Origin of the sequence: Massilia sp. CFBP9026, assembly GCF_034045165.1 — a bacterium.
Lineage (GTDB): Bacteria > Pseudomonadota > Gammaproteobacteria > Burkholderiales > Burkholderiaceae_D > Telluria > Telluria arenae.
The window spans coordinates 1-57,671 of sequence record NZ_JAXCWH010000005.1 but is presented as its reverse complement, the minus strand read 5'-3'; the positions used below and the strand labels follow the sequence as shown (position 1 = coordinate 57,671).

At 65.4% G+C, this 57,671-nt stretch carries 47 protein-coding genes and 2 tRNA genes (1 of these 49 running past the window's edge); 39 read left to right on the top strand and 10 right to left on the bottom strand.

All coding sequences use genetic code 11. The annotated features are described in order from the left end of the window. The 26 genes from SOM28_RS13535 to SOM28_RS13410 form a co-directional block, all read left to right on the top strand. On the top strand, window positions 1-490 hold the 3' portion of the coding sequence (locus tag SOM28_RS13535; RefSeq protein WP_320468430.1) for an ABC transporter ATP-binding protein. The gene continues 422 nt to the left of window position 1, outside the view; only the last 490 of its 912 coding nucleotides appear in the window; its start codon lies off the left edge, out of view; it ends in the stop codon at window positions 488-490. Beyond that, window positions 490-1,251 carry an ABC transporter permease gene (locus tag SOM28_RS13530; RefSeq protein ID WP_320468429.1) on the top strand — a complete coding sequence of 254 codons (762 nt, stop codon included), beginning with the start codon at window positions 490-492 and terminating at the stop codon, window positions 1,249-1,251. Before SOM28_RS13535 ends, SOM28_RS13530 begins: the two co-directional genes overlap by 1 nt. Before the next feature lie 26 nt (window positions 1,252-1,277). Continuing rightward, the gene (locus tag SOM28_RS13525) at window positions 1,278-1,514 is read left to right on the top strand and encodes a BolA family protein (protein ID WP_109345839.1); all 237 of its coding nucleotides are present in this window, start codon (window positions 1,278-1,280) and stop codon (window positions 1,512-1,514) included. 2 nt (window positions 1,515-1,516) lie between these two features. Continuing rightward, window positions 1,517-2,767 (top strand): UDP-N-acetylglucosamine 1-carboxyvinyltransferase, encoded by a 1,251-nt coding sequence (murA, locus tag SOM28_RS13520; protein WP_320468428.1) that lies wholly within the window; start codon window positions 1,517-1,519, stop codon window positions 2,765-2,767. Between the two features lie 6 nt (window positions 2,768-2,773). Beyond that, on the top strand, window positions 2,774-3,448 hold the full coding sequence (gene hisG / locus SOM28_RS13515) for an ATP phosphoribosyltransferase (RefSeq protein WP_123070214.1): 675 nt from the start codon (window positions 2,774-2,776) through the stop codon (window positions 3,446-3,448). A 9-nt stretch (window positions 3,449-3,457) separates the two neighbouring features. Further along, entirely contained in the window at window positions 3,458-4,795 is a 1,338-nt protein-coding gene (gene hisD / locus SOM28_RS13510) for a histidinol dehydrogenase (protein ID WP_320468427.1), read from the top strand. Then, on the top strand, window positions 4,792-5,631 hold the full coding sequence (locus tag SOM28_RS13505) for a DNA-methyltransferase (protein WP_123070216.1): 840 nt from the start codon (window positions 4,792-4,794) through the stop codon (window positions 5,629-5,631). Before hisD ends, SOM28_RS13505 begins: the two co-directional genes overlap by 4 nt. Continuing rightward, window positions 5,628-6,731 (top strand): histidinol-phosphate transaminase, encoded by a 1,104-nt coding sequence (hisC, locus tag SOM28_RS13500; protein ID WP_320468426.1) that lies wholly within the window; start codon window positions 5,628-5,630, stop codon window positions 6,729-6,731. Before SOM28_RS13505 ends, hisC begins: the two co-directional genes overlap by 4 nt. A gap of 77 nt (window positions 6,732-6,808) precedes the next feature. After that, window positions 6,809-7,399, top strand: coding sequence for an imidazoleglycerol-phosphate dehydratase HisB (gene hisB / locus SOM28_RS13495; protein ID WP_109345845.1), 591 nt, complete (start codon window positions 6,809-6,811; stop codon window positions 7,397-7,399). Window positions 7,400-7,401: 2 nt separating this feature from the next. After that, entirely contained in the window at window positions 7,402-8,043 is a 642-nt protein-coding gene (hisH, locus tag SOM28_RS13490; RefSeq protein WP_123070218.1) for an imidazole glycerol phosphate synthase subunit HisH, read from the top strand. A 49-nt stretch (window positions 8,044-8,092) separates the two neighbouring features. Continuing rightward, window positions 8,093-8,869 carry a 1-(5-phosphoribosyl)-5-[(5-phosphoribosylamino)methylideneamino]imidazole-4-carboxamide isomerase gene (gene hisA / locus SOM28_RS13485; RefSeq protein ID WP_005664401.1) on the top strand — a complete coding sequence of 259 codons (777 nt, stop codon included), beginning with the start codon at window positions 8,093-8,095 and terminating at the stop codon, window positions 8,867-8,869. A 133-nt stretch (window positions 8,870-9,002) separates the two neighbouring features. After that, window positions 9,003-9,764: an imidazole glycerol phosphate synthase subunit HisF gene (hisF, locus tag SOM28_RS13480; RefSeq protein ID WP_320468425.1), complete on the top strand. Its 762-nt coding sequence runs from the start codon at window positions 9,003-9,005 to the stop codon at window positions 9,762-9,764. Between the two features lie 9 nt (window positions 9,765-9,773). After that, window positions 9,774-10,187 (top strand): phosphoribosyl-AMP cyclohydrolase, encoded by a 414-nt coding sequence (gene hisI, locus SOM28_RS13475; protein ID WP_123068019.1) that lies wholly within the window; start codon window positions 9,774-9,776, stop codon window positions 10,185-10,187. Then, window positions 10,184-10,522 (top strand): phosphoribosyl-ATP diphosphatase, encoded by a 339-nt coding sequence (locus SOM28_RS13470; RefSeq protein ID WP_147933563.1) that lies wholly within the window; start codon window positions 10,184-10,186, stop codon window positions 10,520-10,522. Before hisI ends, SOM28_RS13470 begins: the two co-directional genes overlap by 4 nt. Before the next feature lie 166 nt (window positions 10,523-10,688). Next, window positions 10,689-11,063, top strand: a complete 375-nt coding sequence (locus SOM28_RS13465) for a histidine triad nucleotide-binding protein (RefSeq protein WP_123068021.1) — start codon at window positions 10,689-10,691, stop codon at window positions 11,061-11,063. A 117-nt stretch (window positions 11,064-11,180) separates the two neighbouring features. Further along, window positions 11,181-11,426, top strand: coding sequence for a Sec-independent protein translocase subunit TatA (gene tatA, locus SOM28_RS13460; protein ID WP_123068022.1), 246 nt, complete (start codon window positions 11,181-11,183; stop codon window positions 11,424-11,426). Window positions 11,427-11,438: 12 nt separating this feature from the next. Next, complete coding sequence (gene tatB, locus SOM28_RS13455; protein ID WP_320468424.1) at window positions 11,439-11,960, top strand: Sec-independent protein translocase protein TatB; 522 nt, start codon at window positions 11,439-11,441, stop codon at window positions 11,958-11,960. Next, the gene (tatC, locus tag SOM28_RS13450; RefSeq protein WP_123068024.1) at window positions 11,961-12,716 is read left to right on the top strand and encodes a twin-arginine translocase subunit TatC; all 756 of its coding nucleotides are present in this window, start codon (window positions 11,961-11,963) and stop codon (window positions 12,714-12,716) included. Window positions 12,717-12,929: 213 nt separating this feature from the next. After that, complete coding sequence (locus tag SOM28_RS13445) at window positions 12,930-14,066, top strand: methyl-accepting chemotaxis protein (protein WP_320468423.1); 1,137 nt, start codon at window positions 12,930-12,932, stop codon at window positions 14,064-14,066. 42 nt (window positions 14,067-14,108) lie between these two features. After that, window positions 14,109-14,477 (top strand): response regulator, encoded by a 369-nt coding sequence (locus tag SOM28_RS13440; protein WP_123068026.1) that lies wholly within the window; start codon window positions 14,109-14,111, stop codon window positions 14,475-14,477. 1 nt (window position 14,478) lies between these two features. Next, a complete protein-coding gene (locus SOM28_RS13435; protein WP_320468422.1) occupies window positions 14,479-14,775 on the top strand; it encodes an STAS domain-containing protein in 297 nt (98 codons plus the stop codon). A gap of 10 nt (window positions 14,776-14,785) precedes the next feature. Beyond that, a complete protein-coding gene (locus SOM28_RS13430) occupies window positions 14,786-16,888 on the top strand; it encodes a chemotaxis protein CheA (RefSeq protein WP_320468421.1) in 2,103 nt (700 codons plus the stop codon). Next, window positions 16,881-18,524 carry a methyl-accepting chemotaxis protein gene (locus tag SOM28_RS13425; protein ID WP_320468420.1) on the top strand — a complete coding sequence of 548 codons (1,644 nt, stop codon included), beginning with the start codon at window positions 16,881-16,883 and terminating at the stop codon, window positions 18,522-18,524. The genes SOM28_RS13430 and SOM28_RS13425 overlap by 8 nt, the downstream gene beginning before the upstream one ends. A gap of 9 nt (window positions 18,525-18,533) precedes the next feature. Further along, complete coding sequence (locus tag SOM28_RS13420) at window positions 18,534-19,046, top strand: chemotaxis protein CheW (RefSeq protein ID WP_320468419.1); 513 nt, start codon at window positions 18,534-18,536, stop codon at window positions 19,044-19,046. A 7-nt stretch (window positions 19,047-19,053) separates the two neighbouring features. After that, window positions 19,054-19,875: a CheR family methyltransferase gene (locus tag SOM28_RS13415; protein WP_320468418.1), complete on the top strand. Its 822-nt coding sequence runs from the start codon at window positions 19,054-19,056 to the stop codon at window positions 19,873-19,875. 20 nt (window positions 19,876-19,895) lie between these two features. Continuing rightward, window positions 19,896-20,969 carry a protein-glutamate methylesterase/protein-glutamine glutaminase gene (locus SOM28_RS13410; RefSeq protein ID WP_123068042.1) on the top strand — a complete coding sequence of 358 codons (1,074 nt, stop codon included), beginning with the start codon at window positions 19,896-19,898 and terminating at the stop codon, window positions 20,967-20,969. A gap of 16 nt (window positions 20,970-20,985) precedes the next feature. Here the strand turns inward: SOM28_RS13410 and SOM28_RS13405 are convergent, their stop codons facing one another. The 4 genes from SOM28_RS13405 to SOM28_RS13390 form a co-directional block, all read right to left on the bottom strand. Further along, window positions 20,986-22,482, bottom strand: coding sequence for an extracellular catalytic domain type 1 short-chain-length polyhydroxyalkanoate depolymerase (locus tag SOM28_RS13405; protein ID WP_320468417.1), 1,497 nt, complete (start codon window positions 22,480-22,482; stop codon window positions 20,986-20,988). A 154-nt stretch (window positions 22,483-22,636) separates the two neighbouring features. Next, window positions 22,637-24,523 (bottom strand): DUF885 domain-containing protein, encoded by a 1,887-nt coding sequence (locus SOM28_RS13400; RefSeq protein ID WP_123068033.1) that lies wholly within the window; start codon window positions 24,521-24,523, stop codon window positions 22,637-22,639. A gap of 294 nt (window positions 24,524-24,817) precedes the next feature. Beyond that, complete coding sequence (locus SOM28_RS13395; protein ID WP_320468639.1) at window positions 24,818-28,954, bottom strand: DEAD/DEAH box helicase; 4,137 nt, start codon at window positions 28,952-28,954, stop codon at window positions 24,818-24,820. Next, entirely contained in the window at window positions 28,954-30,885 is a 1,932-nt protein-coding gene (locus SOM28_RS13390; protein ID WP_320468416.1) for a S9 family peptidase, read from the bottom strand. The genes SOM28_RS13395 and SOM28_RS13390 overlap by 1 nt, the downstream gene beginning before the upstream one ends. A 91-nt stretch (window positions 30,886-30,976) precedes the next feature. Here SOM28_RS13390 and hemE point away from each other — a divergent pair, with 91 nt between their 5' ends. The 3 genes from hemE to SOM28_RS13375 all read left to right on the top strand — a co-directional run bounded on the left by hemE (window position 30,977) and on the right by SOM28_RS13375 (window position 36,096). Further along, window positions 30,977-32,059, top strand: a complete 1,083-nt coding sequence (gene hemE / locus SOM28_RS13385) for a uroporphyrinogen decarboxylase (protein WP_320468415.1) — start codon at window positions 30,977-30,979, stop codon at window positions 32,057-32,059. Between the two features lie 546 nt (window positions 32,060-32,605). Next, window positions 32,606-34,630 carry a primosomal protein N' gene (locus SOM28_RS13380; RefSeq protein WP_320468414.1) on the top strand — a complete coding sequence of 675 codons (2,025 nt, stop codon included), beginning with the start codon at window positions 32,606-32,608 and terminating at the stop codon, window positions 34,628-34,630. Between the two features lie 20 nt (window positions 34,631-34,650). Beyond that, the gene (locus SOM28_RS13375) at window positions 34,651-36,096 is read left to right on the top strand and encodes a dihydrolipoyl dehydrogenase (protein WP_123068038.1); all 1,446 of its coding nucleotides are present in this window, start codon (window positions 34,651-34,653) and stop codon (window positions 36,094-36,096) included. A 14-nt stretch (window positions 36,097-36,110) separates the two neighbouring features. Here SOM28_RS13375 and SOM28_RS13370 read toward each other — a convergent pair whose 3' ends face one another. Next, window positions 36,111-36,596 carry an SRPBCC family protein gene (locus SOM28_RS13370; RefSeq protein WP_147933553.1) on the bottom strand — a complete coding sequence of 162 codons (486 nt, stop codon included), beginning with the start codon at window positions 36,594-36,596 and terminating at the stop codon, window positions 36,111-36,113. A gap of 203 nt (window positions 36,597-36,799) precedes the next feature. Here SOM28_RS13370 and SOM28_RS13365 point away from each other — a divergent pair, with 203 nt between their 5' ends. The 8 genes from SOM28_RS13365 (at window position 36,800) to SOM28_RS13330 (ending at window position 51,048) form a co-directional block, all read left to right on the top strand. Next, window positions 36,800-38,869, top strand: a complete 2,070-nt coding sequence (locus SOM28_RS13365; RefSeq protein WP_320468413.1) for a UvrD-helicase domain-containing protein — start codon at window positions 36,800-36,802, stop codon at window positions 38,867-38,869. A gap of 176 nt (window positions 38,870-39,045) precedes the next feature. Beyond that, window positions 39,046-41,208, top strand: a complete 2,163-nt coding sequence (locus SOM28_RS13360) for a DUF4214 domain-containing protein (protein WP_320468412.1) — start codon at window positions 39,046-39,048, stop codon at window positions 41,206-41,208. A 52-nt stretch (window positions 41,209-41,260) separates the two neighbouring features. Further along, on the top strand, window positions 41,261-41,464 hold the full coding sequence (locus SOM28_RS13355) for a SlyX family protein (RefSeq protein WP_109348031.1): 204 nt from the start codon (window positions 41,261-41,263) through the stop codon (window positions 41,462-41,464). A gap of 175 nt (window positions 41,465-41,639) precedes the next feature. Continuing rightward, window positions 41,640-43,775: a M3 family metallopeptidase gene (locus SOM28_RS13350; protein ID WP_320468411.1), complete on the top strand. Its 2,136-nt coding sequence runs from the start codon at window positions 41,640-41,642 to the stop codon at window positions 43,773-43,775. 91 nt (window positions 43,776-43,866) lie between these two features. After that, on the top strand, window positions 43,867-45,990 hold the full coding sequence (locus SOM28_RS13345) for a M3 family metallopeptidase (protein ID WP_320468410.1): 2,124 nt from the start codon (window positions 43,867-43,869) through the stop codon (window positions 45,988-45,990). A gap of 67 nt (window positions 45,991-46,057) precedes the next feature. Then, a complete protein-coding gene (locus SOM28_RS13340) occupies window positions 46,058-48,217 on the top strand; it encodes a M3 family metallopeptidase (RefSeq protein WP_320468409.1) in 2,160 nt (719 codons plus the stop codon). Window positions 48,218-48,400: 183 nt separating this feature from the next. Continuing rightward, complete coding sequence (locus tag SOM28_RS13335; RefSeq protein WP_109345866.1) at window positions 48,401-48,685, top strand: DUF4404 family protein; 285 nt, start codon at window positions 48,401-48,403, stop codon at window positions 48,683-48,685. A 167-nt stretch (window positions 48,686-48,852) separates the two neighbouring features. Further along, window positions 48,853-51,048 (top strand): YgiQ family radical SAM protein, encoded by a 2,196-nt coding sequence (locus SOM28_RS13330; protein WP_320468408.1) that lies wholly within the window; start codon window positions 48,853-48,855, stop codon window positions 51,046-51,048. Here the strand turns inward: SOM28_RS13330 and SOM28_RS13325 are convergent, their stop codons facing one another. Continuing rightward, entirely contained in the window at window positions 51,049-52,263 is a 1,215-nt protein-coding gene (locus SOM28_RS13325; protein ID WP_123069550.1) for an AI-2E family transporter, read from the bottom strand. After that, a complete protein-coding gene (locus SOM28_RS13320) occupies window positions 52,260-52,745 on the bottom strand; it encodes a cyclic nucleotide-binding domain-containing protein (protein WP_123069549.1) in 486 nt (161 codons plus the stop codon). The genes SOM28_RS13325 and SOM28_RS13320 overlap by 4 nt, the downstream gene beginning before the upstream one ends. 244 nt (window positions 52,746-52,989) lie before the next feature. Here SOM28_RS13320 and SOM28_RS13315 point away from each other — a divergent pair, with 244 nt between their 5' ends. Beyond that, window positions 52,990-54,141, top strand: coding sequence for a GGDEF domain-containing protein (locus SOM28_RS13315; RefSeq protein WP_320468407.1), 1,152 nt, complete (start codon window positions 52,990-52,992; stop codon window positions 54,139-54,141). A gap of 63 nt (window positions 54,142-54,204) precedes the next feature. Here the strand turns inward: SOM28_RS13315 and SOM28_RS13310 are convergent. Both SOM28_RS13310 and SOM28_RS13305 read right to left on the bottom strand, forming a co-directional pair. Continuing rightward, a tRNA-Asp gene (locus SOM28_RS13310) sits at window positions 54,205-54,281 on the bottom strand. A 40-nt stretch (window positions 54,282-54,321) separates the two neighbouring features. Next, window positions 54,322-54,397: transfer RNA gene (locus SOM28_RS13305), tRNA-Val, on the bottom strand. A gap of 393 nt (window positions 54,398-54,790) precedes the next feature. On the opposite strand from SOM28_RS13305, the gene SOM28_RS13300 reads away from it, so the two are divergent. After that, on the top strand, window positions 54,791-57,016 hold the full coding sequence (locus tag SOM28_RS13300) for a TonB-dependent receptor (RefSeq protein WP_320468406.1): 2,226 nt from the start codon (window positions 54,791-54,793) through the stop codon (window positions 57,014-57,016). A gap of 15 nt (window positions 57,017-57,031) precedes the next feature. On the opposite strand, the gene SOM28_RS13295 is transcribed toward SOM28_RS13300, so the two are convergent. Then, window positions 57,032-57,671 (bottom strand): IS1595 family transposase (locus SOM28_RS13295; RefSeq protein WP_320468405.1); only part of this gene is annotated, 640 nt, incomplete at its 5' end.

The window sequence follows — 57,671 nt, the reverse complement described above, 5'->3', positions numbered from 1 at the left end:
GCTGGTGGCGCAAGCCCTGGTGCACCGTCCGCCCGTGATCGTGCTCGACGAGCCGACCGCCGGCGTCGACGTCGAGCTGCGCCAGACCCTGTGGAAGTTCATCGCGCGCCTGAACCGCGAAGGCGGCCACACCGTGGTCCTCACTACGCACTACCTCGAGGAAGCGCAAGCCATGTGCCAGCGCGTGGCCATGCTCCGGCGCGGCAATGTGGTGGCGCTGGACACCATGAGCGCGCTGCTGCGCCGCGTGTCGGGCTCGCAGCTGGTGGTGCACCTGAAATCGGGCGATCTGCCCGAAGGCCTGCGCCACCTGGTATCGCACGATGAGCATACGAACGGCAACAAGTACACGCTGCGTGTGAACGACTACAGCGAGGTCGAGCCGATCCTGGCGCGCCTGCGCGAGAACGGCGCCGTCATCGACGAGATGCAGCTGGAGCAGGCCGATCTCGAGGACATCTTCATCCAGATCATGGAGGAAGGTAAGTAATGTTTTCGATCGGTTTCCGTACCCTGTTCTACAAGGAGTCGCTGCGCTTCTGGAAGGTCGCGACCCAGACCGTGGCTGCCCCGGTGGTCACCGCCATGCTCTACCTGCTGATCTTCGGCCACGTGCTCGACGGCCGGGTCGAGATGCTCGACGGCGTCGCCTACACCTCGTTCCTGATTCCCGGCCTAGTGATGATGAGCGTGCTGCAGAACGCCTTCGCCAACTCGTCCTCGTCGCTGATCCAGTCCAAGATCAGCGGCAACCTGGTCTTCATCCTGCTGCCGCCGCTGTCGCACGCCGAGATCCTGTCCGCCTACGTGCTGGCTTCGGTGCTGCGCGGGCTCGTGGTCGGCGCCGGCGTGTTCATCGTCACCGCCTGGTTCGCCCATCTGGAGTTCGTGGCGCCGGCTTGGATCGTCGTGTTCGCCCTGCTGGGCGCGGCCATCCTCGGCACCATGGGCACGATCGCCGGCATCTGGGCCGAGAAGTTCGACCAGTTGGCGGCTTTCCAGAATTTCTTGATCATGCCGGCGACCTTCCTGGCCGGTGTGTTCTATTCCGTCCAAAAACTGCCGCCTTTCTGGCTGGCTGTCTCGCATTTCAACCCGTTCTTTTATATGATTGACGGGTTCCGCTATGGGTTCTTCGGCCAGTCCGACGTTTCGCCCTGGATCAGCCTGGCCGTCGTGACCGTGTTTTTCGCGGTGCTGACGGGCGTGGCGATCAATCTGCTCAAGCGCGGCTACAATCTGCGCCATTAATAGTACAAAGTTTAACTGGAGTTAACGTGGCGACCACACCCGAACTGATCCACGGCTATATCAGCGCCGGCCTCGAATGCACCCACCTCGACGTGAAGGGCGATGGCCATCACTTCGAGGCCGTGATCGTATCGCCTGCCTTTGCCGGCAAGCGTCCCATCCAGCGTCACCAGATCGTGTACGCGGCGCTGGGCGACCGCATGCGCGAGGAAATCCACGCGCTGTCGATGAAAACCCTGACCCCTGAAGAATTCAAAGGATAAGCATGGACAAGCTCCAGATCGTCGGCGGCAAACGCCTGCAAGGTGATATCTCGGTCTCCGGCGCCAAGAATGCGGCGCTGCCCATCCTGTGCGCCGGCCTGCTGACCGCCGGCGACCTGCATCTGTCGAACGTGCCGCGCCTGCACGACGTACGGACCATGCTCAAGCTCCTGGAAAAGACCGGTCTCAAGGTCACCCAGGATGACGAGAAAGTCACCATGAACGGCAGCGCCATCGACACCCTCGAGGCGCCGTACGAGCTGGTGAAGACCATGCGCGCCTCGATCCTGGTGCTGGGCCCCCTGCTGGCGCGCTTCGGCGAAGCCAAGGTCTCGCTGCCGGGCGGCTGCGCGATCGGCTCGCGTCCGGTCGACCAGCACATCAAGGGCCTGCGCGCGATGGGCGCCGAGATCACGATCGAGGGCGGCTACATCTACGCGAAAGCCAAGAAGCTGAAAGGCGCGCGCATCCACACCGACATGATCACCGTGACCGGCACCGAGAACCTGCTGATGGCCGCCACCCTGGCCGAAGGCGAGACGGTGCTCGAGAACGCCGCGCGCGAACCGGAAGTGACCGACCTGGCCAACCTGCTGGTGGCCATGGGCGCGAAGATCGAGGGCATCGGCACCGATCGCCTGGTGATCCAGGGCGTGGACGAACTGCACGGCGCGCAGCATGCGGTGATCTCGGACCGCATCGAGGCCGCGACCTTCCTGTGCGCGGTGGCGGCCACCGGCGGCGACATCGTGCTGACCAATACCCGCACCGACATCTTCGACGTGGCGCTCGACAAACTGCGCGAGATCGGCCTGCAACTGACCGTGGGTGGCGACACCATCCGCGCGAAGATGGACGGCCGTCCGCGTCCGGTCTCGTTCCGCACCACCGAATATCCGGGCTTCCCGACCGATATGCAGGCCCAGTTCATGGCCGTGAACACGATCGCCGACGGCGCGTCGAAAGTCACCGAGACGATCTTCGAGAACCGCTTCATGCACGTGCAGGAGATGAACCGCCTCGGCGCGCAGATCTCGACCGAGGGCAATACCGCCTTCATCAAGGGCGTTGCGCGCCTGGTCGGCGCGCCGGTGATGGCGACCGACCTGCGCGCTTCGGCCTCGCTGGTGATCGCCGGCATGGCGGCCGAAGGCACGACCCTGATCGACCGCATCTACCACCTCGATCGCGGCTACGACCGGATGGAAGTGAAACTGTCGGCGGTTGGCGCTGACATCGTACGTATCAAGTAAACAGACATGACATTCAATGGCGTAAATGGCGAGCCCCAGCTGATCCTGGCGCTTTCCAAAGGCCGCATCTTCGAAGACACCCTGCCGCTGCTGTCGGCGGCCGGGATCGAGGTGCTGGAAAATCCCGAGACTTCGCGCAAGCTGATCCTCGCGACCAATGACCCCGGCGTGCGAGTGCTGATCGTGCGCGCCTCCGACGTGCCGACCTATGTCCAGCATGGCGCCGCCGATTTCGGCGTGGCCGGCAAGGACGTGCTGCTCGAGCATGGCGGCGAAGGCTTGTACCAGCCGATCGACCTGCGCATCGCCCAGTGCCGCATGTCGGTCGCGGTCAATGCCGGCTTCGACTACGACAAGGCCGTGCGCCAGGGCGCGCGTCTGCGGGTGGCGACCAAGTTCGTCAACACTGCGCGCGAGCACTTCGCCAGCAAGGGCGTGCACGTCGACCTGATCAAGCTGTATGGCTCGATGGAGCTGGCCCCGCTGGTCGGCCTGTCGGACGCCATCGTCGACGTGGTCTCGACCGGCGGCACCCTGCGCGCCAACAACCTGGTCGAAGTCGAAAAGATCATGGACATCTCCTCGCGCCTGGTGGTGAACCAGGCCGCGCTCAAGCTCAAGCGCGAGCGCCTGCAACCGATTCTCGAGGCGTTTGAACGCGCCTCGCAACAACAAGGCTGAAGCACAATCATGGCAGTACAGATCCGCAAGCTCGATTCCACCGCGCCCGACTTCAAGACCACACTCGACGCCCTGCTGGCGTTCGAAGCGGAAACCGATGACGCCATCGAGACCGCGGTCGCGCATATCCTGCGCGACGTGAAGGCGCGCGGCGATGCGGCTGTGCTGGAATATACGAATAAATTCGACCGCATCCCGAACGGCGGCGCGACCTCGATGGGACAGTTCGACATCGGGCAGGCCGAACTCGAACAAGCGCTGGCCGCGCTGCCGGAAGCCCAGCGCGCGGCCTTGCAGGTCGCCGCGGATCGCGTGCGCGTATTCCACGAGCGCCAGAAAGACGCCTCGACCGGCTTCACCTTCACCGAACCCGATGGCACGGTGCTGGGCCAGCGCGTGACGCCGCTGGACCGGGTCGGCATCTATGTCCCGGGCGGCAAGGCTGCGTATCCGTCGTCGGTGCTGATGAACGCGATCCCGGCCCACGTCGCCGGTGTGAAAGAAATCATCATGGTCGTGCCGACCCCGGATGGCGTGAAGAACCAGATGGTGCTGGCCGCCGCCGCGATCGCCGGCGTGACCCGCGTGATCACTATCGGCGGCGCGCAAGCCGTCGGCGCGCTGGCCTACGGCACCGAGACCATCCAGCCGGTCGACAAGATCGTCGGCCCCGGCAACGCCTATGTCGCCGCCGCCAAGCGCCGCGTGTTCGGCACGGTCGGCATCGACATGATCGCCGGTCCGTCCGAGATCCTGGTGCTGTGCGACGGCACCACCGATCCGGACTGGGTGGCGATGGATCTGTTTTCGCAGGCCGAGCACGACGAACTGGCCCAGGCCATCCTGCTGTGCCCGGACGCCGATTACATCGCCAAGGTGGAAGCGAGCATCCACAAGCTGCTGCCGACGATGCCGCGCGCAGCGACGATCACCACGTCGCTGAGCGACCGCGGCGCCCTGATCAAGGTGCGCGACATGGACGAGGCCTGCGAAATCGCATCGTCCATCGCCGCCGAACACCTCGAGATTTCGGCGGTCGAGCCGATGCAGTGGGCCGACAAGATCCGCCATGCCGGCGCCATGTTCCTGGGACGCTTTTCGTCCGAGTCGCTGGGCGACTACTGCTGCGGCCCCAACCACGTGCTGCCGACCTCGCGCACGGCGCGCTTCTCGTCGCCGCTGGGCGTGTACGACTTCCAGAAACGCTCGTCGATCATCCAGGTCAGCGAAGCCGGCGCCCAGACGCTGGGCAAGGTCGCTGCGACCCTCGCCTATGGCGAAGGCCTGCAGGCACACGCCCGCAGCGCCGAGCTCCGTTTGAATCCAGTGCCGCCGCAGGCATCATGACGTCCTGGGTCAACCAGGTATTCTGCGAGGATGCGCTGGCCGGCCTGGCGCGCATCCCGGACGGGTCCATCGACCTGATCCTGACCGACCCGCCCTATAACCTGGGCAAGGACTACGGCAACGCGTCGGACCAGCAAAGCGTCGAGGCGTATCTTGCCTGGACCGAGCAGTGGATCGACGCGGTCGTCCCCAAGCTGAAACCCAACGGCAGCCTGTACATCTTCCTCACCTGGCGCTTCGCGCCAGAGATCTTCGTGATGCTGAAAAAACGCATGACGATGATGAACGAGATCATCTGGGACCGCCGCGTGCCGTCGATGGGCGGCAGCGTGCGCAGCTTCTCGTCGGTGCACGACACCATCGGCTTCTTCGCCAACCGCAAGGATTACTATTTTGACCTGGACGCGGTGCGCATCCCGTATGACGCCGAGACCAAGAAGGCGCGTTCGCGCTCGATCTTTGTCGGCGCCAAGTGGCTCGAAGTCGGCTACAACCCGAAGGACGTGTGGAGCGTGTCGCGCCTGCACCGCGAGCATCCTGAGCGCGCCGACCATCCGACCCAGAAGCCGCTCGAGATCATCGAGCGCATGGTCAAGGCTTCCTGCCCACCAGGCGGCGTCGTGCTCGACCCCTTCATGGGCAGCGGCACCACGGCCATCGCCGCCAAGCGCCTGGGCCGCCAGTACACCGGTTTCGAACTGAATCCCGACTACTGCGCCATCATCGCCGAACGCCTGGCCGCGCCCGAGGTGCCGGTCACCGGGGCGAAGGCAAAAAAACTGCGCAAGGCCGCCAAGGCCGTCACAGCCGTCACCACCACGGAAGAAACATCATGACCGACATCGCCAAACTGATCGAGAACACCATCCGCGCCGACGTGCGCGCCGTGGGCAGCTATCACGTGCCGGACTCGATCGGCTACGTCAAGCTCGACTCGATGGAAAACCCGTACCAGCTGCCCGAGAAACTGCGCGCCGAACTGGGCACGCGCCTGGCCGAGGCGGCGCTGAACCGCTATCCGGTGCCGTCCTACCGCACGCTGAAAGACCGCATCTGCAGCAAGCTGGGCGTCCCGCAAGGCTACGACGTCCTGCTCGGCAACGGCTCGGACGAGCTGATCACGATCCTGGCCACCACCATCGCGCGCCAGGAGCGCGACGCCGGCAGCCGCCGCGCCGTGGTGATGGCCCCGGTGCCCGCCTTCGTGATGTTCTCGCGCTCGGCCCAGTTCGCGGGCGCGGATTTCGTCGGCGTGCCGATCAAGTCCGACTTTTCGCTCGACCTGCCGGCCATGCTGGCGGCGATTGCCGAGCACAAGCCGTCGCTGCTGTTCCTGGCCTATCCGAACAACCCGACCGGCAACCTGTACGATGCCGGCGACATGGTCGCGATCATCGAGGCAGTGGGCGAGCACGGCATCGTGGTGGTCGACGAGGCGTATCAACCGTTCGCCCGGGTCAGCTTCATGGAGCGCCTGCCGCAATACCCGAACCTGGTCGTGATGCGCACCCTGTCCAAGCTGGGCCTGGCCGGCATCCGCCTCGGCTATATGTCGGCCGCGGCGCCGCTGCTGGCAGAGTTCGAGAAGGTGCGCCCGCCGTACAACGTCAATGTGCTCACGCAAGTGGCCGCCGAGTTCGCGCTCGACCACCTGGACGTGCTGGACCGCCAGGCTGGCCTGCTCAACGAGGAACGCACCCGCCTGGCCGCCGCCTTGACGGCCTTGCCGGGCGTGGAAGTGTTCCCGTCGGCCGCCAATTTCATCTCGCTGCGCGTGCCCGATGCCGAGCGCGCCTGCGCGATTCTCCATGGCGAGAAGGTCTTGATTAAAAATTTGAGTAAAATGCATAAATTGCTGGCCAACTGCATCCGCGTCACGGTCAGCACCCCCGAAGAGAACGACCAGTTCCTGGCAGCCCTGAAGACGTCGCTGTAATCCAGCGCCCCTGACGGACACCATTTAATCCAGCCGGCCTCTCCCCAGCGAGAGACCGGCCACGAATGCCCTGAGCAATGACCCGCACCGCCGACATCACGCGCAATACCAACGAGACGCAGATCCGCGTCTCGATCAACCTCGACGGCACCGGCCGCCAGAAGCTCAATACCGGCGTCCCCTTCCTCGACCATATGCTCGACCAGATCGCGCGCCACGGCATGTTCGACCTCGAGGTCGAGGCCGTGGGCGACCTGCATATCGACGCCCACCACACAGTGGAAGACGTCGGCATCACGCTGGGCATGGCGGTGGCCAAGGCGATCGGCGACAAGAAGGGCATCGTGCGCTACGGCCACTCATATGTGCCGCTGGACGAGGCGCTGTCGCGCGTGGTGATCGATTTCTCGGGCCGTCCCGGCCTGGAATTGCATGTGCCATGGACGCGCGCCATGATCGGCGCCTTCGACGTCGACCTGACGGGCGAATTCTTCCGCGGCTTCGTGAACCACGCGGCCGTCACCCTGCACATCGACAACCTGCGCGGCGTGAACGCCCACCACCAGTGCGAGACCGTGTTCAAGGCCTTCGGCCGCGCGCTGCGCATGGCCACCGAGCTGGACCCGCGTGCGGCCGGCATCATCCCGTCGACCAAGGGCAGCCTGTAATCATGGCCAACAAGATCGTCGTCGTCGATGGACTCGGTAACCTGCGCTCGGTGGCGCAGGCGCTGCGCGCCGCCGCGCCCGAGGCCGACGTCCTCATTTCCAGCTCGGCCGCGGATATCGACCGCGCCGACCGCATCGTGCTGCCGGGCCAGGGCGCCATGCGCGACTGCATGAGCAGCCTGCGTGAATCCGGTCTCGAAGACGCGCTGCTGCGCGCCGCCAAAACCCGTCCGATCATGGGCGTGTGCGTGGGCGAGCAGATGCTGTTCGAGGAGAGCGAAGAGAACGAAGGCACTCCCGGCCTGGGCCTGTTGCCCGGCAAGGTAGTGCGGTTCCAGCTGGACGGCAAGCTGCAGGCCGACGGCTCGCGCTTCAAGGTCCCGCAGATGGGCTGGAACCGGGTGCGCCAGGCGCGCCCCCACCCGCTGTGGGAAGGCGTCGAGGACGGCAGCTATTTCTACTTCGTGCATAGTTACTATGCGGCGCCGGGGAACGCGGACGACGTGATCGGCGAGACCGATTACGGCAGCCCGTTCTGCTGCGCCGTCGGCCGCGATAATATCGTCGCCACCCAGTTCCACCCCGAAAAGAGCGCCGCCGCCGGGCTGCGCCTGTACCGCAATTTCATACACTGGAATCCATGATTCCAGGTTTTAACCCGCGTTTTAACCCGTCAACCAACCGACAACGACCATGCTGCTGATTCCCGCCATCGACCTGAAAGACGGTCACTGCGTTCGCCTGAAACAAGGCGATATGGACCTCGCCACCGTGTTTTCCGAAGATCCCGCCGACATGGCGCTGCATTGGCTCAAGAAGGGCGCGCGGCGCCTGCACCTGGTCGACCTGAACGGCGCATTCGCGGGCAAACCGAAGAACGAGAGCGCCATCAAATCGATCCTGCAGGTAGTGCAGGAATACGCCGAAGACAACGGCCTGGACGAGATCCCGGTCCAGCTGGGCGGCGGCATCCGCGACCTCGACACCATCGAGCGCTACCTGGACGACGGCATCAGCTACATCATCGTCGGCACCGCCGCGGTCAAGAACCCGGGCTTCCTGCACGACGCCTGCGGCGCCTTCCCGGGCCACATCATCGTCGGCCTGGACGCCAAGGACGGCAAGGTCGCGACCGACGGCTGGAGCAAGATGTCGGGCCACGAAGTCATCGACCTGGCCAAGAAATTCGAAGGCTATGGCGTCGAATCGATCATCTACACCGACATCGGCCGCGACGGCATGATGGCCGGCGTGAACATCGAGGCGACCGTCAAGCTGGCGCGCGCGGTGAAGATTCCCGTGATCGCCTCGGGCGGCGTGCACGTGCTGGCCGACGTCGAAGCGCTGTGCGCGGTGCAGGACGAAGGCATCGAAGGCGTGATCTGCGGCCGTTCGATCTACGAAGGCACGCTCGACCTGGCCTCGGCCCAGGAACGCGCCGATGAACTGACGGAAGGGGCGCAGACCTGAACACGTCGTTCCCGCGCAGGCGGGGACCCAAGTTTGCATGCTGAGTGGTACTGAATGCATTTCCACTATGCGTAAAACTTGGGTCCCCGCCTGCGCGGGGATGACGGTTTTTGGGTCAACGCAGAGAACGACTATGCTAGCCAAACGCATCATCCCCTGCCTGGACGTCACCGGTGGCCGCGTGGTCAAGGGCGTCAACTTCACAGAGCTGCGCGATGCCGGCGATCCGGTCGAGATCGCGCGTCGCTACGACGGGCAGGGCGCCGACGAGATCACCTTCCTCGACATCACCGCCTCCAGCGACAATCGCGACCTGATCCTGCCGATCATTGAAGCGGTCGCCTCGACCGTGTTCATCCCGCTCACCGTCGGTGGCGGCGTGCGCAAGGTCGAGGACGTGCGGCGCCTGCTCAATGCCGGCGCCGACAAGGTCAGCATGAACACCTCGGCCGTCACCAATCCGCAACTGGTGTTCGACGCCGCCAACAAGCACGGCTCGCAGTGCATCGTGGTGGCGATCGACGCCAAGCAGACAGGTCCCGGCAAGTGGGAAGTCTTCACTCACGGCGGCCGCAATGCCACCGGTCTCGACGCGGTGGAATGGGCGCGCAAGATGGAGAGCCTCGGCGCCGGTGAGTTGCTGCTCACTTCGATGGACCGCGATGGCACCAAAATCGGTTTCGACCTGGGCCTGACCCGCGCCGTCTCGGACGCCGTGGGCATTCCCGTGATCGCTTCCGGCGGCGTCGGCGGCCTGCAAGACCTGGCCGACGGCGTGCTCGAAGGCCATGCCGATGCGGTGCTGGCTGCCAGCATCTTTCACTACGGGCAGCACACGGTCGGCGAGGCCAAACGCTTCATGGCCGAGCGCGGCATCCCGATGCGCCTCGATTAAGGAAGCCACATGCCGAACAATGCCAAGTGGCTCAACAAGGTGCGCTGGGACGAGCACGGCCTGGTGCCGGTGATCGCCCAGGAAGCGGCAACCGGCGACATCCTGATGTTCGCCTGGATGAACCGCGAAGCCCTGACCCGCACCGTCGAGACGGGCGAAGCCGTGTACTGGAGCCGCTCGCGCAAGAAGCTGTGGCACAAGGGCGAAGAGTCCGGCCACATCCAGAAGGTGAGCGAGATCCGCCTCGATTGCGACGAAGACGTGGTCCTGCTCAGGATCGAGCAGGTGGGCGGCATCGCCTGCCATACCGGCCGCCATTCCTGCTTCTTCCAGAAGTACGACAATGGCGACTGGCACAGCGTCGAACCGGTGCTGCAGGATCCCGACACCATTTATTCCCCGGACAAGAAGAAGACCCCATGAGCGTTACCCTGGCCCGTGTCGCGGCCGTGATCGAATCGCGCAAGCCCGAGCACGGCGGCGACCCCGCGACTTCCTATGTCGCCAAGCTGTTCGCCAAGGGCGACGACGCCATCCTCAAGAAGATCGGCGAGGAAGCCACCGAGCTGGTGATGGCGGCCAAGGATGCGCGCGTCGCGAACGATCCATCCAAGGTGCTCTACGAATGCGCCGACCTGTGGTTCCATTCGATGGTACTGCTGGCCAAGTTCGACCTCACGCCGCAACAGGTGCTGGACGAGCTGGCGCGGCGCGAAGGCGTGTCCGGTATTGATGAAAAAGCTGCACGCAAGGAATAAATAGTTCCCAAGCATCGCAAGTAAGCGCCTGCTCACTGTGCGTGGCGCCCCTTCCGGTGTCATAATCGGGGACTGAGAGTCATACCGATGTCATGGGGCGCTGATACGATGCCTCGGCTTCACGGGCCTGTAAGTCCTTGAAATGTTGTAATAATCTGGAGACAAGATGGATAACTGCATTTTTTGCAAGATCGTCGCCAAGCAGATTCCGGCCGCCGTCGTCTATGAAGACGAGGACGTGCTGGCATTCAAGGACATCAACCCGGCGGCGCCGGTGCACCTGCTGGTGATCCCGAAGCAGCACGTGTCCACCTTGTCCGACTGCACCGAGGAACACGCTTCGGTGCTGGGCAAGATGCTGGCGCTGGCGCCGAAGCTTGCAAAAGAGAATGGTATTGACGTCAAGACCGGCGCCGACGGCAAGCCGAACGGCGGGTTCAAGACGCTGATCAATACCGGTCCGGACGGCGGGCAGGAGGTATATCACCTGCACCTGCATATGTACGGCGGCCCGCGTCCGTGGCGTGGTCTGGGACTGTGAAGCGGGCTCTAAGCCAGGACTAAGTTTCAAGGGGGCAGAGTGCCCCCGCATCGCGTATACTGAGGTAGACGCTTTCCCCGATTTTTTCAGGCGCACGCGCCTTGCTAGGAGAATAACATGGGTGGTTTGAGTATTTGGCACTGGGTTATCGTGCTGGTGGTCGTGATGCTGATCTTCGGCACCAAGAAGATCAGCAATATGGGTTCGGACCTCGGCAAGGCCGTCAAGGGCTTCAAGGACGGCGTGAAGGGCGACGAAGAGAAGGCTGCGGAAGCGAATCCGGCGGCGCCGGCCCAGCCGACCCAGCAGGTGGCCGACAAGTCGACCATCGACGTGGAAGCCCGCGACAAGACCCGCCTGTAAGCCGCGAGTTCCATGATCGATCTTGGACTGTCGAAAATCGCGATCATCGGCGTGGTCGCCCTGATCGTGATCGGCCCTGAAAAGCTGCCCAAGGTGGCGCGCATGGCCGGGACGCTGTACGGCCGCGCCCAGCGTTACCTGCACGACGTGAAGTCCGAGGTCAGCCGCGAGATCGAGCTCGACGAGCTGCGCAACCTGCACAAGGAAGTGCAGGAGAAAGCGCAATCGTTCAAGAGCGAGGTCGAATCGGCCACCAGCGATTTCGAGTCGTCCGTCACCAGCCACGTCGACGAGGTCGAGGCAATGTGGGATGGCCGCGCGTCCCACGACGCCGGCAACACGATCGCGCCCACCGTGGCCGACATCGACCGCAAGGCCAGGGACTTCCGTCGCAAGAAGCTGGTGCGCACTTCGAGCGTGCCGGCCTGGTACAAGAACCGCCATGGCACCAAGCGCCATGTGATGTCGGGCGCCGCCCGGGTGCGCAAGTTCCGCCCCGGCAGCGCCGGCAAATCCAATTCTTCTTTCTTCTAAATGACAGAGCAAGCCGCCGGCGAAGACACCTTTATCTCGCACCTGGTCGAGCTGCGTGACCGCCTGGTCAAGGCCTCGATCGGGATCGCGATCGTGTGCGCCGTGCTGATGGCGTGGCCGGGGCCGTCGCATATCTACGACCTGATCGCCGCGCCGATGATCGCCTCGATGCCGCCAGGCTCGACCATGATCGCCACCGGCGTCATCTCGCCCTTCCTGGTGCCGATGAAGGTCACCCTGCTGCTGTCCTTCATCCTGGCGCTGCCCTGGGTGTTCTACCAGGCCTGGGCCTTCATCGCGCCTGGCCTGTACGCCCACGAAAAGCGCCTGGTGCTGCCGCTGGTGATCTCGTCCTCGCTACTGTTCATCGCCGGCGTGGCGTTCTGCTACTTCTTCGTGTTCGGCCGCGTGTTCCACTTCATCGGCGAATTCGCGCCGACCTCGATCGCGGTCATGCCCGATATCGAAAACTACCTCGATTTCGTGATGTCGATGTGCCTGGCCTTCGGCGCCTCGTTCGAGGTGCCGGTGGTGGTCGTGATTCTGGTGCGAATGGGCGTAGTCAGCCTCGAGAAGCTGCGCGCGATCCGTTCCTACGTGATCGTCGGCGCCTTCGTGATCGCCGCCATCGTCACCCCGCCGGACGTGGTCAGCCAGCTGGCCCTGGCCATCCCGATGTGCCTGCTCTACGAGCTGGGCCTGCTGGTGGCGCCGATGTTCGCGCGCGCCACCCGCGCGCCGGAAGAAACCGCCTGAACCCTCTCGCGCCGTCGCGCCGGCGCTCGCCGGCGTGGCAAGTTTCGTTTTTTCTTGATTTAAATTCCAAAATAGTAAGAAAATAAGCACAAATCGTTGCCCCACGACAACGAAGCGAAAAAATATCCAAGTAGGAATTGTCCTACGGAAATAGTACGTTCCATAATTGTTCGCATGTGAATGTTCACGAAAGCGTCCCTTTCGTCTTCCGCCATGCGACTGCCATTTCGATTTCCCCCGGCGCCGGGTATCACCCCGCACCAATTCCGGCTGGCCCTGGCCGGCATGCTCGTCCTCGCCGCCCTGCCGCTGCTGGATGGGGTGACGCTCCTCGCGGTCGTGTCGTTCTGCGGCCTGGCCCTGCTGGCCGGCGCCGCCCTGTGGTGCGCGCCCGCGGCGTCGGCGGCGTCCGCGCCCGAGGCCGGGATCGCCAGTGCGGATGACGATGGCATGGCCCCACTGGTGGCCGAGGTGGCGCCGGTCTGGGGCCGCCACGTGCGCAGCGTCAAGGACCAGAGCGAGACCGCGATCGCCCAGCTGCTGGGCGGCTTCAGCGCGCTGCTGCAGCACTTCGAACAGGCTGGCTTCTCCGGCATCCGCAGCGGCCAGGAAGCGGCCGGCAGCGGCAGCGCCCAGCGCCTGGCGACCTGCGAACAGAAGCTCGATCCGGTCATGTCCTGGCTCGAGCAGATGGTGGACAGCAAGACCGAACTCCTGACCCACGTCCGCACCCTGTCGGAAGCGACGTCCGAACTCAAGTCCCTCGCCGGCGAAGTCGGCAAGATCGCGGCCCAGACCAATCTGCTGGCCATCAACGCCGCCATCGAGGCCGCGCGCGCCGGCGAAATGGGGCGCGGCTTCGGCGTCATCGCCGCCGAGGTGCGCAAGCTGTCGAACGTGTCGGCCGACATCGGCACGCGCATCGGCAAGGGCATGGACCGCATGTCGGCCACCATGACGCTGACCCTGGCGTCGGCCGCCGACGCCGACGAGAACGACCGCCGCACCATCGGCGCCTCGCGCGGCGTGGTCGAGGAAGTGCTGGGCCACGTGCGCGGGCTTGGCCTCGACGCCGACACCATGCGCGCGCAGGGCAGCGCGATCCGCGGCGAAGTCGAGCAGATGATCGTCGCGCTGCAGTTCCAGGACCGCATCCGCCAGATCCTGGAGGTGGTCGACGCCGACATCGCCAGGCTGGCGCAGCTGGCGGCCGATGCATCGGCGCCGCTGCCCGCGGCCGAGACCTGGCTCCTCGAGCTGAGCGGCAAATACACGATGGCCGACGAGCACGTCAGCCACGCCCCGGCCGCCAGGCGCGCCGACGCCGATGACGAAGTGACGTTCTTCTGAGCGGCGTTCCCCGATTTCATCCTCTAGCAAAGTGAGCAAACCATGGCAAAAACCGTGATGATCGTCGACGACTCCATCTCCATCCGGCAGGTGGTCGGCCTGACCCTGCGCGGCGCCGGCTACGACGTGGTCGAAGGCAGCAACGGCAAGGACGCCCTGGCGAAACTGGGCCAACAGAAGGTCCACCTGGTTGTCAGCGACGTCAATATGCCCGAAATGAACGGCATCGAATTCGTCAAGGCGGTCAAGGCGCAGCCTGAATACCGCTTCCTGCCGATCATCATGCTCACCACCGAGTCGGGCGACGAGAAGAAGCGCGAAGGCCAGGCCGCCGGCGCCCGCGCCTGGGTGGTCAAGCCGTTCAAGCCCGACGTGCTGCTGAACGCCGTCCAGAAGCTGATCCTGCCCTGACATGAAGCTCACCGCCCATCCGGACGGCGCCGGCACGCTGTCCATCCACGCCGAAGGCGCGCTCACCATCTACGAGGCGGCCGAGGCGCGCGCGGCCCTGCTGGCGCTGGTCGACGGCGTGAGCAGGGTCGAGCTGGACCTCGCGGACGTCGGCGAGATCGACAGCGCCGGCCTGCAGCTGCTGCTGGCGACCGCGCGCACCCTGGGCGCCGGTTTCAGCCTGAAGCGCCCCGGCCCCGCCGTGGTCGAGGCCATCGAGCTGCTCGGCCTGGCGCGGCATCTCCCCATCGCCGCCTGAAAGGAAACCCATGTCGATCGAACAGGCGCTGCAGACCTTCACCGCCGAGTGCCGTGAACTGCTGCACGAAATGGAAGACGCGCTGCTCGGCTGCGTCAAGGGCAATGCGTCCGCCGACAGCATCAATGCGGTGTTCCGCGCAGCCCACACCATCAAGGGCTCGGCCGGACTGTTCGGCCTGGACCACATCGTCGGCTTCACCCACGTCGCCGAGAGCGTGCTCGATGCGGCGCGCGCCGGACGCCAGGCCTTCACGCCGCAACTGATCGAGTTGCTGCTGGCCTGCCGCGACCATATGGCGCGCCTGGTCGACGAGGTGGCGGCCGGCCAGCTGGCCGAAGACCCTGGACTGGCCGAGGCCGGCCTGCCGCTGCGCCAGCGCCTGGCCGCCTACCTGGACGACGCGCCGGCCACCGCTGGCGCCGCGGCCCCGGTCGAGAATGCCGCCGCGGGCGAGGGCGGGCACTGGCATATCTCGCTGCGCTTCGGCAGCGAGGTGCTGCGCAACGGGATGGATCCGATGTCCTTCCTGCGCTACCTGTCGACCCTGGGCACCGTGCTGCACGTGGCGCCGGTGCTGGACGCCGTCCCGGGCCTGGACGCGCTCGACGCCGAAACCTGCTATCTCGGCCTCGAGCTGGCGCTGCGCAGCGATGCCGGCCTGGCCGCCATCGAAGGCGCCTTCGAGTTCGTGCGCGACGACTGCCGCCTGCGCATCGTGGCGCCCGGCAGCCCGGCCGCAACCTGGCGCGCGCTGGTGGACGAATTCCTCGCCGAGCGCGACACCATGCTGCGTCTGCTGGCCGAATGCGGCAGCTGGACCGAGCCCGACGCCGATTGCGCGGGCGAGCTGGAAGTGGCCGACAGCGCCCGTCCGCGCGAGCGGCGCGGCCAGGAAAAGAACAGCGTGCGCGTCGACGCCGACAAGCTCGACCACCTGATCGACCTGGTGGGCGAACTGATCGTGGCCACCGCCGGCGCCAACCTGGCGGCGCGGCGCGCCCAGAACGTCGAGCTGCAGGAATACGGCGCGACCTTGAATTCCCTGGTCGAAGACGTGCGCAACAGCGCGCTGCAGCTGCGCATGGTGAAGATCGGCTCGACCTTCACCCGCTTCAAGCGGGTGGTGCACGACGTCGCGCGCGACCTGGGCAAGGACATCGAGCTGCTGATCGATGGCGAGGACACCGAGCTGGATAAAACCGTGGTCGAGAAGATCGCCGATCCGCTGACCCACCTGGTGCGCAACGCGATCGACCACGGCATCGAACCGGCCGCGCTGCGCCGCGAACGGGGCAAGCCGGCCCATGGCACGATCTGGCTCAATGCCTACCACGACTCCGGCACCGTCGTGATCGAGGTCGGCGACGACGGCGGCGGCCTGCAGCGCGAACGCCTGCTGGCCAAGGCCATCGAACGCGGCATCGTCGAGGAAGGCCGCCACCTGAGCGACGCCGAGGTCTATGCGCTGATCTTCGAGCCGGGCTTCTCGACCGCCGAGCAGGTGACCAACCTGTCCGGACGCGGGGTCGGTATGGACGTCGTCAAGCGCAATATCACGGCGCTGCGCGGCACCATCCAGATCGACAGCACCCCGGGCGTGGGCACCACGATGCGGGTGCGCCTGCCGCTGACCCTGGCGATCATCGACGGCTTCCAGGTCGCGGTCGGCGGTTCGGTGTTCGTGGTGCCGCTCGAGATGGTCGAGGAATGCGTCGAATTCAGGAACGACGACGGCCAGGACTACACCAACCTGCGCGGCACGGTGCTGCCCTTCATCCGCCTGCGCGAACTGTTCGCCCTCGACGGCGCGGCCTCGAGCCGCCAGAGCCTGGTCGTGGTGCGCTACGCCGGCCAGCGCGCCGGCCTGGTGGTCGACGGCCTGCTGGGCGAATCGCAGACCGTCATCAAGCCCCTCGGGAAGATATTCCGGCACATGCGCTGCATCAGCGGTTCCAGCATCCTGGGCAGCGGGGACGTGGCGCTGATCCTTGACGTGCCGTCACTGATCCACCAGGCCGCGGGCGACAGCACCCGCCTGGCGCTGCCGGGCGAATCGGCTTCAACCAACACCCATAACACCCACCTGTCTGAAGGAACACATCATGTTTAAGAGTATGCGGGTCGCTACCCGGCTGGCGCTCGGCTTCGGGATCGTGCTGGTCCTGCTGGTCGCACAGTCCCTGGCCAGCCTGAACAACATGCAGAAGATGAACGAGCAGACGGTCCTGATCACCGAGGACCGCTACGTCAAGACCAAGCTGGCTGCCGAAGCCATCGAGGGCACGCTCGACAACGGCCGCCTGGTGCGTAACGTGCTGCTGGCCACGACCGAGGCCGAGGCCGAGGGCTACAAGGAAACCATCGCCGCCAACCGCACCCGCAACAACGAGATCTACGAACAGCTCGACAAGCTGATCACGACCGACAAGGGCAAGGCGCTGATGAAGGATGCGCTGGAGAAGCGGCGCGTCCTGTCGGGCAAGTACGAGCCGCTGTTCCAGCTGGTCAGGACCGACCGCGAACGCGCGCTTGCCTACCTGATGAACGACTTCGTGGCCGCCAATAACGGCCTGATCGCGGCGGTGCGCGCGATCTCCGGCTACCAGGAAGAGCTGATGCAGGAATCGGCCCGCGAAGCGGCCAGCGCCTACCAGGACGCGAAGAACATGATCGTGACCCTGTCCAGCATCGCCGTGCTGCTGTCGATCCTGATCGCCGTGATCATCACCCGCAACCTGCTCAGGACCCTGGGCGGCGAGCCGGGCTACGCGGCCGACATCCTGCTCGAAGTCTCGAAAGGCAACCTGGCGCTCGAGGTCGAGACCCGCAAGGGCGACACCACCAGCATGATGTACGCGGTCAGGCAGATGGTCGAGCGCCTGGCCCACATCGTCCGCGAAGTCAACAGCGCCACCGACGCCCTGTCGAGCGCCTCGGAAGAAGTCAACGCCACCGCCCAGTCGCTGTCGCAATCGTCCAGCGAACAGGCGGCCGGTGTGGAAGAAACCAGCGCCTCGATCGAGCAGATGACCGCCTCGATCTCGCAGAACACCGAGAATGCGCGCGTCACCGACGGCATGGCGACCAAGTCCGCGGCCGAGGCGCAGGAGGGCGGCGAAGCGGTCAAGGCCACCGTCAGCGCCATGAACCAGATCGCCCAGAAGATCGGCATCATCGACGACATCGCCTACCAGACCAATCTGCTGGCGCTGAACGCCGCCATCGAGGCGGCGCGCGCTGGCGAGCATGGCAAGGGCTTCGCCGTGGTGGCTGCCGAGGTGCGCAAGCTGGCCGAACGCAGCCAGGTGGCAGCCCAGGAAATCAGCACCGTCGCCAGTTCGAGCGTCGAACTGGCCGGCCGCGCCGGCCGCCTGCTCGACGAGATGGTGCCGAATATCCGCAAGACCTCCGACCTGGTGCAGGAGATCACCGCCGCCTCCGAAGAGCAATCGTCGGGCGTCGGCCAGATCAATGCCGCCGTCGGCCAGCTGAGCATGGCGACGCAGCAGAACGCGTCCAGCTCCGAGGAACTGGCGGCGACCGCCGAGGAACTCGCGAGCCAGGCCGAGCAGCTGCAGCAGACGATGGCGTTCTTCACCGTGGCCGGCGAGAAGCAGCGCGATCAACGCAGCCGCAAGGCGCCGGCTTCCAAGCCGGCGCTGGCCAACCGCGGCGCGGCGCGCGCCAGCATGGTCCGCAGCGCGCCGACGGCCGACCTCGACGAAGCCGCCTTCACCAACTTCTAAAGGCCGCGCATGAGACCAGCAACGACGCAGTCGGCGCCGCCCAAGGCAGAGCCGACGCAATACCTGACCTTCAGCTCCGGCAGCGAGACCTTCGCGATCGGCATCCTGGGCGTCAAGGAAATCATCGAGTACGCCGGCGTCACCGAAGTGCCGATGATGTCGGAGTGCGTGCGCGGGGTGATCAACCTGCGCGGCGCGGTCGTCACCGTGATGGATCTCGCGGCGCGCTTCGGCCGCCCGCGCGCGACGATCGGCAAGCGCAGCTGCGTGATCATCGTCGAACTGGAAGAAGCAGGCGAGCAGCACGTGGTCGGCATCCTGGTCGACAGCGTCAGCGCCGTGCTCGAGATCGCGGCCGAGGACATCGAGCCGCCGCCCGGTTTCGGCGCCCGCATCCGCACCGAGTTCATCGCCGGCATGGGCAAGGTGAAGGACAAGTTCGTGATCCTGCTCGACGTCGCGCGCGTGTTCTCGATCGAAGAGATCGCCCTGCTGCAGGCGGCCGGCGCCGGCGCCGAATAAGGCCATCATGCTGCGTCCCGCCATCAGCGACCAGGAGTTCGCTCAGTTCCAGCGCTTCATCTTCGATGCCGCCGGCATCAGCATGTCGGGGGCCAAGAAGGCGCTGGTCAGCGGGCGCCTGGCCAAGCGCCTCGACTACTGCGGGCTGGGAAGCTACGGCGAGTATTTCAGGCTGCTTAGCAGCGGCAAGGCCGAGGGCGAGTTCCAGATGGCGGTCGACCTCCTGACCACCAACGAGACGTATTTCTTCAGGGAGGGCCGCCACTTCGAGGTATTGCGCGAGCAGGCGCTGGCGGCCGCCGATCGGGGCCGCGAATTCCATGTGTGGAGCGCGGCCTGTTCCAGCGGCGAGGAACCGTACAGCATGGCGATGACCCTGGCCGACTGCCTCGACAAGCGCACGCGCTGGAATGTGCTGGGCTCGGACATCAGCACCGCCGTGCTGGCGCGCGCGCGGCGCGGCCACTATCCGCTCGAACGCGCGCGGCTGGTGCCCCGGCCCCTGCTGCAGCGCTTCTGCCTGAAGGGCACCGGCGAGCAGGAAGGCACGCTGCTGGTCTCGAAGGAGCTGCGCAGCCAGGTGCAGTTCGCCCACGTCAACCTGAACGAAGAGCTGCCGCGGCTCGGCCCCTTCGACATGGTCTTCCTGCGCAATGTGATGATCTATTTCAGCAAGGAGACCAAGCGCGAGGTGGTGCGCCGCATCGCCTCGACCCTGCGGCCGGGCGGGATGCTGTGCATCGGCCACTCCGAAAGCCTGCACGATATCTCCGGCGAACTGCGGCCGGTCGCGCCCTCGGTCTACCGCAAGCCCGGGACTGGCGCGTGACCGCGGCCCGCATCAAGGTCATGATCGTGGACGATTCCGCGGTCGTGCGCCAGGTCGCCGCCGAGATCCTGGGCGCCGATCCGGCCATCGAGGTGATCGGCGTGGCCTCGGACCCGATCCTGGCCATGGCGAAGATGAAGAACGCCTGGCCCGACGTGATCCTGCTCGACATCGAGATGCCCAAGATGGATGGCCTGACCTTCCTGCGCCGCATCATGGCCGAGCGGCCCACTGCGGTGGTGATCTGCTCGACGCTGACCGAGCAGGGCGCCCGTACCACGGTCGAGGCACTGGCGGCGGGCGCGGTGACCACGATCGGCAAGCCGAAGCTCGGCATCAAGCAGTTCCTGAACGATTCGACCGAAAACCTGGCGGCGGTGGTCAAGGCGGCGGCGCGCGCCAACGTCGGCGTGCTCGCCGCGCGCGCCCGCAGCGCGCCGGCGGCCGTCCCGGGCGCGCCGGCGCCGAAGCTCAATGCCGACGCGGTGCTGGCTCCGGGCGGCCATGCGCCGCTGGCGCAGACCACCGATCGGGTAGTCGCCATCGGCACCTCCACCGGCGGCACCCAGGCGCTGGAACAGGTGCTGACCGCGTTGCCGCAAGTCGCGCCCGGCATCGTGATCGTCCAGCACATGCCCGAGAAATTCACCGCCGCCTTCGCGGCGCGCCTGGACGGCATCTGCCGCATCCGCGTGCTGGAAGCGCGCTCCGGGATGCGCGTGATGGCGGGGCAGGCCCTGCTGGCCCCCGGCGGCAAGCACCTGCTGCTGCGGCGCAGCGGCGCTCAGTACCACGTCGACGTGGTCGACGGGCCGCTGGTCAACCGCCACCGGCCCTCGGTCGACGTGCTGTTCAGGTCCGTGGCCAAGAGCGCCGGCGCCAACGCGCTCGGGATCATCATGACCGGCATGGGCGACGACGGCGCGGCCGGCCTGTTCGAGATGAAGCAGGCCGGCGCGGCCACCGTCGCCCAGGACGAGGCCAGCTGTGTGGTCTACGGCATGCCCAAGGAAGCCGTCAAGCGCGGCGGCGTCGAGCGCAGCCTGCCGCTGCGCGGGATCGCGGGCGAGATCATGAAGCAGCTGCGCTTCTGACGACCGTGCCGCGGCCTCACGGACAGTTCCCCACGATGTAATAGCCCTGCGCCGTCTGCGCCAGCGTGCTGGTGAAGAAGGTGTTGTACAGCCCCATGGTCTGGTTCGAGCCGTTGGCCAGCGCATAGCCGCTGCTCACGTGGGCGCGGCCCGCCTGCACGTGGGCATAGTTGCTTGCCAGGCTGGTCGTGCAGGTGAACACCGGCGGCGGCGTGCCCGTGCCGACCTGGAAGGCGGGAAGGGCGCAGGCATTCGACGTTTGTCCGTTATTGCCGATGGCCGTCACGCTGCCGCCGTAGCTGCCGTCGGCGCGGTTCGCATAAGCCTTGCTGAAGGCCGTGCCGCTGCCGGCCGCAGCGTCGTCGACCGGCGACGGGCCATTGAGCAGCACCCGGTAGCCGGCGATCGACCCTTCGGCGAAACTGGCGGCGCCGTTCACCGTGACCGTCGATCCCGACACGCTGGCGCTGCACGAGGCCATGACGGGCGCCGGCGACTGCGACACCCGCAGGTTCTTGTTGAACCAAAAATCCATGATGAAGGCCGGGTAGTTCACGCGGGTCGCATTCACGTAGTTGGCGTTCTGGCCACCCGTGCCGGCCGGCCAGGCGTGGGCCAGGCCCGTCACCGTGACCTGCGACGTGCGCACCTTGCCGTTGGCGTCCGTGTATTCCACATTGCTGCCGCTGCCCGGCACGGTCACGGCCGCGCCCTGCGTCCAGGCGCCGCCATACACCTGGCGCATGGCGGCGGCGTCCAGTGGGCCATAGGCCTGCGCCACCGTGTAGTCGCCCGTGCCCCAGATCACGCCGGTGACCTGGGTCGCGAAATGGTCGAGCGCGGTGCCGGCCATCGCGCGGCAGGCATTGGCCGCGGTGGTCGCCGTATAGCCGGAAGGGACGATCGAGATCTGGCCTGTGGTCACGCCCGGCGGCGGTGCAGCGGAGGGGCCCAGGCCGGCGAAGACCTCGGGTGCGGTGCAGCCCAGCACCATGGCCTTGGCGCCGCCCGAGGACAGGCCGGCCACGTACACCTGTTTCGGATCGATCGCGTATTGCGGGTTGGAGAGGAAGCGGTTGATCAGGTCGAGCAGCACCGCGGTGTGGCCATAGGAACGGCTGCGGTTGGTGGCGGCCCAGTCCCAGCAGTGGGTGCCGTAGACGTTGCCGGTGGCGTTCGGCGCCAGGATCACCGCGCCATATTGGTCCGCCACCGCCTTCCAGTTGTAGCCGGCGTCGCCGCTGCCGTTGATCACGTCGCCGCCCGCGGTCTGGGCGCAGCCGTGCAGCACCAGCACCAGGGCGCGCTTGTTGTCCAGGACCGGCGGCGTGGCCGGCCAGTAGTAGTAGCCGTTCAGGGCGCCGCCGTGGGTGGTGTCGTTGGCCCAGACCTGGTTGGCGCTCCAGGCGCCGGGGCCGGCCTGGACCGGGGTTTGTGCGAGGGAAGAAGTGAACGGCGCGCAGAGCGCCAGGCAGATCGCGGCTTGCGCCGCTCGTTGGTGGAAGGGCTGCATGCGTGTCTCCGAATATGATTGTCGTGGGCTGGCCGGGGACGGCCTGCCACATTCATCATAGTTCGGGAGACGGGGCGCACAAGCGGGCGCGCGAGCACGCCGCTTGTGCGTTTTTGCACGGCCCTCATCGGCAATGAGGGCCATGCGCGGAGGGTTACTGCATCAGTTCCGAGATCATCTTGACCGGCGCATTGCCGTAGCTGAGGAACTGATCGTGGAATTCCTTCAGATTGAAGCGTTCGCCCAGCTGCTGCTTGCGGCGCTCGCGCAGTTCCATGATCTGGTGGTAGCCGCTGAAGTAGCTGGTCAGCTGCACCGAGGTCAGGGTCACGCGGCGCCATTTTTCGTCGGCTTCCTGGCGCGTCTGGAAGGCCTGGCGGGTGAGCAGGTCGATCGCCGCCTCTTGCCCCATGCCGTTCACGTGCACGCTGTAGTCGAGGATGGTGTTGGTCACGCTGCGCAGGTTCCATTTCGAGTACATCAGCCACATCTCGGGCGCGTTGTCGCCGTAGCCCGATTCGAGCATCATGCGTTCGCCATACACGGCCCAGCCTTCGACCATGGCGCCATTGCCGAACAGCGATTTGATCAGCGAGGGCGAGCGGTTGGCGTGCACCAGCTGCGCGTAGTGGCCGGGGATCGCCTCGTGGATGTTCAGGATCTGCAGGATCCACTCGTTGTACTCGCGCAGGCTGCTCTCGGCCTGTTCCGGCGTGAGGTTGTCCATCGGCGTGACGTTGTAATACGTCTTGTCCTTGGAGCGGTAAGGGCCCGGCGCGTCGATGCTGGCGCCGGCCACGCCGCGCTGGTACATCGGCGTTTCGCGCACCTCGAGCGGCTTGCTCGGGTCCAGGGTCAGCAGGTCGTGCTTGATCACCCAGTCCTGCAGCAGCGGGATCTGGCGCCGGATCTCGGCAAAGAAGTTCTCGCGCGCGACGTGGCGGCTTGATAACTTGTCGATCATCATGCCGATCTTCTGGAAGCGGTCCTGTGGCTTGTTGACGCCCGCCATATAGCGCGGCCACAGCTCGTCCGAGATGCGGTCCATATTCGACAGCAGTTCCTCGCGCGTGACCAGGGCCTTGCGGAAGGTCTCTTCGGCGCTGGACGACGACTGGATATCGAGCGCGAACTTCTGCTCGTACAGCGCCTTGCCGGCGCGGAAAGGACGCGCCTGGCCGCTGGCCGCCTGGCGCTTCTCCACGCCGTTCAGGAAATCGACGAAGCCCAGCACCGCACTGCCGGCGTTGGCGATGCGCTGGGCGAAGATCGCCTTCTCTTGCGCCGTCAATATCGATTCCTGGGCCGCACGGCCCAGGTCGGCCAGCACCGCCATCGTGCCCGGCGCCTGGCCGATCGCGAGCTGGGTGTGCTCGCGCGTCGGCTTGGTGATCGAGGCTTGCGCCGCCGCGTAATAGGCCGGCACGTCGGCCAGGCGCTTGAGGATGGTGCGCAGGCGCTGCGGCTTGGCCGCGTAGTCGGTGTTCAGGATCAGGTCGAGCGGCGCGGCGACGTTGTACTGCGACGGATTCCACTCGTATTCGCGCCAGGTGTTCAGGCGCCAGCGGTCCTTCTCGAGCTTGTTGACCAGCAGGGCCAGGTCGGTGCGGTAGCGCGGCGACAGCTGCTTGGGATCGAGCTTGCCGAATTTTTCCAGCCACTCGTTGGCGAAGGCCAGCTGCCTGGCGCGCGTGTCGGCATCCGGAATGGTGAGGTTGGCGGCGTTGTCGAACTTGCCGACATAGATGCCGCCTTCGGGATCCACACGCCACAGGGCGGTCAGGTATTGCATGCTCAGGGTCGACATGCGGCGGTCGAGGCGTGCTTCGGCGGCGTTGGCGCTGGCGGCACCTGCGGCGGCAGCGCCGGCGCCGACGGCAGCCGCGCCCACCAGGGCCTTCTTGCCCTTGCTGGAAGTCTTCTTCTTGACGACCTTCGAGGATTTGGCCTTGCCCTTGGCTGGCTTGGAGGTGGCGGCGATGGCCGGCGTCAGTGCGAAACACGCCAGCAAGGCCGCCAGCGCGATTTTCGTTTTCATCATCGTTATTCAGTCCCGTAACTAAGGAGATGCCTGGATGCGCACAGGCGTGAAGGCGTGCAGATTAGCACTAATTGCATCATTTGCGGGCAGTTGAAACATTCCGACACGTTAGAGCCTATCTCAGCAGATGGGAGTCGCTGCTGGCGCGCATGACAAGCGTGGGCGGCGTTGCTCGTCGTTGCATGGCGCCGCCATGCGGCCTCCTCGCGCCTTGCCCACACTCGTCATGCATCGCCATCAGCTTCCTCCCATCTACTGAGATAGGCTCTATGCCAACATTGAGGTTTTGATAAATCAGCGGCCCAAGCCGCTTCGCAGCATCTCCAGCATATCCCCCGGCGACATGCGCGCCGCCATCTCGGTCCCTTCGAGCAGGCTGTCGGCCAGGTCGCGCTTGTGGCGGTGCAGGTCGACGATGCCTTCCTCGATCGTGCCGCGCGCCACCAGGCGGTAGATGGTCACCGGCCGCTGCTGGCCCATGCGGTGCGCGCGATCGGATGCCTGGTCCTCGACCGCCGGGTTCCACCACGGGTCCATGTGGATCACGTAGTCGGCCGCCGTCAGGTTGATGCCGACGCCGCCCGCCTTCAGGCTGATGAGGAACAGGTCGCCCTCGCCGGCCTGGAAGGCATCCACGCGGCGCTTGCGTTCCTGGATCGGGGTCGATCCGTCCAGGTACTGGTAGGCGATGCCCTGGGCGTCGAGATACTGGCGGATCAGGGTCAGGTGATCGACGAACTGGCTGAACACCAGCACCTTGTGCCGGTTCTCGAGCAGGTCGGTGGTCAGGCGCGCAAACGTCGCCAGTTTGCTGCTGGCGATGCCGGCGCCGGGCGCCACCAGCTCGGGATTGCAGCAGGCGCGGCGCAGCCGCATCATCTCGGCCAGGATCTCGATTGCCTTCTGGCCCTCCGGCGCTTCGAGTGCGGCCAGCTTGTCGAGGGCCTGGCGGCGCAGCGATTCATAGAGCGCGTTTTCTTCGGCGCTCAGTTCCACCGGGACCACGATCTCGGTACGCGGCGGCAGCTCGGACAGCACTTGCGCCTTGGTGCGGCGCAGGATGAAGGGCGCGGTCAGGCGCCGCAGGCGGGATCTAGCACCGGCTTCGGCGCGTTTGTCCTGGGCTTTCTCGATCGGGCCGGCAAAGCGCAGCTGGAACTGGTCGGCGCTGCCCAGCAGGCCTGGATTGATGAAGCGGAACAGGTTCCACAATTCTCCCAGGTGGTTTTCCAGCGGCGTGCCGGTGGCTGCCATGCGGAAGTCCCCCTGCAGCGCCATCACCGCCTGCGAGCGCTTGGTGTGCATATTCTTGACCGCCTGGGCCTCGTCGAGCACGATGCTGCGCCAGCGCCGGCCCTTGAAGCGCGCCGCTTCCAGCTGCAGCAGGCCGTAGCTGACCACGACCACGTCGAACGGTCCCGCATTGTCGATCGTCGCGGCGCGTTCGCCGGGACCGAACAGGTGCAGTTTCAAGGTCGGCGCGAAGCGCGCGGCCTCGTCGATCCAGTTCAGGCACACCGTGGTCGGCGCCACGACCAGCGCCGGGCCGTCTTTTGCGCGCGTCAGCAGCAGCGCCAGCGCCTGCAGGGTCTTGCCGAGACCCATGTCGTCGGCCAGGCAGGCGCCGACGCCCCAGTGCGCCAGGCGCGCCAGCCACTGGAAGCCGTCGACCTGGTAATCGCGCAGCTCGGCCTGCAGGGTGGAAGGCAGCTCGGGCAGGTACGCGGCATTGTCGGCCATGCGTTCCAGGTGCCCCTGCCAGGCCTTGTCGGCGTCGACGTGGCCGGCCTCGCGCGCCAGCTCGTCGAGCGCGAAGCTGGCCAGCGCATGGGTGCGGATGCCGTCGCCATGCAACTCGCCATAGGCGCCCAGCTCCGTCAGGCGCCGGTGCAGCTCGTCGGACAGGGCCAGGTATTCGTTCTCGCCCAGGGCCACGAAGCGGCTGCCGCTCTCCTGGATCTTTTCCAGCAGGGTGCGCAGGTTCATCACGCGGCCTTCGTCGATCACGACGTCGCCGCTGGCCGCGAACCAGTCGCGTTCGCGCCGGATCTGCACCCGCACCGATTTGGTCGTGGCCTTTCTCGTCACCCTGAATTTCTCGCCTTCGGGCCAGGCGACCACGATGGACTCGCCATCCAGCGCGCGCAGCTGGTCGACCAGTTCCAATGCCAGCAGCGGCTGGCCGAGCAGCCATTCGCCGTGGTCCGGTTCCGCGTGTTCGAGCGCCTGGCATGCGCCGATCAGCTGGCGCTCGGCTTCGCGTTCGGCGTTCAGGTCACGCCGGGCTTCGGTGCGGATGCCGTCGACGTCGGCGATCACATTGGCCGCGCCTTCGCCGGGGCCATAATACGCGCCGCCCGGCAGGGGACGCACCAGCAGCTGCATGCGCATGCCATGCTGGTAGGGACGCAAGAGCACGTGCAGGCGCGGGTCGGCCGGCACGGTCTCGATATCGCTGCTGCTGGCGCCGATGTCCGACTGCACGGTGACGATCGACGACACCGCGCCGATCGCGCGCAGCACGCGCCGTTCCGCTTCCATCGGCACCGTCAAGCCTTCTCCGACGATGGCGGCGATGCGCCGATGCTCGTCCCTGATGTGCACCAGGCGCAGGCGGGTCGGCGTCTCGCGCGTGACCACGACGTCGCCGTTATTGTCTTCGACCGGCGGGTTCAGCACGATCGACACCTTGTCGCCCAGTTTCTTGACCAGCAATTCCGGCTCGCCCGGCAGCAGCTCGACCCGGGTGCCGGGAGACTCCATCCAGAACAGCAGCGGGTGGCCGACCAGGGCCGGCAGCGCCTTGTGCACTTCGAGTTCGAAACGGATGCCGCTGCCGGCGTAGTAGCGGCGGCCGGCGATCGCGTTCACGGCCTGCAGGTCTTGCGCGGTCAGGAAGTCGAGCCCGGCGCCTTCCTCGGCCAGGCGTTTCAGGCCCATGGCGCGGCCGCGGCTCCAGCCGCCTTGCGCATCGCGTTTCTGCTCGCGCGGCTCCAGCTCCTGCACGCCCAGGTGCGGGTCGTAGCGGATCAGCCAGACCAGCCTGGATTCGCGCACGGTTTCCACGTTCGCCGCCGGCTGCAGGTTGATCAGGGCATTGAGCTGGCGTTCCCAGGGTTCCTCGCGCGCAAACCAGCCGGTCATGTCGGGCAGGCGGTGCTTGCGTCGCAGTTCGCTGGCGCGCGCTTCGTGGGCCAGGTGGCCGGCCTGGCCCATCTGCGCCAGCACGCCGGCCAGCTGGGCCGACCACAGGTCGAAGCCGGCCGTCTCGGATTGCAGCAGCATGTCTTCCAGCCGCGCGCCTTGCGCGCTCAGTGAGGGCAGGGCCAGCCAGTGATGGATCAGGGCGCGGAACACGGTCGGCTCCAGCGACATCTCCCAGCTGCGCGTGCCGAACAGTGCCGCGTCGACGGTGCCGCGCTGGATCTCGTGCAGCATGCCAAGCTGGAACCACACCGCGTTGTCGGCCCGCTGTACCGCGCGCGTCTCGATCTCGAGCCAGGCGTCGGCCAGCTTGAGGTGGCCCGGGTCGCTGCTGCGCAGCAGGGCGGCCATCGCGATGTGCGCGCAGTGGCCGTCGAATACCGCCTTGCGCTTGCCGGTTTCGCGGCGCAGCTGCTTGATCGACGCATCGATGCCGGCCAGGCCCGCATCGCTATCGTCGCGCAGCACCTGTACCACGCTGCGCAGGAACAGGCCGGGCGAATCGCTCATTTCGTTCACCAGCGCCAGGGCGTCGTCCAGGCGGCCGCACAGGATGTAATGTTCGCCGAGCGAACGGCGCAGCGGGCTTTCGGGGCTGCTGCGCGGTATCAGGCGCTCGGCGTACTCGCGCACGCCCGGCGCCAGCGCCGGTTCGCTGCGCGCATGCATGACCAGGATGTGCAGGATGCCTTCGCGCAGGCGCGGGTGGATGCGTTCCATCAGCGACGGCGCGAACGGGCGCGCGCAGACGTCGACCAGCGGATGCAGGTAGCTCGCCTCGTGGCAGCGCTGGCAGGCATCCAGCAGCGGGAATACGACGTCATGTTCCTGGCCCGTCAGCAGGGCGATGCGCAGCAGGGCCAGGCCCTGGCGGTAGGTGCGCAGCATCAGGTTCCCCTGCCAGTCGCGGCGCACGGTCGACACCTGGGCATAGGCGCCGGCCACATTGTCGAACAGGCCATCGTCGAGGGCCGCGTCCAGCACCGGCCAGGCAAGGTCGGGAGCGATGCCGACGCCGCGCTCGCTCATGTCGACCACCAGGCCGCGCTCGCGCAGGCGCGCCAGTTCATCGGCCCATTGCGCGAGCGGCAGCGCCACGCCCAGGGCCCGCATATGCTCCAGGATGCGCTGGCGGCCCATCGGCTCGCCCGCGATCGCCAGCACGACCAGCAGTGCGCGTTCTTCCGCCGTGCAGGCGGCCAGGCGCGCGTTCACGTCCTCCACCATCACGCGAGATTCTCGATCTCGATCGCAGGCAGGCCGTCCGGCACCGGGATGCCGAACACGCGCAGGTAGAAATACAACTCCGCTTCCAGCGTACGCACCACGCTGGAAGCCTTGCGCAAGCCATGGCCCTCGCCTTCGAGCGTCAGGTAGGCCACCGGCAGCTTGCGCGCGCGCAGCGCCTCGACCACGCTCTCGGATTGCTGCGGCGGCACCACCTTGTCGTCCAGGCCCTGGAAGAAGATCATCGGCCGGCGCAGTTTATCGGTATGGTGGATCGGCGAGCGCTCGCGGTACACCGCGGCGGCGGTTTCCGGCGGCGCGATCAGGTACTGGTTGTAGTGCGACTCGAACTTGTGCGAATCGGCGTCCAGTCCCGCCAGGTCGGACACGCCGTAGTAGCTGGCGCCGGCCTTGAACACGTCGTGGAAGCTGAGTGCGGACAGCACCGTCAGGCCGCCGGCGCTGCTGCCGCGGATCAGCAGGCGCTCAGGGTCGACGACGCCTTGCGCCGCCAGGTGGCGGGCGCCGGCCACGCAATCCTCGACGTCGACCACGCCCCATTGGTGCTTGAGCAGGTTGCGGTAAGCGCGGCCGAAGCCGGTGCTGCCGCCATAGTTCACGTCGAGCACGGCGAAGCCGCGGCTGGTCCAGTATTGGGTGGACAGCTTCAGGGTGCTGGCTGCCATGCCGGTCGGGCCGCCGTGGCCGATCACGATCAGCGGCGGCAGTTCGCCATCTTGCGGCGCGTGGTCGGCATTGGTCGGCGCATAATAGAAGGCGTGGGCGGTGCGACCATTCTCACTGGAGTAGTCGATCGCCAGCGGCACCGACAGGTAGCCGGTGGCCGGCAGTTGCGGGATCGAGTGGGCCAGCACCTCGCTGGCGCCAGTCTCCAGGTCGATCCGCGCCAGCTCCGGCGCGATGGTCGGCGCGCCGCCCAGCAGGGCCACGACGTCGCCCTGCACCCGCAGCTCGCGGATTTCTTCATACGGCGACTCCAGCGGAATCAGGTTGCCGCCCGCCAGCCTTGCCAGATAGCTGACGCCTTGTTCGACGTAGGCGCACACGATCTGGTCCTCGGAGCGAAAGCCATACAGCGCACCGCCGAAGCTCCAGTGCGGGCCGGCGAATTCGGCCCCGCGCGGGCACAGCGCATGCACGACGCCGTGGTCGTAGCGGTACAGGTTCCACCAGCCGCTGCGGTCCGACACGAAGTGCAGCACGCCGCCGGGCGACCACTCGGGCTGGCAGATCGATTCTTCAGGGCCACCCGCGATCAGACGGCCGTTCACCAGTGAACCGTCATCGGCCACGTCGGCCAGCCACAGTTCCGTGCCTTCCCACGGCATGCGCGGATGGTCCCAGCACAGCCAGGCCAGCTGGCGGCCATCGGGCGACAGGCGCGGCGCCGCATAGAAGTCGTTGCCGTCCACGAGCACGGTCTCGACGCCGTCGAAGCCGACCGCGGCCAGCGTATTGACGGGGTAGGTGGCGCCGGCCGAATGATCCTCGCGCACGGCGATCAGGCGCTGGCGCGCGCCATTGAGCACGAAGTCGGCAAAGCGGTGGCCAGTGCCCTCGGCCGTCACGGCGACCGGCTGGCCATCCGCCTCGACCCGGTACAGGCGGTTGTCCACATGGTGCGAGAACCAGGCCGTGCCGCCAGCCAGCAGGCAGGCGCCGCCGCCGTATTCATGGACGCGGCTGCGCACATTGAAGGGCGCCGGCGTCAGCTCGCGCGTGCCGCCGGCGTCGTGGACCATGAGCGTCGTGCGTCCACCCTCGCTGGCGCGGCCCTCGAGCCAGCCCAGGCGCGGCCCGTCGAGCATCAGCTGGGCCAGCGGCACCGCACCGGCGGCGACCACCGCGGCGCTGATCGGGGACGGCCAGGCGCCGCAGGGCAGTGGTTGTTTGCTGGTGGCAATCGTCATGATCTGGGCTCTTTCCTTGGTGGGGCGCCTATTATAGTGTTCGCCCAAGAATGCGATAATAGCCGTTTCCTTACCAACGCCATTGTCAGCCATGCCACAATTTGCCCCGCTCCAGAACGACACCTTCCTGCGTGCGCTGTTGCGCCAGCCGACCGACTACACCCCGGTGTGGCTGATGCGCCAGGCGGGCCGCTACCTGCCGGAATACCGCGCCACCCGCGCGCGCGCCGGTTCGTTCCTGGGGCTGGCGAAGAATCCCGACTACGCCACCGAAGTCACGCTGCAGCCGATCGACCGCTATCCGCTGGACGCGTCGATCCTGTTCTCGGACATCCTGACGGTGCCGGACGCGATGGGCCTGGGCCTGTATTTCGCCGACGGCGAAGGCCCGAAGTTCGAGCGTCCGCTGCGCACCGAGGCCGAAGTGAACGCGCTGGCCGTCCCGGACATGGCCTCGCTCGACTACGTGTTCAAGGCCGTGACCTCGATCCGCACCGCGCTCAATGGCCGCGTGCCGCTGATCGGCTTCTCGGGCAGCCCGTGGACGCTGGCCTGCTATATGGTCGAAGGCGGCGGCTCGCGTGAATTCCACACGGTCAAGAAGATGCTGTATAGCCGTCCGGACCTGATGCACCGCATCCTGGACATCAATGCGCAAGCCGTGACCCAGTACCTGAATGCCCAGATCGACGCTGGCGCCCAGGCCGTAATGATCTTCGATTCCTGGGGCGGGGCGCTGGCCGACGGCGCCTACCAGGAGTTCTCGCTCGATTACATGCGCAAGATCCTCGCCGGCCTGAAGCGCGAGCACGATGGCGTGCGCATCCCGGCGATCGTCTTTACCAAGGGCGGCGGCATGTGGCTGGACGAGATGGCCGACATCGGCGCCGACGCGCTGGGCCTGGACTGGACCGTCAACCTGGGCCGCGCGCGCAAGCTGGTGGGCGACCGCGTGGCGCTGCAGGGCAATCTCGATCCGGCCATCCTGTTCGCCGAGCCGGACCAGATCCGCGCCGAAGTCGAGCGCTCGCTCACCGCCTATGGCGCGCCGTCGAGCGGCCATGGCCACGTGTTCAACCTGGGCCACGGCATCTCGCAATTCACGCCGCCGGAATCGGTCAGCGCCATGGTCGACGCGGTGCATAGCTTCAGCCGCAAGCAGCGCGCCGCCTGAATTATTCCCCACGATTGGCGGCCCACTTGACAAGGCCGCCCGTCACCCCTCTCACTTGTTCACAACTTCCTAAAAGTGGGTAAAAATTCCTGTGGACATCTCGGCATCTTCTGAATCATCGTAAAACGATGATTTATAAGCGTTTTTTGCTTCGACCCAGTGCTGAGTGCGTCCTGCACCACAAGGTTGTCCAGTAGAATTCAGCAAAGTTTGGCTCTTGTTCACAAAGTTATCAACAGACGTTTTAACAATGGGGAAAAGTGCTTGGTTTACCGGCACTTAGCGCGCTTCTTCAAGTATTGCCTTAAGTTTGTGACGCAATGCAGCGAGTTTTCCACGCCGGATACCCCAGTTATGCACAACGCGGAAAAAGCCCCCGAGCTTGTTAACAGGTCTGAGCACGAATACGCAAGCCATTGATTCATAAGAGAAAAATTGTCTTGAATTTGAGAATTATCGATGGCGACTTGATCTAACGTAAACCTTTGATGGGGTCAAGCCCCACGCTATTCACAAAGTTTTCCACAGATTTGCACAGGGCCCAGATTGTCAACCAGCACCGATAGCACGCATTGCTTCCTTGAAGTCGTGCTCGATACACCGCTGAACAGCAGTTTCGACTACCGCTGGCCATGCCGGCCGGGAGAAGAACCGCTGCCCGGCCAGCTGGCGCTGGTGCCGTTCGCGCGCCGCGAGATCATGGCGCTGATTGTCGCGGTCAAGGACCGGACCGATGTCGCGCCCGAAAAACTGAAGGATGCGCTGGCCGTGCGCAGCCAGCTGTCACCGCTGCCGGAGCGCTGGATCGCCCTGGCGCGCTTCGCCGCCGACTACTACCAGCGGCCGCTGGGCGAGGTGGCGCTGCCCGGCCTGCCCAAGAACCTGCGGGTGCCCAAGACGGTGGCGCTGGACCGCGCCCTGAAAAAACTGGCGAAACTCGACCTCCAGCAAGATGCGACGGCGGTCGACATGCCGGTGCTGAACCCCGCCCAGCAAGAGGCGGCCGACGCGATCGGCGGCGCCGAAGGCTTCACGCCGCTGCTGCTGTGGGGCGTGACCGGCAGCGGCAAGACCGAGGTCTACCTGCAGGCCTGCGCCCGGGTGCTCGCACGCGATCCGCAGGCGCAGATCCTGATCATGGTCCCCGAGATCAACCTGACGCCCCAGCTGGAAGGGAATATCCGGGCCCGCTTCCCGGGCATGATGCTGGCCACCCTGCACAGCAGCCTGTCCGAGGGCGAGCGCATGCTGCACTGGCTGGCCGCGCACAACGGCCAGGCGCGCATCGTGCTCGGCACCCGGCTGGCGATCCTGGCCTCGCTGCCGAACCTGCAGCTGATCGTGATCGACGAAGAGCACGACCCCTCGTACAAGCAGCAGGAAGGCTTGCGCTATTCGGCGCGCGACCTGGCCGTGTGGCGCGCCCACCAGCTGGGGATTCCGATCGTGCTCGGCTCGGCCACGCCGTCGCTCGAGTCCTGGCACCACGCGCGCTCCGGCAGGTACAGGCGGCTGGACCTGCGCGAGCGCGCCGTGCGCGACGCCGTGCTGCCGAAAGTCAGGCTGGTGGACATGGAACGCGACCGCGCGCGCGACGGGCTGACGAGCGAGGTGCTGGCGGCCCTGCGCGGGCGGCTGGAGCGCGGCGAGCAGTCGCTCCTGTTCCTGAACCGGCGCGGCTATGCCCCGGTGATCAGCTGCGACGCCTGCGGCTGGATCAGCAACTGCACCCGCTGCACCGCCTTCATGGTGCTGCACAAGCCCGAGCACCGGCTGCGCTGCCACCACTGCAGCCTCGAGTTGCGCATCCCGCGCTCCTGCCCGACCTGCGGCAACGTGGACCTGCAGCCGCTGGGCCGCGGCACCCAGCGGGTAGAGGAGCATCTACATGCCATGTTCCCGGAAGCGCGCATCCTGCGCATCGACGCCGACTCCACGCGCCTGAAGGGCAGCGCGCAAGCCGCCTTCGACAGCGTGCACCGGGGCGAGGTGGACATCCTGATCGGCACGCAGATGGTCGCCAAGGGACACGACTTCAAGAAGCTGACCCTGGTCGGGATCCTGAACCCCGACACCGCGCTGTTCTCGCAGGACTATCGCGCCAGCGAGCGCCTGTTCGCCCAGCTGATGCAGGTGGCGGGACGGGCCGGCCGCGGCGGCGCGCCGTCCGAGGTGCTGGTGCAGACCAGGTATGCGCAGCACCCGCTGTACGGCGCGGTGATGCGCCACGATTACGAGCGCTTCGCCGGCCAGCTGCTCGAAGAGCGCAAGGAAGCCGGGCTGCCGCCCTTCATGTACCAGGCCTTGCTGCGCGCCGAGGCCAAGGAACTGCCGATCGCGATCGAATTCCTGGAGGCGGCGCGCGACTGCCTGCCGAGCGACGCTATCCTGATCAACGACCCGATCCCGATGACGATGACGCGGGTGCATAATGTGGACCGCGCCCAGTTGCTGGTCGAGTCCAGTTCGCGTCCGGCGCTGCAGGCCTACCTGCGGGTCTGGGTAGAACAACTGCGGGCGATGAAATCCCGCGTAAAGTGGTCGCTGGAAGTCGACCCACTCGACATCTAGATGAGAAAGAGGGGAGCAGCATGAAACAATTGAACGTGGACGTCGCCATCATCGGCACCGGCACCGCCGGCATGACCGCCTACCGCGCCGCCAAGACGCTGGGCGCGCGGACGGTGGCGATCGAGAGCGGCCAGTACGGCACCACCTGCGCCCGGGTCGGCTGCATGCCGAGCAAGCTCCTGATCGCGGCGGCCGAGGCGTCCCACGTGATCGACACCTCCGCGCCATTCGGCGTGCATGCCGGTGAAAAACGCATCGACGGCCGCGCCGTGATGGAGCGGGTCAAGCGCGAACGCGATCGCTTCGTCGGCTTCGTGCTCGAGGGCATCGAGGCGATGCCGGTGCAGGACCGCCTGCAGGGTCGCGCGCGCTTCACCGGTCCCTGCACGCTGGTGGTCGACGACCACACCGAGATCCAGGCCGGCCGCATCGTGATCGCCACCGGTTCCACGCCGCTGCGCCTGCCGCAGCTCGAGAACGTCGGTCCCGGCATCGTCACCAGCGACGACGTGTTCTATTGGGACGACCTGCCGCGCTCGGTGGCCGTGATCGGCACCGGCGTGATCGGCCTCGAACTGGGCCAGGCCCTGGCCCGGCTCGGCGTGCGCGTGCGCTTCTATGCGCGCGGCGGCAGCATCGCCAACATCACCGATCCCGAAGTGCTGCGCTGCGCGGGCCGGGTCTTGATGGAAGAACTCGACATCGCCTTCCAGACCGAGGTGGTCGGGGCGGTGCAGGAGAAGGAAGATGGCGACGTGGCGCTGACGGTGCGCGATGCGCTGGGCAAGGAAAGCACCGAGCACTTCCAGTATGTGCTGATGACGGCCGGCCGCACGCCGAATGTGCACGACCTGGGACTGGAGCACACGGGCCTGGAGCTGGGGCCGGACGGCATCCCCCATTTCGACGCGCGCACCATGCAGTGCGGGACCAGCAATATCTTCATCGCGGGCGACGCCAACAACGAGCGCCCGCTGCTGCACGACGCCGCCGACCACGGCAAGATCGCCGGCGACAACGCGGGCCGCTATCCGGACGTGCGTCCGGGCCTGCGCCGCGCGCCGATCGCGGTGGCCTTCACCGAGCCGAATATCGCCACCCTGGGCAAGAACTACAAGACCCTGTGCGCCGGCGGCCAGCGCAAGTTCGCGGTCGGCAGCGTGTCCTTCGCCAACCAGGGCCGCAGCCGGGTCATGTTGCAGAACAAGGGGATGTTGCGGGTGTATGCCGAGTATGGCACCCGGCTGTTCCTGGGCGCCGAGATGATCGCGCCACGCGCCGAACACCTGGCCCATTTGCTGTCATGGGCATTCCAGATGCGCCTGACGGTCGACCAGATGCTGGAGATGCCGTTCTATCACCCGGTGATCGAGGAGGGCGTGCGCACCGCGCTGCGCGACCTGGCCAACAACCTGTCGAAGGGCGATAGCCAGACCGACCCGGCCGATACCGAGCCGGGAACCTAACACTGCGTTGACGCTCAGTTCAGCAGCGTGGTGTTCAGCTTGCCTTCGCTGGCGAGCTTGCGCAGGATGCGCACCGTATCGAGGTCGGCTTCTTCATAGGCCGACTTCTTGAATTCGTCATACATCGCGTTGGCCGGATCGGCGTGTTCGCCGGTGCCGTCGTCGTAGCAAAAACGCACCAGCAGCATGGCATTGGTCGGCGCCTCGATGATCATGCGCAGGCTCGATGCCGCGATCTCGCCCTGGGCCGGCACCTCGTAGCGCACTTCTTGCAGCGGGGTCAGGAACACCTGGTCTTCGATCACCAGCTCGCCGAAGGTCAGGCGGCGGCGGAAAGCACCCGCCTCGCGCTCGACGATCTCGCTGGCGTCCAGGTGCGGAATGAACATCTTCGGGTCTTCGGCGCGCAGGACCAGGCCATGCCAGACCTGCTCGCGGGTGAGGGTGTCGATCAGCGGGTTCATCGGGTCGTTGATTTCAACGAGATGTTCGAATTTCATAGGGCGTATGTCCAGAAAATAGGGCCGCGGCGGCGCACGCCGCAAAGGACGCATGTTACTCGATTGCGCGCCAGTATGCCCTGGCTCTCCCGATCGGCCCAGCGTCGGCCGGTGTTGCAATCCGGTGCGGGCAGCGCGCGCCATCGCCCGTTGGGGCCGCCAGATTGTTACAATCGTTGCCTGTCCCTCCAGAAATAATTCCCATGTCCACTGCACCACGATTCGGCCTCAACGGGCCGCAGAGCGAAGCCGCGCTATATCTCGACGGCCCATGCCTGGTGCTGGCCGGCGCCGGCTCGGGCAAGACCCGCGTGATCACGCAAAAGATCGCCTACATGATCGAGCATTGCGGCTACGATCCGCGCACCATTGCCGCCCTGACCTTCACCAACAAGGCGGCGCTCGAGATGCAGGAGCGCATCGCCAAGCTGCTCAAGCAGCCCAAGCAGGCCAAGCAATTGACCGTGTCTACGTTCCACTCGCTGGGCGTCAAGATCCTGCGCCAGGAGGCGGCCGGGGTGGGCCTGAAGGACAAGTTCTCGATCATGGACAGCGACGACTGCTACACGATCGTGTCCGACCTGGCGATGAGCACGGACAAGCAGGAAATCCGCGGCATCCAGAACACGATTTCGCTGTGGAAGAACGGCCTGGTCGACCCGGAAGACGCGATCAAGGCGGCGCGCGACGAGGACGAGGCGCTGGCCGGGCGCGTCTACCGCAGCTATGTCGCCACCCTGCAGGCCTACCAGGCGGTCGACTTCGACGACCTGATCCGCCTGCCGGTGGAACTGTTCCGCAATAACGAACCGATCCGCGACCGCTGGCAGCGGCGCCTGCGCTATCTGTTGATGGACGAATACCAGGACACCAATACCTGCCAGTACGAGCTGGTCAAGCTGCTGGTGACGGGCCTGGGCAAGAAGCCGATGTTCACGGCGGTCGGCGACGACGACCAGGCGATCTATGCCTGGCGCGGCGCCTCGGTCGAGAACCTGAAAACGCTGGGCGACGATTTCCCCGACCTCAAGGTGATCAAGCTCGAGCAGAACTACCGTTCCACGACCCGCATCCTGCAGGCGGCCAACGCCGTCATCGGCAACAACCCGAAACTGTTCGAGAAGTCGCTGTGGTCCGAGCACGGCCTGGGCGAGCCGATCAAGGTGCTGGGCATGCAGAACGACGACCAGGAAGCCGACCAGGTCGCGATCATGATCTCGTCCGAGCACTTCCAGCGCAAGAACAAGTGGTCCGATTTCGCCATCCTGTACCGCGGCAACCACCAGGCGCGCGTGATGGAGCAGGCGCTGCGCAAGGAGCGCATCCCGTATACGATGTCGGGCGGCCAGAGCTTCTTCGACAAGGCCGAGATCAAGGACATCATCGCCTACCTGCGCCTGATCGCCAACCAGGACGACGACCCGGCCTTCATCCGCGCCGTCACGACCCCCAAGCGCGGGGTCGGCATGGCCACGCTGGAAGTGCTGGGCGAATTTTCCAAGCAGTGGAATTGCTCGCTGTACGAGGCGGCGCGCAAGGGCGGCATCGAAGCCAAGCTGGCCGACCGCCAGCTGGGTTCGCTACGCGACTTTTGCCAGTTCATCGCCGAGCTGGAAGACCGCGCCACCCGCCCGGGACCGTCGGGCAGCGGCGACCATGCGGCCGAGGTGCTCGACGACATGATGAAGGAAATGAACTACGAGCATTATCTCTACGAGAATTTCGACGACCGCGCGGCTCAGGCCAAGTGGCAGAACGTGCTCGAGTTTAATAACTGGCTGAAGGACCGCGGCCGTGGCGGACGCGACCGCGACGGCGAGGAAAAAAACCTGCTCGAGCTGACCCAGATGGTGGCCCTGATGTCGATGCTCGAAGGCCAGGACGAGGAAGAGGATGCGGTGCGCATGTCGACCCTGCACGCTTCCAAGGGCCTGGAGTATCCGCACGTTTACCTGGTCGGGGTGGAAGAGGGCATCTTGCCGCACAAGGGCGATCCGGACGCGTCGGTCGAGTCGATCGCCGCCCGCATCCAGGAAGAGCGGCGCCTGATGTATGTGGGCATCACGCGTGCCCAGCGCACCTTGCACGTGAGCTGGTGCAAGCGTCGCAAGCGCGCCGGTGAACTGGTGAACTGCGATCCCTCGCGCTTCATCAAGGAAATGGCGCTGGACGTCGGCGAAGCCGCGCCGATGGAAAGCGAAATCCTGAGTCCCAAGGAAAGATTGGCAAACCTGAAAGCCTTGTTGGCAACACCACGGCCGGTTCCTGAATAAATAGGAAATAGAACGTTGCGCGCAAGCCTTGGCGGATCGACAAGACCTGCGCACGATTGAAATCACATTTGACTTCAACTGTCGGGCAAGAAATACTTGCCCGAATGCGAGTTTTTCGATAGCTAAAGTTTCACGGCAATTGCCGTGTGGCAAGCGCAACGTTTTTTTTCCGATCCATGGCCACCGTTTCCGACATCACCACCACCCCGCTCTCGGGCTTGAACCACATCGACGCCCTGCTGGACAAGGGGCCCGACTGGAATTACTTCAGCAATTCCAACGCCAACGTCCTGTTCTACACCTTTTCGACGGAGTCGGGCAACGAGGCCGATAAGAGCGGCCAGGAAACGTTCAGCGTCGCCCAGCAGGCGGCGACCCGCACCGCCTTCACCTATCTGCAGCAGATCACCGGCATCGAATTCCGTGAAACGGGATCCGGCACGGCGGCCCAGATTCACCTGGCGAACATGGATCTCGAGGGCCAGTACACGACGGGCCTGTGCAGCTGGCAGGCCGGCTACCGCTCGAGGTCGGACGGCACGCTGACCGAGTACACGGCCAACGCCTATGTCTACCTGGACAACGTCGAGTGGAACGGCATGACCAAGAACCTGATGCCAGGCACCCAGGGCTATGAAACCCTGCTGCACGAGCTGGGTCATGCCCTGGGCCTGAAGCACCCCTTCCGCGAGGGTGTGGCGGGCGAAATCGTCTTGCCTGGCAACGAAAACAATACCAGCAACACGCTGATGTCCTATGACTCGGTCGGCGGCTGGCACAGCACCTATAGCCCCTACGACATCGCCGCCTTCAACTGGTTGTACGGCGGCGACGGCCTGCGCGGTGCGCTGGGCATCAATAGCGATGCCGGGGGACGCTACATCACTGGCAGCTACAAGGATGACGTCCTGGTAGGTACTGCTTTCAATGACACTTTGCAGGGTAATGGAGGTAACGACATGATCGACGGCGGAGCAGGAATCGATACGGTGGTCTACAACGGCAACCGCAATAGCTATACATTCGGCACCCTGGCCGACGGCGCGCTGACGGTCTCGGGCGCGGAGGGTACGGATACCCTGCGCAATATCGACTGGCTGCAGTTCGCCGATATGACGGTCGAGCGCGCCAATGTGGTGACGTCGGATACGCAGGCGCCGAATGCGCCGGTACTGGCGGTGACGCAGAACGGCAAGCTGTACGCCACCACCGGCACGAAGCTGGCGCTGAACGGCAGTGCAGAGGCCAACTCGACGGTCCGCGTATTCATCGGCAACGAGCTGATCGCCACCGCCACGGCGGATGCCAACGGGCTGTGGAGCACCAGGTCGGTCGATCTGAAGGATGGTCTGGGGTATCGCGTCCATGCCACGGCCACCGATGCGGCCGGCAACACTTCCGTGTCGAGCAATATCGCCACGGTTCACGTCGATGCGACCGCGCCGGCGGTGCCGACCCTCGCGATCGCCCTGTCCGGCGCCGACAACAAGCCGGTCTTCAGCGGCACCGGCGAGTCCGGCAGCGTGATCGACCTGTGGCGCGAAAGCGATTACACCAAGATCGGCAGCGCGACCGTGGGCGCCGATGGCAAATGGACGATTTCCTCGCAGCCGCTGCCGAATGGCGCCTACAAGGTGATCGTGACCTCGACCGACCAGGCAGGCAACTCCACGGCCGGCGCCCAGCCGGTGTCGATGGCGATCAACCATGCCGGTTATCAGGCGGGCACGTCCGGCGCCGACCGGATCGTCATGGGTGCGGGCAGCACCGCGGTCGATGCCGGCGCCGGCGTCGACGTGGCCGTATTCGATGGACTGCGCGACAATTACACGCTCACGCAGAAGGCCTGGGGCTTCGCGGTGACCGACAAGCGCACCGGGGAAGTCGACGGCGTGTTCAACGTCGAGCGGCTGCAGTTCAGCGACGGCTACAAGGCGATCGATATCAACGGTTCGGCCGGCGAAGTCTTCAGGCTCTATCAAGCCGTGTTCGACCGCGCTCCCGACCTGGGCGGCATGGGATACTGGCTGAACCGCATGGACACCGGCAGCGAGCTGATGCAGCTGGCCAAGGAGTTCATGACCATCAAGGCGCCGGACGGCACGGTCGAGTTTGAAACCTTGTACGGGAAAAACCTGAGCAACGAGCAATTCGTCACCGAGCTGTACGACAACGTCCTGGACCGCGCGCCGGATCCGGGTGGCCAGGCCTACTGGCTGCAGCAGATCCAGTTGCATAGCCGGGAACAGATCCTGATGTCGTTCAGCGAAAGCGCGGAAAACAAGGCCAATGTGGTCGAACTGATCGCTCAGGGCATCGATTACGTTCCCCTCGGCTGAGCGGCCACCTGGCGGCAAGGCTGGCATAATGCCGGCTTTGCCGGAGTCCGTCATGACCCAGGAAGACCGTTTCATCAGTCTCGAGATCAAGCTCGCCCAGCAGGAAGACCTGTTGGATGAGCTGAACAAGACCATCTACCGCCAGGAACGCCGCATCGATCAGCTCGAGGCGATGGTGGCCAAGCTGGCCGACCACGTGCGCACCCTGCGCGACGCCGGCCAGGCGCCGCTCAACGAACGTCCGCCGCATTATTGAGCTGTCGTCTCTTCATGCGGCGCCTGTGTTTACGACGTAAACACAGGCGCTCGCCGCTGATACATTGCTATACTTTTTAATTGTTACCGTGGCCTTGCAAGCCTGCTATGATCTTTAGCGCACTGCTGTCGAGCCAGCCCCGGCAGTACCTTCCCTAGTGTTCGCGAAAGACCTCATGATCCGTCCAAAACTGCTCATCGTGGCTGCCAGCGTCGCGCTGGCGCATGCAGCCATTGCCGCTCCCGTCCTCGACGCCTCCAACCCCTTCGCCCAGCCCAGCAGCCTGCCGCTGAACTACCCGGCCTTTGACAAGATTAAGGATGCGCACTTCCTGCCGGCCTTCAACGCCGGCATGCGCGAAGAGCTGCGCGAGGTCGAGGCGATCGCCAACGACAAGGCCGCGCCTACTTTTGAAAACACCATCGTGGCGCTGGAGCGCTCCGGCCAGCTGCTGGCGCGCGTGTATGCGACCTTCTCGAACCTGCAGGGCGCCAACACCAACGACACGCTGGACGCGGTCGACCGCGAGATGTCGCCCAAGCTGGCGGCGCACTCCGACGCGATCCACCTGAATCCGAAACTGTTCGCGCGCGTAAAAACGCTGCACGACAAGCGCGCATCGCTGGGCCTGGACGCCGAGTCGGTCCACCTGCTCGAGCGCTACTACAAGGAATTCGTGCGCGCCGGCGCCAACCTGTCGAAGGCCGACCAGGCCAAGCTGAAGAAATTCAACGGCGAGATCGCCTCGCTGCAATCGGACTTCCAGCAGCGTGTGCTCAAGGGCGCCAACGCCGCCGCCCTGATCGTGAACACCCGCGCCGAACTGGCCGGCATGAGCGATGCGCAGATCAGCGCCGCCGCCGACGAAGCCGCCAAGCGCGGCCAGAAGGGCAAGTTCGCGATCCCGATCGTCAATACTTCGAGCCAGCCGGCCCTGTCGTTCCTGACTGAGCGCGCCACCCGCGAGCGCCTGATGAAGGCGTCGCTGGAACGCGGCACCCATGGCGGCCAGTTCGACACCACCAAGCAGGTGCTGCGCCTGGCCAAGCTGCGCGCCGAGCGCGCCGTGCTGCTGGGTTACCCGAACTTCGCGGCCTATTCGCAGGAACTGGAAACCGCGCGCAACCCGGCCGCCGTCAACAAGCTGCTGGGCGACCTGGCCGCGCCGGCCGTCAACAACGCCAGGAAGGAAGCGGCCGAGATTCAGAAGGTCATCGACAAAGAGGGTGGCAAGTACCAGGTCGCGGCCTGGGACTGGCCGATGTACCAGGACAAGGTACGCGCCGCGACCTTCAACTTCGACGAGAGCCAGCTGCGCCCTTACTTCGAATTGAACCGCGTGCTGGTCGACGGCGTGTTCTTCGCCGCCACCAAGGAATTCGGCATCACCTTCAAGCAGCGCAAGGACCTGCCGGTGTACAACCCGGACGTGACCGTGTACGACATCTTCGATGTCGACGGCAAGCCGCTGGCGATCTTCATCTTCGACCCCTATGCTCGCGGCAACAAGCAGGGCGGCGCCTGGATGAACGAATACGTCTCGCAGTCGCACCTGCTGGGTCACAAGCCAGTGATCGGCAACCACCTGAACATCCCCAAGCCAGCGGCCGGCGAACCGACCCTGCTGACCTACGATGAAGTGGTCACCACCTTCCACGAGTTCGGCCACGCGCTGCACGGCATGTTCTCGAACGTGAAGTATCCGAAGTTCTCGGGCACCAACGTACCGCGCGACTTCGTCGAGTATCCGTCGCAGGTCAACGAGATGTGGGTGACCTACCCGGAAGTGCTGGCCAACTACGCCAAGCACCACCAGACCGGCGCGCCGATGCCGAAAGAGCTGCTGGACAAGGTGGTCGCCTCGAAGAAGTTCGCCCAGGGCTACCGCACCACCGAGTACCTGGCCGCGGCGCTGCTCGACCAGCGCTGGCACCAGCTCACTCCGAGCCAGGTGCCGACGGACGTGCTGTCGTTTGAAGCCAAGGCGCTGCAGGATGCCGGCGTGGCCTATCCGCCAGTGCCGCCGCGCTACCGCACCGGTTACTTCTCGCACTCGATGGGCGGCGGCTATTCGGCCGGTTACTACGCCTACCTGTGGAGCGAGCGCCTCGACGCCGAGACCGTCAAGTGGTTCACCGAAAGCGGCGGCCTGACCCGCAAGAACGGCGACCACTTCCGCAAGACCCTGCTGTCGCGCGGCGGCACGGCGGAAGCGATGGACCTGTTCCGCAACTTCCGCGGCCGCGACCCGGAAATCGGACCGCTGCTCGAGCGCCGCGGGCTGGTCGAGACCAAGCCTGCCGCAAACTGATATCGCGCCGCCCTCATTCGCTGTCACGAGCAGCGGGTGAGGGCGGCGTGCTATTTGCAGTACCTCTTTTCCACAACGCACAAGAGACACTATGAACCGTCCCCAATTGCTGCTGATCGCAGCCAGCGTCGCCATGGCCACCTTCTCCTTCGCCCAACCTGCGGCTGCGGCCCTGGAGGCTTCGAACCCGTTCGCCAAGCCGAGCACCCTGCAATACGGCTACCCGGCCTTCGACAAGATCAAGAACGAGCACTTCGCGCCGGCGTTTGCCGAAGGCATGCGCCTGGAAGCGGCTGAAGTCGTGAAGATCGCCGACAACAAGGCCGCGCCGACGTTCGACAACACGATCGTGGCGATGGAGCGTTCGGGCGCACTGCTGACGCGCGTGCGTACGGCGTTCTACACGTTGACCGGTTCGTACACCAATGACACGCTGCAGGCGCTGCAAAAAGACCTGGCGCCGAAATTCGCGGCCCACGGCGATGCGATCCGCCTGAACCCGAAGCTGTTCGCACGCATCAAGACCCTGCACGACAAGCGCGACTCGCTGGGCCTGGACGCGGAATCGAAGTTCCTGCTCGAGCGCTACTACAAGGACTTCGTGCGCTCCGGCGCGGGCCTAGCAGATGCCGACAAGACCAAGCTGAAAGGCTATAACGCCCAGCTGGCCGCGCTGCAGACCCAGTTCAGCCAGAACGTGCTGCGTGAAGTGAACGCCTCGGCCTTCGTGGTCGATACCCGCGAAGAGCTGGCCGGCCTGCCGGAGAAGGCGATCGAAGCGGCCGCCGTGGAAGCGAAAAAGCGCGGCCTGGACGGCAAGTTCGTGATCCCTGTCGTGAACACCACCCAGCAGCCGCCGATGTCGCAGCTGAGCACCCGCGGCACCCGCGAAAAGCTGCTGAACACCTCGATGATCCGCGGCGCCCGCGGCGGCGAGTTCGACAACCGCAACGTCGTGCTGCAGCTGGCAAAGCTGCGCGCCGAGCGCGCCGAACTGCTGGGCTACGACAGCTACGCGGCCTATTCGCTGGAAGACCAGACCGCCAAGGACACCGCCTCGGTCAACAAGCTGCTGGGCGACCTGACCGCGCCGGCCGTGCGCAACGCCAAGAAAGAAGCCGCCGAGATCCAGGCCGTGATCGATGCCGAGAAGGGTGGATTCCAGGTCGCAGCCCAGGACTGGAACTACTACAGCGACAAGGTGCGCACCGCCAAGTACGCCTTCGACGCCAACCAGCTCAAGCCCTACTTCGAGTTCAACAACGTGCTGGAGAAGGGCGCCTTCTTCGCCGCCACCCAGCTGTGGGGCATCACCTTCAAGCAGCGCACCGACCTGCCGACCTATGACCCGGACGTGCGCGTGTACGACGTGTTCGAGGAAAACGGCGAGCACCTGGCGATCTTCGTGATCGACCCGTATGCGCGTTCGAACAAGCGCGGTGGCGCCTGGATGAGCTCCCTGGTCGACCAGAGTTTCCTGCTGAACCAGAAGCCGGTCATCACCAACAACCTGAACCTGACCAAGCCGGCCGCCGGCGAACCGACCCTGCTCACCTGGGACGAAGTGCGCACCACCTTCCACGAACTGGGCCACGCCACCCACGGCTGGTTCTCGAAGGTGAAGTACCCACGCTTCTCGGGCACCAATGTGCCGCGCGACTACGTCGAGCTGCCGTCGCAGGTCTACGAGATGTGGATGGCCTGGCCTGAAGTGCTGGCCAGCTACGCCAAGCATTACCAGACCGGCGCGCCGATGCCGAAGGAACTGCTGGACAAGCTGCGCGCCGCCCAGCGCTTCAACGAAGGCTACCGCACCACCGAGTACCTGGCGGCCGCGGTGCTGGACCAGAAATGGCACCAGCTGGGCTCCAAACAGATGCCGAGCGACGTGATCGCCTTCGAGAAGCAGGCACTGAAGGACGCCGGCCTGGACTTTGCGCCGGTGCCGCCGCGCTACCGCAGCACCTACTTCTCGCACGCCATGGGCGGCGGCTACTCGGCCGGCTACTACAGCTACCTGTGGGCCGAACGCCTGGACGCCGATGCCGGCGAATGGTTCAAGGAAAACGGCGGCCTGCTGCGCAAGAACGGCGACGTGTTCCGCCAGAAGGTGCTGTCGAAGGGCGGCACCATGGACGCGGTCGACATGTACCGCGACTTCCGCGGCCGTGACCCGGTCATCGAGCCGCTGCTGGAACGCCGCGGCCTGAACTAAGCCGGTCCGGGAAGCCGGCCCGCGCCGGCTTCCTTCTGCATCATCTTCACAACGAGAAGCAAACAATATGAAACGTACCCACTTCCTGCTGGCTGCCGCCGTGAGCGCCGCCGTCCTGAACATCGCCCACGCGGCGCCAGCGGCCCAGGCCGCAGCCCCTAGCGCCGCTTCCGCGAAATTCGACGCATCGAACCCGTTCGCGAAAGAGAGCACCCTGCCGTTCAACTACCCGGCCTGGGACAAGATCCGCAACGAGCACTTCGCGCCGGCCTACGCCGAAGCGATGCGCCAGCACGCCGCCGAGATCGAAAAGATCGCCAACAACAAGGCCGCGCCGACGTTCGAGAACACCATCGTCGCGATGGAACGCGCCGGCCGCATGCTGTCGCGCGTGAGCACCGCCTTCGGCACCCTGTCGGGCTCCTACACCAACGACACCCTGATCGCCCTGGGCCGCGAGATGGCGCCGAAGCTGTCGCAGCACAGCGACGCGATCCGCCTGAACGGCAAGCTGTACCAGCGCATCAACACCCTGTACAACAAGCGCGACAGCCTGAAGCTCGACGCCGAATCGGCCTACCTGCTGGACCGCTACAACAACGACTTCGAACGCGCCGGCGCCAAGCTGTCCGAAGCCGACAAGGTCAAGCTGAAGGAGTACAACAGCAAGCTGGCCGCCCTGCAGACCCAGTTCGCCCAGAACACGCTGAAGGAAGCCAATGCTTCGGCGCTGGTGGTCGATACCCGCGAAGAGCTGGCCGGCATGAGCGACAAGGCGATCGACGCCGCCGCCGCGGAAGGTAAAAAGCGTGGCCTGGACGGCAAGTTCGTGATCCCTGTCGTGAACACCACCCAGCAGGCCGCCCTGTCGGTATTGACCCACCGCGACACCCGCGCCAAGCTGCTGTCGGCCTCGATGGCGCGCGGCAGCCGCGGCGGCGAGTTCGACACCCGCCAGACCGTGCTGCAGATCGCCAAGCTGCGCGCCGAACGCGCCGTGCTGCTGGGCTACCCGAACCACGCCGCCTACAACCTCGAAGAGCAGACCGCGAAGACCACCGACGCCGTCAACAGCCTGCTGGCGGAGCTGGCTCCGCCGGCCGTCAACAACGCCAAGAAGGAAGCGGCCGACATCCAGAAGGTGATCGACGCGGAGAAGGGTGGCTTCAAGGCCGCCGCGCATGACTGGGCCTTCTACAGCGACAAGGTGCGCGCCCAGCGCTACGCCTTCGACGCCGGCCAGCTGCGTCCTTATTTCGAGATCAACCGCGTGCTGGTCGACGGCGTGTTCTTCGCCGCCAACAAGGAATTCGGCCTGACCTTCAAGGAGCGCAAGGACCTGCCGGGCTACAACGAAGACGTGCGCATGTTCGACGTGTTCGACGTCGACGGCAAGCAGCTGGCGATCTTCACCTTCGATCCCTATGCGCGCTCGAACAAGCGCGGTGGCGCCTGGGCCAACGCCTGGGTCCCGCAGACCAAGCTGCTGGGCACCAAGCCGGTCATCGCCAACAACCTGAACGTGGCCAAGCCGGCCGCCGGCGAGCCGACCCTGCTGACCTACGACGAAGTGCGCACCACCTTCCACGAGTTCGGCCACGCGCTGCACGGCATGTTCTCGGACGTGCAGTACCCGCGCTTCTCGGGTTCGCGCGTGCCGCGCGACTACGTCGAGTTCCCGTCGCAGGTGAACGAGATGTGGATGGCCTGGCCTGAAGTGCTGGCGAACTACGCCAAGCACTACCAGACCGGCGAGCCGATGCCGAAGGAATTGCTGGACAAGGTCCAGGCATCAAGCCAGTTCAACGAAGGCTTCCGCACCACCGAGTACCTGGCCGCGGCGCTGCTGGACCAGGCATGGCACCAGCTGGCCCCGAACCAGATCCCGCAGGACGTGCTGGCCTTCGAGGCTGAAGCGCTCAAGAAGGCCGGCGTCGACTTCGCCCTGGTGCCGCCGCGTTATCGCAGCACCTACTTCTCGCACACCTTCTCGGGCGGCTATTCGGCCGGCTACTACGGCTACCTGTGGGCCGAGAAGCTGGACGCCGACACCGTCGAATGGTTCAAGGCCAACGGCGGCCTGACCCGCAAGAACGGCGACCACTTCCGCAAGACCCTGCTGTCGCGCGGCGGCACGCTGGATGCGATGCAGATGTACCGCAACTTCCGCGGCAAGGATGCGGATATCAAGCCGCTGCTGGAGCGTCGTGGTTTGACTGGCGAGTGATGCTGGTGTGCGCCGGTCGCGGGTTGCGATTGGCGCAGGTAGTTGGTTGAAAACTTGGGCTCCCACGAAGGTGGGAGCCCAATTTCATTCGCACACCACATCCACCATTCATGCCCCACAGCCGTGTTCTCCTTCCCGCCCCCCATGGCTTACAATGAAATCGAGCCAACACCGGAGACCACGATGCAACCCGAACACGATGCCGACCTGAAGGCACGCCTGAAAGCCCTGCACCGCGAACTGCAAGAAACAGGCGACACCGACGTCGAACTGGAAACCCTGCTGCGCCAGCTCGATGGCGACATCGAAAAAGTGCTGGAGCGCCGCGCCGAGCAGCAGCTCGACGCGAATACCTATGGCCTGGGTTCGCGCACCCAGGAACTGGCGGCGCGCTTCGCTGCCCGCCACCCGCGCGTCGAGTCCGGCCTGCGTGAACTGGGGCAAATCCTGTCGAATATGGGCATCTGACGTAGGCGAATAAGCCACAAGTCATTGATTTTAAGCCATTTTTCGGGGTGCTTCGGTGCTCCAAAAATGGTTTTCCGGTACAATGCCGGCCAATGAACTCCCCAGCCAATCTCTTTGCGACGGTCGCCAAGCGCTCCAGTCGCGGTGCAACTGCACCTTTTCTCCCGATGTCCCGCGCCGAAATGGACAAGTTGGGCTGGGATTCGTGCGACATCATCCTGGTCACGGGCGACGCCTACATCGACCACCCGAGCTTCGGCATGGCCCTGGTCGGCCGCCTGCTCGAGGCGCAAGGCTACCGCGTCGGCATCATCAGCCAGCCCGACTGGACCTCGGTCGAGCCATTCCGCGCGCTGGGCAAGCCCAATCTGTACTGGGGCATCACCGCCGGCAATATGGACTCGATGGTCAACCGCTACACGGCCGACCGCAAGATCCGTTCCGACGACGCCTACACCCCCAACGCCGAGCCGAACAAGCGTCCCGACCGCGCCGTGACCGTGTATTGCCAGCGCGCCCGCGAAGCCTTCCCCGGCGTGCCGGTGATCGCCGGCAGCATCGAGGCCTCGCTGCGCCGCATCGCCCACTACGATTACTGGTCCGATAAAGTGCGCCGCTCGGTGCTGTTCGAGTCGAAGGCCGACCTGCTCATCTTCGGCAATGCCGAGCGGGCCCTGGTCGACCTCACCCGCCGCATCGCGGCCGGCGAGAACATCAAGACCATCCGTGACCTGCGCGGCACCGCCTTCCTGGTGCCGCAGGGCTGGCTGCCGGATGAAGAATGGAGCGTGCACAACTCCACCCGCGTGGACGTGCCGGGCCGCATCGACAAGCAGCCAAACCCGTACGCGATGGCGCTGGAAGATCCAAAAGCCTGCGCGCTCGACAACGCCGCACCGGAGCCGGAAGTCAAACCGGTGGTCATCATGACGCGCGAGCAGCGCCAGGCCGCGGCCCGCGAAAAGGCGGCCAAGACCGTGGTGCGCCTGCCGAGCTTCGAGACCGTCAGCGAAGATCCAGTGATGTATGCGCACACTTCGCGCGTGTTCCACCTGGAATCGAATCCTGGGAATGCGCGCGCGCTGGTGCAGGGTCATGGCGACCGCGACGTCTGGCTCAACCCGCCGCCGCTGCCGCTGACCATGGACGAGATGGACAACGTCTACGACCTGAACTACGCACGCGCACCGCACCCAAGCTATGGCAAGGCCCATATCCCGGCCTGGGAAATGATCCGTTATTCGGTCAACATCATGCGCGGCTGCTTCGGCGGCTGCACCTTCTGCTCGATCACCGAGCACGAAGGCCGCATCATCCAAAGCCGCTCGGAGCCGTCGATCCTGCGCGAGATCGAGCTGATCCGCGACACGACCAAGAACTTCGCCGGCACCATCACCGACCTGGGCGGCCCGACGGCGAATATGTACCGCCTGGCCTGCAAGGAAAAGAAGATCGAGGAGAGCTGCCGCCGCCTGTCGTGCGTGTACCCGACCATCTGCTCCAACCTGGGCACCGACCACAGCAAGCTGATTTCGCTGTACCGCAAGGCGCGCGCGATCCCCGGCATCAAGAAGATCCTGATCGGTTCCGGCCTGCGCTACGACCTGGCGGTGCGCTCGCCCGAGTACGTGAAAGAGCTGGTGACCCACCACGTGGGCGGCCTGCTCAAGATCGCGCCGGAACACACCGAAGCCGGTACCTTGTCGAAGATGATGAAGCCGGGCATCGGCGCCTATGACGAGTTCAAGCGCCTGTTCGACAAGTATTCGCTGGAGGCGGGCAAGAAGCAGTACCTGATTCCCTACTTCATCGCGGCCCACCCCGGCTCGACCGACGAGGACATGCTGAACCTGGCGCTGTGGCTCAAGAAGAACAATTTCAAGCTCGACCAGGTGCAGACCTTCACGCCGACGCCGATGGCGATGGCGACCACCATGTACCACTCGGGCAAGAACCCGCTGGCCAAGGTGACCGAGGATTCGGAGGTCGTCGAAACCGCCAAGAGCGGCAAGACGCGCAAGCTGCACAAGGCTTTCCTGCGCTATTACGATCCGGAGAACTGGCCGATCCTGCGCGAGGGTTTGAAGCGCATGGGACGTTCGGACTTGATCGGCAATGGCGAGCGGCATCTGATTCCGCCGCCGGGCGGCGAGTTGCCGGGTGCCGCGCGTGAAGAGCGTCGTCCGGCCGGTGCGCCGCCGAAGGGGCGTGTGATCGAGGTGGCGCCGAAGCGGGCCGTGCCAGGCGGCGACCGCCGTAGCCAGCGTGTGCCGGCCGCGCGTTCGACCGGGGCGCCGGCGGCCAAGGCGGCGCCGTCGATCCTGTCGACCATCAAGTCCAAGCCGAAGACCGTCAGGAAGTAATCATGCCTCAGGGGGCGCGCTGGACGTCGCGTTCAGCGCGCCATTCGGCGTCGGCGCCCCACGCCGCTCGCGCGCGATGTCCAGGTCCACGCTGGCCTGCCTGGTCCGTAAGGCGCGCGCATACCGGTGCCTTGCGCGCAGCCGCGGATTGGTCACTAGTGTCCCCAGCGTCTCGCCAATCACCATGACGACCCCCAGCAACGGCAGCACCAGCATCAGCCCGACCACGCCCGCCAGCATGCCGCCAATAAAAATCATCAGCACCGTGACCAGCGGGTGGATATGCAGGCTGCGGCCCAGCGTCAGTGGCATGAACAGGAAATCGTCCAGCAGCCGTACCAGCACGAACACCCCGATCGCCCCGTAGGCCATCAGCGGATTGCCCGGCGCATCGGTCGACGCCACGATCACTACCAGCACGCAGCCGGCGATCGAGCCGACGAACGGCACCCAGGCCAGCACGGCCGAAATCAGCCCCAGCAGCAAGGGCGACGACACCCCGATCACCCACAGGCCCAGCGCCAGCACCAGCGTGTCGAGCACGGTCAGCTTGAGCAGCCCTTCGAAATAACGGCGCGCGGTCTGGTCGACCTCGTGCAGCAGGTACAGCGCACGCTCGAAATAGGCATTCGGCACCGCCCGCGCCAAGAACTTCTTGAAGCGCACGCCGTCGCGTAGCAGGAAGAAGGTGAGGAAGGGCGCCAGCAGCAGCGACGGCACCCAGGTCATGACGCCGACCACGATGTCGCCCAGGTGGTTCTGCGCGAAGTCGTTGGTATAGGTGGTGAACGCCATATCGACGGTCGAGGTCAGCCGCATCTCGGCCAGGATCGGGAAGCGCGCCTCGAGCATGGCCAGCGAGGTGCGCACGAAGGCCACGCCGCCATCCAGGTACAGGCCGATGGTCGCTTCCCACGAGTCTTCTTCCGGCCCGTCGCTCCAGCTCAGGGCCAGCGCCAGCGCCAGCGCGGCCAGCGTGAAGAACAGGGTGCAGACCCAGACCGCGGCGGCGTTGCGGCTGAAGCCCGAGCGCACCATGCGCTGCATCGGTCCCAGCAGGACATAATAGAGCACGGTGCCGAAGATGAAGGGCAGGAATAGCCACAGCAGTTGCTGGACCACCAGCAGCAGCAGGCAGGTGGCGGCGACGATCCCGGTCCAGACCACGGGCCCGGCGCGCTCGGGGCCGTTGACGATGCCCGGCACCGGACTCATAGCGCTTCCAGTTGCGGCCGGCCGGTGCCCATCCATTCGCGCAGGCGCAGGCCAATGTGGCGCGCCAGCGCCAGCGAGATCTTGTAACCGAGGACGGCGTCGGTTTCCATCAGGCCCAGGAAGTCGGCGCGGAAGAACACCGCAACCTCGCAGGGCTCGAGCGCGCGCGCCTGGGCATTGCGCGGCGAGTTGTCGAGCAGGGCCAGGTCGCCGAAGAAGCCGCCCGGCTCCAGCTCGGCCACCACCTGGGTCATGCCCTCGTGCAGGCGGCTGATGCGCATCCGGCCGCTCATCAGGAGATACAGGGCCTGGCCTTCCTCTCCTTCGTCGAAGACGATCTCATCCTTTAGATAGCGGCGTTCGTGCAGCAATCCATCGACAATCTTCAATTCCAGCGGCGTCAGCGCACTAAATAGGGAAGAACTCTTCAGCCGGTGCAGGCGCGGCGACATCCGAGGGGGCTTGAGGAAACGAAAAATCACTAGTGCTCCGGCGTGGTGCGGTGTGTTGTCTGTTTGATTATCCGCGATTGGATGCTGCTACGCATCAAAAAGCGTCAGCCGCGCACAACAGTGTGGCATTTGTCCATACATCTACCAAACGTGCGCGCCGTGTTTTTGGAAAGCGTGTAACATAAATTCTTTAAGGCAACATTAGTTGCTGCGATGTTATGTGCTGCGTGAGCCGTCGCGCGTGGCCCCGCCAACGTTCCGAAGAGGACAGGCAGTGATCGATATACAGACTTTTCTTCTTGCGCTCGGGATCGGTAACGTCGGCTTTGCGATCCTGATGGCAGGATATACCCACGGCGCCGACCGCAATCCGGGTTTGCAGCTGTGGATGTGGGCGCGCCTGGGCATGGGACTGAGCCAGCTGGCCGGCTGGGCTCGCCCCATGCTGGACCTGCCGTTCCTGGGCGGCCTGGAAGGTATCGGCTGGATCCTCGCCGTGTCGCTCGAGATGGCCGCCTACTGCGTGTTCTTCGGCTTCACGCGCTGGGGCCGGATCGTCTTGCCGGTTGCCGTGCTGTCGTCCGCGGTGGTGGTCGCGGCCGGCATCCACGGCGCCAGCCACGCCCAGCTCAGCGCCCTGGTGGCGGGCGTGGTGGCGCTGTTCGCCGCCGCCATGGCCTGGGTGCTGCTGCGCCGGCGCCACGCGTCGCTGCTGCAGCGGATCATCGGCATCAACGACGCGCTGTTCGCCGTCGCGGTCGCACTGTGGGCCGGCTCGGTCCTGCTGGGCAAAGGGCCGTTCGACCATGTGCTCGCGCGCGAAGCCGCCTATCTCACCGGCTACCTGCTCATGATCGTCAACGGCTTCGGTTTCCTCTTGCTGTGCAAGCAGAAGGACGATGCGCGCATGGCCAGGCTGGCCTCGACCGATTGCCTGACCGGCCTGCCCAACCGCCACGCCTTTTTGGAGCGTGCCGAGCGTGCGCGCCTGGCGGCCCAGCGCCAGCGCCATCCGCTGGCGCTGATGATGATCGACATCGACCACTTCAAGCAGATCAACGACCGCTGGGGCCATGCCAGCGGCGATGACGCCCTCAAGGTATTCGCCCGCACCGCGCGCGACGTGATGCGCGAGCACGAGACCATCGGCCGCCTGGGCGGCGAGGAATTCGCGATGATGCTGCCCGGCGTCGACATCGACGCCGCGGTGCAGGCGGCCCAGCGCCTGCGCCGGGCGGTGCGCGCGGCCACCGTGATCACCAGCGGGCCGAGCTACACGATGACGGTCAGTATCGGCGTGGTGGTGCTCGATCCGAACGAAGACCTGAGCGCGGCGCTGGCGCGCGCCGACCATGCCCTGTATGCGGCCAAGCGCGCGGGGCGCGATCGGGTGGAGGTGGGGGATCCGGTGCGCAGGAGGGCATGACGACGAAAACGGACGCGGAAAAAGAAAAAGGGTCCGACGAATCGGACCCTTCTTCCTTGATGCTGGCGGAGCGGACGGGGCTCGAACCCGCGACCCCCGGCGTGACAGGCCGGTATTCTAACCAACTGAACTACCGCTCCGTTTACTCTGATCGTACCTTCGATCGACCATCGAGATGCTTGGTGGGCGCTGAGAGGCTCGAACTCCCGACCTAATCCTTGTAAGGGATCCGCTCTACCAACTGAGCTAAGCGCCCATCTCGGTGGTTTCTATCTGACGCTTGTCATTGCGTCCGAAGAGGCCCGAATTATAGAGGTTGGGTTTCAAGGTCTGCAAGGGTTTTTCGAAAAATATTCAAAAACCTTTTTTCGACCCATGAAGGGTGGGGCGGAAGGCGTAGCCCGAACCGGCACATCTGCATGTGTTGTAATCAAGGCGTAACGTTCGATATTTACTTGCCGTCGCACATACCCTTCACGGACAATACCGCCTTTGACAAGTCGGCAACCTTAAAAACATCGCAAAGATGTGCGCCTCAGATGCGCTGCCGAGGGCGGGTCATATCCGCTCGCGCACCCGGCGGGGGTAGCGTCCATAAGAAGAGGAACGGGGACATCGGTTCTTTTTTTAATCACCAGGAAAACATTCCATGACCAAGATGTCCAAGATGCACAAGCGCGTTATCCGCGCGCATGGCGCAATGCTGGCGCTGTCCGCCGCGTTGCCGATCGCACCGGCGTTCGCACAGGCGACCGAGTCCAACCAGTCCCTCCAACTGCAATCCGTGACCGTGACGGCCCAGCGCCGCACCGAGAACATCCGCGACGTGCCGGTCTCCGTCACCGCGCTCAAGGGCGACAAGCTGGATGTGCTGGTCTCGGGCGGCGACGACATCCGCCTGCTGGCCGGCAAGGTGCCGAGCCTGAACGTGGAATCGTCGAACGGCCGTACCTTCCCGCGCTTCTACATCCGCGGCTACGGCAACACCGACTTCAACACCTTCGCCTCGCAGCCGGTCTCGCTCGTCTATGACGACATCGTGCAAGAGAACCCGATCCTCAAAGGCTTCCCGATCTTCGACCTGGCCAGCGTCGAAGTGCTGCGCGGCCCGCAGGGCACCCTGTTCGGCCGTAACACCCCGGCCGGCGTCGTGAAATTCGAATCCGAGAAGCCGAACCTGAAGAAGGTCGAGGGCTACTACAACCTGTCGGCCGCCTCGCACTACACGATGAACGCCGAAGGCGCCGTCAACGTGCCGCTGTCGACCAATGTGGCGATGCGCGTGTCGGCCGTCGGCCAGCACCGCGACGACTACGTCAACAACTTCAGCGACGTCGCCAAGACCCGCAAGACCGGTGAACTGGACGGCTACAACGAACATGCCGAACGCGTGCAGTTCTTGTACAGCAAGGACGGCTTCAGCGGCCTGCTGGGCTTCCACCAGCGCCAGACCAACGGCAGCGCGCGCCTGTTCCGCGCCAACCTGATCAAGAAGGGCAGCAACACCTTCGCCGACGGCACCGACCTGGACGACATCGTCACCAACGCCCAGAACTTCCAGAGCCTGAAGACCAACGGCATCAACCTGCGCCTGCAGTGGGACCTGGGCAACTACAAGCTGCACTCGATCACCGGTTACGAGCACATCGTCGACTACTCGAGCCGCGGCGACATCGACGGCGGCACCCCGGCCGGTCCGGGCTTCATCCCGTTCCAGGTCGAGACCAACGGCTATATCGAGAACCTGGACCAGTACACCCAGGAATTCCGCCTCGAGTCGGCCTACGCCGGCCCGTTCAACTGGCAGACCGGCCTGTACTTCTTCGATGAAGACGTGACCGGCGGCAGCGACAACTTCAACAGCACCACCTATGCCCGCACCTCGCGCCTGCGTTCGAACCAGAAGAACGAAGCCTGGGCCGCCTTCGCATCGGCAAGCTACGACCTGACCCCGGACTGGACCGTCCGCGGCGGCCTGCGCTACACCAAGGACAAGAAGGACTTCCGCACCATCGAAGCGGACAACGTCGTCCAGATCGGCCCGTCGTCGGTGAAGGAAGACAAGGACAAGATCAGCTGGGACGTGTCGGCCACCTATAAAGTGACTCCGACCGTGAACGTCTACGGCCGCGCCGCCACGGGCTTTCGCGCGCCGAGTATCGCCGCCGCTTCTGCCGAAGTGCCGATTACGATCGCCGATTCGGAAACCATCAAGTCGTTCGAGCTGGGCGTGAAAGCCGACCTGTTCGACCGCCGCGCACGCACCTCGTTCTCGATCTATGACTACACGATCGAAGACCAGCAGCTGACCGTGGTGGGTGGCAATTCGAACGTCAACCGCCTGATCAACGCCGACAAGACCAAGGGCAAGGGCGCCGAGTTCGACTTCGAAGCGGCCGTCAGCACCGCCCTGCGCGTGAGCGCCGGCGCCAGCTACAACTACACGCAGATCCGCGACGGCAGCCTGTCGGTGAACAAGTGCGCACAGTGCACCATCACCAACCCGCTGAACGCCCTCGGCCGCGTCGTCATCGACGGCAACCCGCTGCCGCAGGCGCCGCGCTGGACGTTCAACGCGACCGCCCGCTACGGCGTGCCGTTCCGTGACGGCGAGCTGTATGTCTTCACCGACTGGTCTTACCGCAGCAAGGTCAACCTCTTCCTGTACGAGGCCACCGAGTTCACCGGCGCGCCTCTGACCGAAGGCGGCGTGCGCGTCGGCTACATCTTCGGCAACGGCAAGTACGAAGTCGCTGCCTTCGGCCGCAACATCCTCGACCAGCGCCGCATCACCGGCGCCATCGACTTCAACAACCTGACCGGCTTCACCAATGAGCCGCGCCAGTGGGGTATGCAGTTCAAGGGCAATTTCTGACCGTTTAGCAGTCAGTTAGCCTGAACCGGAGGGCCGCGCATTGCGCGGCCTTTTTTTCGTTGGCGCTGTCATCGTTACCTGTTGATGACCCCGAATGCAATACGCAGCAATTGCTCTACAGAAGTGACCCTCCCACCATCGAGCGCCCAATGCCAACCATTCCTTGAATCGCCGGTGATAGGCGTTGACGTTCTGGACATGGATGGCGCCCTCGACGCCGTTGCGGACTCGCTCGCCAGCGCTGAGATTGACAGCCTGGTGGGCGAGGCCATGGGCACGGGCGAAGGCGGGATAGGCGGCGTTGCCGTCGGTGACCAGCAGCGCCTGGGGATCGAGTTTCGGCAGCAAGTGCTTGACCAGCTGGGTCACCTTCAAGGCGCCGCGGCCGGTGATGGCATCGATGGTCTGCCCGCTGCGGTCGCGCGCCACCAGGATGCAGTCCAGGTGATGCGATATTCCGCGCAGGGCGGCCCTGCCACCGCGCTTGCGCGGCTGGCGATTGAGTTTGCGTGAACCCTTCTGCGATTCGAGCAGGAATGTCTCGTCGGCCTCTACGATACCGATCAGGCGCTCGGGACGGTCGTCCTTGACCCGGTCCAGAAAGCGATGGCGCCAGCGAAACGTCGTGTTGTGGTGCACGCCGACCCGCTTGGCC

Excerpts from the sequence above, each read along its gene's own strand:
- SOM28_RS13530 (WP_320468429.1), top strand. The coding sequence starts at position 490 with ATGTTTTCGATCGGTTTCCGTACCCTGTTCTACAAGGAGTCGCTGCGC.
- murA (WP_320468428.1), top strand. The coding sequence starts at position 1,517 with ATGGACAAGCTCCAGATCGTCGGCGGCAAACGCCTGCAAGGTGATATC.
- hisG (WP_123070214.1), top strand. The coding sequence starts at position 2,774 with ATGACATTCAATGGCGTAAATGGCGAGCCCCAGCTGATCCTGGCGCTT.
- hisD (WP_320468427.1), top strand. The coding sequence starts at position 3,458 with ATGGCAGTACAGATCCGCAAGCTCGATTCCACCGCGCCCGACTTCAAG.
- SOM28_RS13505 (WP_123070216.1), top strand. The coding sequence starts at position 4,792 with ATGACGTCCTGGGTCAACCAGGTATTCTGCGAGGATGCGCTGGCCGGC.
- hisC (WP_320468426.1), top strand. The coding sequence starts at position 5,628 with ATGACCGACATCGCCAAACTGATCGAGAACACCATCCGCGCCGACGTG.
- hisB (WP_109345845.1), top strand. The coding sequence starts at position 6,809 with ATGACCCGCACCGCCGACATCACGCGCAATACCAACGAGACGCAGATC.
- hisH (WP_123070218.1), top strand. The coding sequence starts at position 7,402 with ATGGCCAACAAGATCGTCGTCGTCGATGGACTCGGTAACCTGCGCTCG.
- hisA (WP_005664401.1), top strand. The coding sequence starts at position 8,093 with ATGCTGCTGATTCCCGCCATCGACCTGAAAGACGGTCACTGCGTTCGC.
- hisF (WP_320468425.1), top strand. The coding sequence starts at position 9,003 with ATGCTAGCCAAACGCATCATCCCCTGCCTGGACGTCACCGGTGGCCGC.
- hisI (WP_123068019.1), top strand. The coding sequence starts at position 9,774 with ATGCCGAACAATGCCAAGTGGCTCAACAAGGTGCGCTGGGACGAGCAC.
- SOM28_RS13470 (WP_147933563.1), top strand. The coding sequence starts at position 10,184 with ATGAGCGTTACCCTGGCCCGTGTCGCGGCCGTGATCGAATCGCGCAAG.
- SOM28_RS13465 (WP_123068021.1), top strand. The coding sequence starts at position 10,689 with ATGGATAACTGCATTTTTTGCAAGATCGTCGCCAAGCAGATTCCGGCC.
- tatA (WP_123068022.1), top strand. The coding sequence starts at position 11,181 with ATGGGTGGTTTGAGTATTTGGCACTGGGTTATCGTGCTGGTGGTCGTG.
- tatB (WP_320468424.1), top strand. The coding sequence starts at position 11,439 with ATGATCGATCTTGGACTGTCGAAAATCGCGATCATCGGCGTGGTCGCC.
- tatC (WP_123068024.1), top strand. The coding sequence starts at position 11,961 with ATGACAGAGCAAGCCGCCGGCGAAGACACCTTTATCTCGCACCTGGTC.
- SOM28_RS13445 (WP_320468423.1), top strand. The coding sequence starts at position 12,930 with ATGCGACTGCCATTTCGATTTCCCCCGGCGCCGGGTATCACCCCGCAC.
- SOM28_RS13440 (WP_123068026.1), top strand. The coding sequence starts at position 14,109 with ATGGCAAAAACCGTGATGATCGTCGACGACTCCATCTCCATCCGGCAG.
- SOM28_RS13435 (WP_320468422.1), top strand. The coding sequence starts at position 14,479 with ATGAAGCTCACCGCCCATCCGGACGGCGCCGGCACGCTGTCCATCCAC.
- SOM28_RS13430 (WP_320468421.1), top strand. The coding sequence starts at position 14,786 with ATGTCGATCGAACAGGCGCTGCAGACCTTCACCGCCGAGTGCCGTGAA.
- SOM28_RS13425 (WP_320468420.1), top strand. The coding sequence starts at position 16,881 with ATGTTTAAGAGTATGCGGGTCGCTACCCGGCTGGCGCTCGGCTTCGGG.
- SOM28_RS13420 (WP_320468419.1), top strand. The coding sequence starts at position 18,534 with ATGAGACCAGCAACGACGCAGTCGGCGCCGCCCAAGGCAGAGCCGACG.
- SOM28_RS13415 (WP_320468418.1), top strand. The coding sequence starts at position 19,054 with ATGCTGCGTCCCGCCATCAGCGACCAGGAGTTCGCTCAGTTCCAGCGC.
- SOM28_RS13410 (WP_123068042.1), top strand. The coding sequence starts at position 19,896 with ATGATCGTGGACGATTCCGCGGTCGTGCGCCAGGTCGCCGCCGAGATC.
- SOM28_RS13405 (WP_320468417.1), bottom strand. The coding sequence starts at position 22,482 with ATGCAGCCCTTCCACCAACGAGCGGCGCAAGCCGCGATCTGCCTGGCG.
- SOM28_RS13400 (WP_123068033.1), bottom strand. The coding sequence starts at position 24,523 with ATGATGAAAACGAAAATCGCGCTGGCGGCCTTGCTGGCGTGTTTCGCA.
- SOM28_RS13395 (WP_320468639.1), bottom strand. The coding sequence starts at position 28,954 with ATGGTGGAGGACGTGAACGCGCGCCTGGCCGCCTGCACGGCGGAAGAA.
- SOM28_RS13390 (WP_320468416.1), bottom strand. The coding sequence starts at position 30,885 with ATGACGATTGCCACCAGCAAACAACCACTGCCCTGCGGCGCCTGGCCG.
- hemE (WP_320468415.1), top strand. The coding sequence starts at position 30,977 with ATGCCACAATTTGCCCCGCTCCAGAACGACACCTTCCTGCGTGCGCTG.
- SOM28_RS13375 (WP_123068038.1), top strand. The coding sequence starts at position 34,651 with ATGAAACAATTGAACGTGGACGTCGCCATCATCGGCACCGGCACCGCC.
- SOM28_RS13370 (WP_147933553.1), bottom strand. The coding sequence starts at position 36,596 with ATGAAATTCGAACATCTCGTTGAAATCAACGACCCGATGAACCCGCTG.
- SOM28_RS13365 (WP_320468413.1), top strand. The coding sequence starts at position 36,800 with ATGTCCACTGCACCACGATTCGGCCTCAACGGGCCGCAGAGCGAAGCC.
- SOM28_RS13360 (WP_320468412.1), top strand. The coding sequence starts at position 39,046 with ATGGCCACCGTTTCCGACATCACCACCACCCCGCTCTCGGGCTTGAAC.
- SOM28_RS13355 (WP_109348031.1), top strand. The coding sequence starts at position 41,261 with ATGACCCAGGAAGACCGTTTCATCAGTCTCGAGATCAAGCTCGCCCAG.
- SOM28_RS13350 (WP_320468411.1), top strand. The coding sequence starts at position 41,640 with ATGATCCGTCCAAAACTGCTCATCGTGGCTGCCAGCGTCGCGCTGGCG.
- SOM28_RS13345 (WP_320468410.1), top strand. The coding sequence starts at position 43,867 with ATGAACCGTCCCCAATTGCTGCTGATCGCAGCCAGCGTCGCCATGGCC.
- SOM28_RS13340 (WP_320468409.1), top strand. The coding sequence starts at position 46,058 with ATGAAACGTACCCACTTCCTGCTGGCTGCCGCCGTGAGCGCCGCCGTC.
- SOM28_RS13335 (WP_109345866.1), top strand. The coding sequence starts at position 48,401 with ATGCAACCCGAACACGATGCCGACCTGAAGGCACGCCTGAAAGCCCTG.
- SOM28_RS13330 (WP_320468408.1), top strand. The coding sequence starts at position 48,853 with ATGTCCCGCGCCGAAATGGACAAGTTGGGCTGGGATTCGTGCGACATC.
- SOM28_RS13325 (WP_123069550.1), bottom strand. The coding sequence starts at position 52,263 with ATGAGTCCGGTGCCGGGCATCGTCAACGGCCCCGAGCGCGCCGGGCCC.
- SOM28_RS13300 (WP_320468406.1), top strand. The coding sequence starts at position 54,791 with ATGACCAAGATGTCCAAGATGCACAAGCGCGTTATCCGCGCGCATGGC.